44 protein-coding genes and 1 pseudogene (1 of these 45 running past the window's edge) are annotated in these 57,671 nt (G+C 40.5%); 19 read left to right on the forward strand and 26 right to left on the reverse strand.

All coding sequences use genetic code 11. The features are described from left to right. The 6 genes from artM to M1E86_RS05945 all read right to left on the reverse strand — a co-directional run. A protein-coding gene (gene artM / locus M1E86_RS05920; protein WP_125893262.1) for an arginine ABC transporter permease ArtM crosses the window boundary here: on the reverse strand, positions 1 to 190 show its 5' end (the start). It extends 479 nt beyond the left edge of the window; 190 of the gene's 669 nt are visible here — the first part of the coding sequence; it begins with the start codon at positions 188 to 190; its stop codon lies off the left edge, out of view. Then, positions 187 to 927 (reverse strand): arginine ABC transporter permease ArtQ, encoded by a 741-nt coding sequence (artQ, locus tag M1E86_RS05925; RefSeq protein ID WP_213913491.1) that lies wholly within the window; start codon positions 925 to 927, stop codon positions 187 to 189. Before artQ ends, artM begins: the two co-directional genes overlap by 4 nt. 12 nt (positions 928 to 939) lie before the next feature. Beyond that, positions 940 to 1,683, reverse strand: a complete 744-nt coding sequence (artJ, locus tag M1E86_RS05930) for an arginine ABC transporter substrate-binding protein (RefSeq protein ID WP_102138435.1) — start codon at positions 1,681 to 1,683, stop codon at positions 940 to 942. An 18-nt stretch (positions 1,684 to 1,701) separates the two neighbouring features. Beyond that, positions 1,702 to 2,430, reverse strand: a complete 729-nt coding sequence (artP, locus tag M1E86_RS05935) for an arginine ABC transporter ATP-binding protein ArtP (protein ID WP_125893258.1) — start codon at positions 2,428 to 2,430, stop codon at positions 1,702 to 1,704. Between the two features lie 98 nt (positions 2,431 to 2,528). Next, on the reverse strand, positions 2,529 to 4,010 hold the full coding sequence (locus M1E86_RS05940; protein ID WP_426099285.1) for a DUF2867 domain-containing protein: 1,482 nt from the start codon (positions 4,008 to 4,010) through the stop codon (positions 2,529 to 2,531). Positions 4,011 to 4,061: 51 nt separating this feature from the next. Then, entirely contained in the window at positions 4,062 to 4,961 is a 900-nt protein-coding gene (locus M1E86_RS05945) for a lysine exporter LysO family protein (protein ID WP_213913493.1), read from the reverse strand. Between the two features lie 405 nt (positions 4,962 to 5,366). On the opposite strand from M1E86_RS05945, the gene M1E86_RS05950 reads away from it, so the two are divergent. From M1E86_RS05950 to M1E86_RS05980, 7 genes are all read left to right on the forward strand, one after another. Continuing rightward, positions 5,367 to 7,031 carry a DUF2813 domain-containing protein gene (locus tag M1E86_RS05950; protein WP_213913494.1) on the forward strand — a complete coding sequence of 555 codons (1,665 nt, stop codon included), beginning with the start codon at positions 5,367 to 5,369 and terminating at the stop codon, positions 7,029 to 7,031. Between the two features lie 202 nt (positions 7,032 to 7,233). After that, a complete protein-coding gene (gene macA, locus M1E86_RS05955) occupies positions 7,234 to 8,340 on the forward strand; it encodes a macrolide transporter subunit MacA (RefSeq protein WP_125893250.1) in 1,107 nt (368 codons plus the stop codon). A 2-nt stretch (positions 8,341 to 8,342) separates the two neighbouring features. Then, on the forward strand, positions 8,343 to 10,286 hold the full coding sequence (gene macB, locus M1E86_RS05960) for a macrolide ABC transporter ATP-binding protein/permease MacB (RefSeq protein WP_213913495.1): 1,944 nt from the start codon (positions 8,343 to 8,345) through the stop codon (positions 10,284 to 10,286). 408 nt (positions 10,287 to 10,694) lie between these two features. After that, positions 10,695 to 12,041 (forward strand): purine-cytosine permease family protein, encoded by a 1,347-nt coding sequence (locus M1E86_RS05965; protein ID WP_213913496.1) that lies wholly within the window; start codon positions 10,695 to 10,697, stop codon positions 12,039 to 12,041. A gap of 10 nt (positions 12,042 to 12,051) precedes the next feature. Continuing rightward, positions 12,052 to 12,885 carry a nitrilase-related carbon-nitrogen hydrolase gene (locus tag M1E86_RS05970; RefSeq protein WP_213913497.1) on the forward strand — a complete coding sequence of 278 codons (834 nt, stop codon included), beginning with the start codon at positions 12,052 to 12,054 and terminating at the stop codon, positions 12,883 to 12,885. After that, positions 12,882 to 13,640, forward strand: coding sequence for an IclR family transcriptional regulator (locus M1E86_RS05975; RefSeq protein ID WP_125893237.1), 759 nt, complete (start codon positions 12,882 to 12,884; stop codon positions 13,638 to 13,640). The genes M1E86_RS05970 and M1E86_RS05975 overlap by 4 nt, the downstream gene beginning before the upstream one ends. Positions 13,641 to 13,876: 236 nt before the next feature. Beyond that, positions 13,877 to 14,815 (forward strand): DUF1177 domain-containing protein, encoded by a 939-nt coding sequence (locus tag M1E86_RS05980; protein ID WP_125893235.1) that lies wholly within the window; start codon positions 13,877 to 13,879, stop codon positions 14,813 to 14,815. 82 nt (positions 14,816 to 14,897) lie between these two features. Here M1E86_RS05980 and cspD read toward each other — a convergent pair whose 3' ends face one another. Beyond that, positions 14,898 to 15,140 (reverse strand): cold shock domain-containing protein CspD, encoded by a 243-nt coding sequence (gene cspD / locus M1E86_RS05985; RefSeq protein WP_125893234.1) that lies wholly within the window; start codon positions 15,138 to 15,140, stop codon positions 14,898 to 14,900. A gap of 430 nt (positions 15,141 to 15,570) precedes the next feature. Between cspD and clpS the strand changes: the two genes are divergently transcribed. Together clpS and clpA are read left to right on the forward strand one after the other, a co-directional pair. Beyond that, entirely contained in the window at positions 15,571 to 15,891 is a 321-nt protein-coding gene (clpS, locus tag M1E86_RS05990; protein WP_125893232.1) for an ATP-dependent Clp protease adapter ClpS, read from the forward strand. A 31-nt stretch (positions 15,892 to 15,922) separates the two neighbouring features. Beyond that, positions 15,923 to 18,205 carry an ATP-dependent Clp protease ATP-binding subunit ClpA gene (gene clpA / locus M1E86_RS05995; RefSeq protein WP_213913498.1) on the forward strand — a complete coding sequence of 761 codons (2,283 nt, stop codon included), beginning with the start codon at positions 15,923 to 15,925 and terminating at the stop codon, positions 18,203 to 18,205. 60 nt (positions 18,206 to 18,265) lie between these two features. On the opposite strand, the gene infA is transcribed toward clpA, so the two are convergent. The 5 genes from infA to trxB all read right to left on the reverse strand — a co-directional run bounded on the left by infA (position 18,266) and on the right by trxB (position 24,615). Continuing rightward, positions 18,266 to 18,484 (reverse strand): translation initiation factor IF-1, encoded by a 219-nt coding sequence (infA, locus tag M1E86_RS06000; protein WP_004244560.1) that lies wholly within the window; start codon positions 18,482 to 18,484, stop codon positions 18,266 to 18,268. 141 nt (positions 18,485 to 18,625) lie between these two features. Continuing rightward, positions 18,626 to 19,327, reverse strand: coding sequence for a leucyl/phenylalanyl-tRNA--protein transferase (gene aat / locus M1E86_RS06005; RefSeq protein ID WP_125893228.1), 702 nt, complete (start codon positions 19,325 to 19,327; stop codon positions 18,626 to 18,628). A 7-nt stretch (positions 19,328 to 19,334) separates the two neighbouring features. Next, positions 19,335 to 21,077, reverse strand: coding sequence for a heme ABC transporter ATP-binding protein/permease CydC (gene cydC / locus M1E86_RS06010; RefSeq protein ID WP_213913499.1), 1,743 nt, complete (start codon positions 21,075 to 21,077; stop codon positions 19,335 to 19,337). Between the two features lie 2 nt (positions 21,078 to 21,079). Beyond that, a complete protein-coding gene (gene cydD / locus M1E86_RS06015; protein WP_213913500.1) occupies positions 21,080 to 22,846 on the reverse strand; it encodes a heme ABC transporter permease/ATP-binding protein CydD in 1,767 nt (588 codons plus the stop codon). A gap of 809 nt (positions 22,847 to 23,655) precedes the next feature. Then, the gene (trxB, locus tag M1E86_RS06020) at positions 23,656 to 24,615 is read right to left on the reverse strand and encodes a thioredoxin-disulfide reductase (protein ID WP_125893222.1); all 960 of its coding nucleotides are present in this window, start codon (positions 24,613 to 24,615) and stop codon (positions 23,656 to 23,658) included. A 526-nt stretch (positions 24,616 to 25,141) separates the two neighbouring features. On the opposite strand from trxB, the gene lrp reads away from it, so the two are divergent. The 5 genes from lrp to serS all read left to right on the forward strand — a co-directional run bounded on the left by lrp (position 25,142) and on the right by serS (position 33,187). Continuing rightward, positions 25,142 to 25,636 carry a leucine-responsive transcriptional regulator Lrp gene (gene lrp / locus M1E86_RS06025; RefSeq protein WP_004256338.1) on the forward strand — a complete coding sequence of 165 codons (495 nt, stop codon included), beginning with the start codon at positions 25,142 to 25,144 and terminating at the stop codon, positions 25,634 to 25,636. Positions 25,637 to 26,061: 425 nt separating this feature from the next. Beyond that, the gene (locus M1E86_RS06030) at positions 26,062 to 29,646 is read left to right on the forward strand and encodes a DNA translocase FtsK 4TM domain-containing protein (protein ID WP_426099286.1); all 3,585 of its coding nucleotides are present in this window, start codon (positions 26,062 to 26,064) and stop codon (positions 29,644 to 29,646) included. An 89-nt stretch (positions 29,647 to 29,735) separates the two neighbouring features. Next, on the forward strand, positions 29,736 to 30,356 hold the full coding sequence (lolA, locus tag M1E86_RS06035) for an outer membrane lipoprotein chaperone LolA (RefSeq protein ID WP_125892472.1): 621 nt from the start codon (positions 29,736 to 29,738) through the stop codon (positions 30,354 to 30,356). Positions 30,357 to 30,442: 86 nt separating this feature from the next. Further along, positions 30,443 to 31,786 (forward strand): replication-associated recombination protein A, encoded by a 1,344-nt coding sequence (locus M1E86_RS06040; RefSeq protein ID WP_426099287.1) that lies wholly within the window; start codon positions 30,443 to 30,445, stop codon positions 31,784 to 31,786. 108 nt (positions 31,787 to 31,894) lie between these two features. Then, positions 31,895 to 33,187 (forward strand): serine--tRNA ligase, encoded by a 1,293-nt coding sequence (serS, locus tag M1E86_RS06045; protein WP_004256329.1) that lies wholly within the window; start codon positions 31,895 to 31,897, stop codon positions 33,185 to 33,187. 133 nt (positions 33,188 to 33,320) lie between these two features. On the opposite strand, the gene M1E86_RS06050 is transcribed toward serS, so the two are convergent. The 4 genes from M1E86_RS06050 to focA all read right to left on the reverse strand — a co-directional run bounded on the left by M1E86_RS06050 (position 33,321) and on the right by focA (position 38,649). Next, positions 33,321 to 34,127 carry a BPSS1780 family membrane protein gene (locus M1E86_RS06050; protein ID WP_125892476.1) on the reverse strand — a complete coding sequence of 269 codons (807 nt, stop codon included), beginning with the start codon at positions 34,125 to 34,127 and terminating at the stop codon, positions 33,321 to 33,323. A gap of 397 nt (positions 34,128 to 34,524) precedes the next feature. Next, entirely contained in the window at positions 34,525 to 35,313 is a 789-nt protein-coding gene (gene pflA, locus M1E86_RS06055) for a pyruvate formate lyase 1-activating protein (RefSeq protein WP_213914554.1), read from the reverse strand. A gap of 125 nt (positions 35,314 to 35,438) precedes the next feature. Further along, positions 35,439 to 37,721: a formate C-acetyltransferase gene (gene pflB, locus M1E86_RS06060; RefSeq protein WP_213914553.1), complete on the reverse strand. Its 2,283-nt coding sequence runs from the start codon at positions 37,719 to 37,721 to the stop codon at positions 35,439 to 35,441. A gap of 70 nt (positions 37,722 to 37,791) precedes the next feature. Next, the gene (focA, locus tag M1E86_RS06065) at positions 37,792 to 38,649 is read right to left on the reverse strand and encodes a formate transporter FocA (RefSeq protein ID WP_004256299.1); all 858 of its coding nucleotides are present in this window, start codon (positions 38,647 to 38,649) and stop codon (positions 37,792 to 37,794) included. 457 nt (positions 38,650 to 39,106) lie between these two features. Here focA and M1E86_RS06070 point away from each other — a divergent pair. After that, positions 39,107 to 39,361 (forward strand): annotated as a pseudogene (locus M1E86_RS06070) (altronate dehydratase); the annotation flags it as partial. Between the two features lie 67 nt (positions 39,362 to 39,428). Here the strand turns inward: M1E86_RS06070 and ycaO are convergent. After that, on the reverse strand, positions 39,429 to 41,183 hold the full coding sequence (gene ycaO / locus M1E86_RS06075) for a 30S ribosomal protein S12 methylthiotransferase accessory factor YcaO (RefSeq protein ID WP_125892740.1): 1,755 nt from the start codon (positions 41,181 to 41,183) through the stop codon (positions 39,429 to 39,431). 194 nt (positions 41,184 to 41,377) lie between these two features. Here ycaO and ansB point away from each other — a divergent pair, with 194 nt between their 5' ends. Then, positions 41,378 to 42,421: an L-asparaginase 2 gene (gene ansB, locus M1E86_RS06080; RefSeq protein WP_248467886.1), complete on the forward strand. Its 1,044-nt coding sequence runs from the start codon at positions 41,378 to 41,380 to the stop codon at positions 42,419 to 42,421. A 97-nt stretch (positions 42,422 to 42,518) separates the two neighbouring features. On the opposite strand, the gene M1E86_RS06085 is transcribed toward ansB, so the two are convergent. Further along, positions 42,519 to 43,313, reverse strand: a complete 795-nt coding sequence (locus tag M1E86_RS06085; RefSeq protein ID WP_125892484.1) for an SDR family NAD(P)-dependent oxidoreductase — start codon at positions 43,311 to 43,313, stop codon at positions 42,519 to 42,521. 562 nt (positions 43,314 to 43,875) lie between these two features. On the opposite strand from M1E86_RS06085, the gene chiP reads away from it, so the two are divergent. Further along, the gene (chiP, locus tag M1E86_RS06090; protein ID WP_125892486.1) at positions 43,876 to 45,273 is read left to right on the forward strand and encodes a chitoporin ChiP; all 1,398 of its coding nucleotides are present in this window, start codon (positions 43,876 to 43,878) and stop codon (positions 45,271 to 45,273) included. Positions 45,274 to 45,439: 166 nt separating this feature from the next. Here chiP and M1E86_RS06095 read toward each other — a convergent pair whose 3' ends face one another. From M1E86_RS06095 to ybfF, 8 genes are all read right to left on the reverse strand, one after another. Then, the gene (locus M1E86_RS06095) at positions 45,440 to 45,973 is read right to left on the reverse strand and encodes a bactofilin family protein (protein WP_248467887.1); all 534 of its coding nucleotides are present in this window, start codon (positions 45,971 to 45,973) and stop codon (positions 45,440 to 45,442) included. A 635-nt stretch (positions 45,974 to 46,608) separates the two neighbouring features. Next, on the reverse strand, positions 46,609 to 47,058 hold the full coding sequence (gene fur, locus M1E86_RS06100; RefSeq protein WP_004256285.1) for a ferric iron uptake transcriptional regulator: 450 nt from the start codon (positions 47,056 to 47,058) through the stop codon (positions 46,609 to 46,611). A 270-nt stretch (positions 47,059 to 47,328) separates the two neighbouring features. Beyond that, entirely contained in the window at positions 47,329 to 47,856 is a 528-nt protein-coding gene (fldA, locus tag M1E86_RS06105) for a flavodoxin FldA (RefSeq protein WP_004256261.1), read from the reverse strand. Between the two features lie 154 nt (positions 47,857 to 48,010). Then, positions 48,011 to 48,304, reverse strand: coding sequence for a LexA regulated protein (gene ybfE, locus M1E86_RS06110; RefSeq protein ID WP_102138471.1), 294 nt, complete (start codon positions 48,302 to 48,304; stop codon positions 48,011 to 48,013). A 169-nt stretch (positions 48,305 to 48,473) separates the two neighbouring features. Continuing rightward, a complete protein-coding gene (locus tag M1E86_RS06115; RefSeq protein WP_426099288.1) occupies positions 48,474 to 50,573 on the reverse strand; it encodes a type I secretion system permease/ATPase in 2,100 nt (699 codons plus the stop codon). A gap of 3 nt (positions 50,574 to 50,576) precedes the next feature. After that, a complete protein-coding gene (locus tag M1E86_RS06120) occupies positions 50,577 to 51,905 on the reverse strand; it encodes an HlyD family type I secretion periplasmic adaptor subunit (RefSeq protein WP_213914550.1) in 1,329 nt (442 codons plus the stop codon). Then, entirely contained in the window at positions 51,902 to 54,007 is a 2,106-nt protein-coding gene (locus tag M1E86_RS06125) for a type I secretion system permease/ATPase (protein WP_213914549.1), read from the reverse strand. The genes M1E86_RS06120 and M1E86_RS06125 overlap by 4 nt, the downstream gene beginning before the upstream one ends. 242 nt (positions 54,008 to 54,249) lie before the next feature. Continuing rightward, entirely contained in the window at positions 54,250 to 55,026 is a 777-nt protein-coding gene (gene ybfF, locus M1E86_RS06130; RefSeq protein ID WP_213914548.1) for an esterase, read from the reverse strand. Between the two features lie 325 nt (positions 55,027 to 55,351). Between ybfF and seqA the strand changes: the two genes are divergently transcribed. Together seqA and pgm are read left to right on the forward strand one after the other, a co-directional pair. Beyond that, positions 55,352 to 55,897: a replication initiation negative regulator SeqA gene (gene seqA / locus M1E86_RS06135; RefSeq protein WP_125892619.1), complete on the forward strand. Its 546-nt coding sequence runs from the start codon at positions 55,352 to 55,354 to the stop codon at positions 55,895 to 55,897. A 55-nt stretch (positions 55,898 to 55,952) separates the two neighbouring features. Next, positions 55,953 to 57,587, forward strand: coding sequence for a phosphoglucomutase (alpha-D-glucose-1,6-bisphosphate-dependent) (gene pgm / locus M1E86_RS06140; RefSeq protein WP_125892621.1), 1,635 nt, complete (start codon positions 55,953 to 55,955; stop codon positions 57,585 to 57,587). The last annotated feature ends 84 nt before the right edge of the window (positions 57,588 to 57,671 follow it).

The raw sequence follows: 57,671 nt of genomic DNA on the forward strand, positions 1-57,671 counted from the left end.
ATTGCACTAATAACGGCGTACCTGTAAACAGTGTAATGTAGACTTTCACTGCTTGAGAGATCACTGGCGTTTTTAGCGATAAAATTAAGGTGAATAATATGGCTAATAGAAAAGCCACAATGAGTGCGCTAAACGTCAGAGATAAACTGGTTGGAAGTCCCGGTAATATTTTTAATATTAAATCTATCATTTCGATTCACCTCGCTCAAAGCGGGTGGTCCGTAGCTCAATACGCTTTAGTACTAGTTGGCTGATTAGCGTAATTGCAAGGTAAATCAAACCGACAATGGCATACCAAGTAAACGGTTCCTGAGTACGGTTTACAATGGTTTTAGTCTGTAACATCAAATCATTAACACTGATGAGTGAAACTAACGCGGTGTCCTTCAATAACACCAGCCACTGGTTGCCTAACCCTGGTAGAGCATGGCGCCACATTTGCGGCATAATGAACCGAAAGAAAATAGTGCGTTTGTTTAAACCCAACGCAAAGCCGGCTTCCCACTGACCATAAGGGACGGCTTTTAATGCGCCCCTAAGCGTTTGAGATGCATAGGATGAATATAATAAGGCGAGGGCAATAACGCCACAAACAAATGGGGTATAGTCAAACTCGCCGCTATTAGCAAAGAAAATACTTGGGTCGATTTGGATGGTGGTTTGCCAAAAACCAAGGTTTATATCAAAACCGTCACCAAACATATTGATCAGTTGTAGGGTACCGAAGTAGACAAACAACACAACCAGTAATTCAGGGAGGCCGCGGATCAAGGTAACCCAGCAAGTTCCTAGAAAGGCGATAGGTTTAAAACGGACGGACTCCCATGCGGTAAACAGCATGGCCAGAACCAAACCCAAAATCAGCGCAGAAACAGCAAGGCCGACGGTGATACCGGCGGCACTTGTTAAAAATAGAAAGTTGCTCATTAATTATATCGATTACTGTTGAAACCATTTTTTGTGGATAGCATCATAAGTGCCGTCTGCTTTAACTTCTGCTAAGGCTTTATTCATTTTATCCAGCAGCTCTTTATTTCCTTTACGAACGGCAATACCTAAACCAATACCGAAGTATTGTGGATCAGTGACTTTTTCGCCAACTGCCCCCAAGTTTTCATTACCTTTCCCTTTTAACCACTCGTCAGCGACTGCGGTATCACCGAAAACGGCATCGATACGGCCATTTTGTAAGTCTAAAATAGCTGATTGGTAGTTATCATAAGGAACGGTTGTCATCCCTTTGTGTTGTTCCATGATGTATTTTTGGTGAGTGGTTCCGTTTTGCACGCCAATTTTTTTATCTTTTAATTGGTCTATTGAGCTGATTTTTTCTTTAACGGCAATAAATTCCGCTGAGTTAGGGTAGTAAGTCTCAGTGAAATCGACTTGCTGTTGGCGCTCAGGGGTAATATCGATACCTGCCATTAATGCTTCAAAGCGACGGAATTTTAAGCTAGGAATTAAGCTGTCGAAAGATTGGTGAGTAAATGTACAGGTTGCATTCATTTTTTCACACATTGCATTGGCTAAATCAACGTCAAAGCCAACGATTTGGTTATTTTTATCGAACATTTCAAAAGGCGCGTAAGTCGCTTCTGTTGCAAAACGAATAGTTTCTTTTTCCGCAGCAGTTGCAGATAGGGTTACAGCGCCCAGCAGTGCAGCTAATATAATTTTTTTCATTGCTTAATCCTATATCTATTAGTGTGACAGATAATTTGCAAATGCTTCTGTTTGAGGTGCAGTGAAATGGCTTGCATCCCCTTGTTCTACTATATGGCCGTTTTCCATATACACGACACGGCTAGCGGTTTTGCGCGCAATTTCCACTTCGTGAGTGACGATCACTTGTGTAATTCCAGTTGCTGATAGTTCACGTATGATATCAACTACTTGTGCGGTAATTTCTGGGTCAAGTGCAGCCGTTGGTTCATCAAATAATAAAACTTTTGGTTCCATCATTAATGCTCTTGCAATCGCAACACGCTGTTGCTGCCCACCAGATAAGTGTAATGGGTAGCGCTCAGCAAATTGCGACAACCGTAAGCGTTCTAATAGCTTAGAGGCTTTTGCTTGCGCTTCTTGCTTTGACAATTTTAACACGCGACAAGGTGCTTCAATTAAGTTGTCCATGACACTCAGATGAGGCCACAGATTATATTGTTGAAATACCATTCCCACATTTTGACGCAGCTCACGGATCGCTTTCGCATCTGGTGCAGAAGTAAAGTCAAATTGCTGACCCACAATGTTTAAGTGGCCTGAACGTGGCATTTCTAATAAATTGAGGACACGTAACAACGAGCTTTTACCTGCTCCGCTTGGCCCGAGTAATACCATAGTCTCACCAGCAGAACACTCTAGATTGATATCAAAGAGTGCCTGATGGGAACCATAGAAACAGTTGATGTTTTTTAATTGAATGCTCATGTGTACCAATAATATCTTTTTTCACTATCTGCGATATTAATCCTATGAGCATATTTATGCAATAATTTATGCATAAAAATTTGGTTTTTACGCTAAAATTAATCTGATTTAACGGTCAGTTGCTCTGCTTGCTGTTCTTTTGCGAGTTGTTTATCCCGCTCATAGGCCAGTTCGCTGATGCGTTTTGCCATACCTTTAAAAATAAATAAATGGGCAGGCATCATGGCAAACCAATAGAGTAGGCCGCAAAAGCCAGCTGGGTGCCACCATGCGCGAACATCAATAGAACGGCGGTTCCCGCTATCATGAATAGTAAAAGTTAAGCGGCCAAGGCCTGGCGCTTTCATACCAAATAACAAGCTAAGTTGTTTATTCGGTTCAAGATTAATCACGCGCCAGCCATCAATTTCATCACCGAGTTGGAGTTCTTCACGGTCGGGGCGGCCGTACTTTACTTTATTCAGCATCATATCGTCCATGATGGCGCGGGTTTTCCACAGGCCATTGGCATAGAAATAGCCGTTTTTTCCACCGATTTGTTGCACTGTATACCAGAGCGATTCCGAACTGGCTGTTGTTCCAAGGGTTGCTCCCGCTTGTTTTGGGTAATAGCCATAACCGGGGCGCCAGCGTTTTCTGACCTCTGGGTCATAGCCCCAATCTGCGTTATCAATAGCATCGGCTTCTTCTGCTAAAGTCGCTCTAACGGCATCATCAAAAGAGATTAAGGTTTGAGGGATCAGCTCTCGTAGCGCTTTATCATCTGCAGGGAGATCGTGCTCCAAGCCTTGGATTAACTCCTTAGCAATAGATGGGGGGACGGAGGTGATCAAACTGATGAAATGCACGGAAATCATACTAATCGGGATCGGGATAGGAATAAGTAAACGACGTTTACCACTGACCTTAATAAAGCGCTTAAATAGCTCTTGATAGCTAATATACTCAGGGCCGCCTGCATCGAAAATTCGGTTTTCGGTTGTTGGTATTTTCGCCAGTTGCGTTAAATAATACAAAATATTCGACAGAGCGATGGGGGATGATTTAGAACGGACCCAACGTGGCGGAGTTAAAATAGCTAAGTTGTAAACCATATCGCGCATAATTTCGAATGCGGCAGAACCAGAGCCAACGATAATAGATGAACGGATTTCGGTAACAGGGATTTGGCTTTCACGTAAAATATCGCCGGTTAAACGTCGTGCAATTAAATGCGGTGAATAGGTATGCCCATGCTGTAATGCGCTAAGATAAATAACATGTTTAACGCTTGAGCCTTCAAGGACTTGTTGCACATTACGAGCGGCTGTGCGTTCACGTTCGACTAAATTAGCTTGGTCGGCCATGCTATGAACAAGGAAATAAACAATATCGATGTCTTGCATGACATCTTTTAATGTTTCAGGATCGTGAAGATCCACATAAATGCATTGGGTATCTTGCCAGCCTTGGGATAACATCCAATCAACACGGCGTGCACCAGCTGTTACGTCATATCCTTGCTCAATAAGTTTAGGGATCAGATTCTGACCAATATAACCACTAGCGCCCAACACTAAAACACGTTGTTTATCTGTCATGTTAATTTCCTGTTTCACGCAAAGTAACAGCTATTGTGACTGAAATTTTACCTATGTAAAGAAGGCCATGAGAATTGGCGTAATAAGACTAAGTACAAAGCCATGAACAATGGCGGCTGGGACAATTGAAACCCCACCGCTACGTTGTAAAACAGGCAGTGTAAAATCCATTGACGTTGAACCACAAATGCCAAGAGCGGTTGAACGATAACGATTAATAATAATTGGAATGAGCATGATTGCAGCAAGTTCCCTTGCTAAGTCATTGAAAAAAGCCGCGCTTCCCATGACTGGGCCATAAGCATCGGTGATTACAATTCCTGTTAATGAGTACCAGCCAAAGCCTGAGGCGACTGCTAACCCCATTTTTACTGGAAGACCGAGTAAAAACGCGGCTAATGCACCGCCCGCGAGTGCGCTGACCCCCATGACAAACGCAATAGTTGTTCCACGTCGATTGATTAAGATTTGTTTAATACTCATTCCACTATTGCGTAATTGAATGCCAACAAGTAGCAACAGCAACATTAGTGCAACCTGGCTGCCTTTATCGGCATAGTGTAAGAAATTAAAACCCGTTAACCCGACAATAAAACCCAGCAATAACACCCCGCAAAGCTGCAGAGACTCTAAAACCATTTTGATCCTAGATGGCGGCTTTTCTTGTTTGTGTTGTGGAATTTTCCAAGGGTCAAATTTATCAAGTAATAACAAAGAGATAACATTTAATGAAAATATGCAGCCAAAAAAGGTAATGGCATAAATTAAAATAGAAATTAAGTGAATACTTAAGTTTTCAAGCAGTGCGAGAGTGATTCCCATTAGAAATAAAATAACATAGACCATTGAGTTAAGTGATTGGTGAACCCGATGAAGAATTTGTTTATTTCTAATAGTAATAAGGTAACCAAGTGTTAATGGTAGCAGTATAATCAAAAGTCCTGAATACATGGCCGGATCCTTAAAGGTTAACCCATAGACTAGGTAACTATAAACAAAGAGTTATGCTTATCTTTTTTATTTAGGTTATCGAAGCATAAACCTGATATAGCGCCGAGTAAGAAAAGAATTTTTTGTGATAAAATTTTTTTATTGGCGTCTCAATGAAAAATAGGTCAAAAACACTAAAAATGAAAGTTTTCCTATTTTATAACACTGCTATTAGATGCTCAATATAGTTCTCTGTTTTGTTATGAATAATTTTTATTTAGCATATATTGTGATAGTAATGAATGTGGTTAATCGGTAAGCTTTGGTTATTATTCTTTTATATTTTCACTTTGCATAATCATTCAGTACGTAATGGCAACTGATGAAATAGAAGGGGGAATATAAATACTTCAAGGAGAGAGTAATATGTATCTGGAACGTGTGGAAATATACGGATTTAGAGGGATTAACCGGCTTTCTTTAGAACTAAATAATAGTACGGTTTTAGTCGGTGAGAATTCCTGGGGGAAATCGAGTTTACTTGATGCACTTGATCTTCTTCTTTCTCCTGAACACACAGATTACCAATTCAGTCTTCATGATTTTCACCATCCAACAGGTAATGATGAATCGCGTTACCGCTCATTACAGATTGTTCTAAAATTTGGTGAGCGGCGAAAAGGGCGTCATCAATCATATCGTTTTCATAATCTTAGCTCTGTATGGGTCGATAACGGAGATGGCCTTAAACATATTTTCTATCGTGTTAGTGCAGAGCTTAGAGATGATGGCTCGATAGCCGTCGATAAAACCTTTTTAAATGCAGGCGGCAATAAGCTTTCTTTGGATAATGTAGGTAAATATATCAAAGAAATTATTCGGTTGTATCCAGTTATTCGCCTACGAGATGCCCGATTTTTACACTCGCTTAACCCAGAAACGATAGTTTCAGGGCAAAAAGAGGTGCGTGACTTATTTAATGCCCGTATTAAGGAGCTAACCAGTGCATTGGTCAACAACCCTGAGCGCTTAAGTGATGAAGACCTTGGTGATGGAATTGATGCTATGCAACAGTTGCTTAGCCATTATTTTTCTGGGCAAAGCTCCCATATTATTCGGTCAGATAATTCAATTGTTAAAATAGAGCCACGTAAGCGTGGCTGGAAAGCGCTTGATAACATTAGTCGTTTAATTGCAAAGCCAAATCAACGCAATATTCGATTAATTATTTTAGGAATGTTTTCTTCATTATTACAATCAAAAGGTAATATTCACTTAGATAAACATGCGCGGCCATTGATTATTGTTGAAGATCCAGAAACGCGTTTACATCCGATTATGCTCTCTATCGCATGGGGCTTATTTAGTTTATTTTCTCTACAGCGGATTACGACGACGAACTCAGGAGAGTTACTCTCATTAGCGCCTCTGGAAGATTTGTGTCGTTTGGTTCGCAATACCAATAAAGTTTCAGCTTATCGTTTGAATGAAAATGATCTAAGCGCTGAAGAGTTACGTAAAATTTCTTTCCATATTCGTTTTAATCGTCCATCAGCCTTATTTGCTCGTTGTTGGTTATTAGTTGAAGGAGAAACAGAAATTTGGTTGATGAATGAGTTTTCGCGCCAGTGTAACTATTACTTTGAAACTGAAGGAATAAAAGTTATTGCATTTGCACAAAGTGGCTTGAAACCTTTGCTGAAGTTTGCCAATAAGATGGGAATCGAATGGCATGTTTTAACCGATGGTGACGAGGCTGGGCGTAAATATGCGGCAACCGCGACACATTACGCTCACAAAATTAATTCCTCAAATAGGGATAGGCTAACGATGCTACCTGCACCAGATATGGAACATTTTCTATATCGCGAAGGGTTTAAAAGTCTTTATCATGAAATTGCGGATATCCCAGATAATGCAAAGGTTTCAACAAGGCGGGTGATTCTTAAAGCGATTTCTCGCACATCGAAACCAGATTTAGCGCTAGCCACGGTGAATAGAGCTGCAGAATTAGGCCCTGATAGTATTCCGCTGCAATTGAAAAGTATGTTTTCTCGTGTGGCATGGCTGGCAAGGGGAAAAGCAAATTAATGGTAATATTGATAAATTTTACTTGTTGTTGATTGATCGTTGAAGAATGGCTATTTCATGTTGAATCAATTGATAACTTAAGTGATATATAATTGGGGCATTAGTTTTTAGCTGGCAACAAATTGGAAACTCGCTCCTTTTACAGGTTGTTAGCAATTTTAGAGGGCTATGCCCTCTTTTTGTTCATAGGAAGTAGGTAAACATGAAGGCAAAGCCTAAAAAAAAGTGGCCGATTTACTTGGTAATCATTATTTTTGCCCTAGTCACCGCTGGGTTTCTTTTTAATAGAGAAAAAGAAGCGGTTTTCCAAACTGTAGATGTCATACAGGGCGATTTAGACAAACAAGTACTGGCAACGGGAAAACTCGATGCAGTACGTAAAGTCGATGTAGGGGCTCAGGTGAGTGGGCAGTTACAAACACTGTATGTTAAAGAGGGCGATTATGTTAAAAAAGGTGACTTATTAGCGGTTATTGACCCGAAAAAAGCCCAAAATGATGTTATTGAATCTGAAGCAACAACACGTGAACTCGAAGCCAATTTATCATTAGCTCAAGCAGAGCTTCGCCTTGCCCAAGTGACTTATCAACGTCATTTAAGCCTAGCAAAACAGCAGGCCGTTTCTCAGCAAGAACTTGATAAAGCGAAAACCGATGTAGAAGTAAAAAAAGCGCAAGTCGCCACTTATCAAGCTCAAATTAAGCGTAACCAAGCCACCCTAGATTCAGCAAAAACAAATCTAAAATATACGCAAATTACGGCACCAATGGATGGTATTGTCACCTTTATTAAAACACTACAGGGGCAGACGGTTATCGCTGCTCAGGAAGCTCCAACAATTTTAACCCTTGCGGACTTGGACACGATGCTCGTCAAAGCTGAAGTTTCTGAGGCCGATGTAATTTATTTGGAACCGGGCCAAGATGCCTCTTTTACCGTTTTAGGGGCTCCAGATAAAAAATTTGCTGGGCAATTAAAGGATATTTTACCGACACCTGAAAAAATTAATGATGCCATTTTCTATTATGCGCGTTTTGAGGTGCCTAACCCGCAACATTTGTTGAAATTACAAATGACTGCACAGGTCACCATTGAATTAGACTCACGTAAAAATGTGCTGTTACTGCCGCTATCTGCATTAGGCAATGAAATTTCACCACAAACCTATGAAGTGGATATTCTGCAAGAGAATAAAGTCGAGAAAAAACAAGTTAAAATCGGTGGTCGAAACGATGTGTATGTGGAAATTACCAAAGGCCTTAATGAAGGCGATAAAGTGGTCATTGGGCACAGCGAGACGGAATACTAACTATGTCTGCGTTAATTGATCTTCAAGGGATCACTCGCCGCTATGGGGAAGGTGAAAACCAAGTTACAGTCTTAAAAAGTGTCTCACTACAAATTAATGCAGGTGAGATGGTGGCGATTATTGGCGCTTCGGGCTCAGGTAAATCCACACTCATGAATATTATTGGGTGCCTAGATAAACCAACAGAAGGGAATTATTGCATTGATGGCCAAAGCGTCGCAACGTTAGATAATGACCAATTGGCAGAACTGCGCCGAGAACATTTTGGCTTTATTTTTCAACGTTACCATTTACTGAGTCATTTAAGTGCGGAACAAAATGTTGAGGTACCTGCGGTATATGCAGGGGCGGGTAAGAACCAACGTCGTGAGCGAGCAGCCCAGTTATTACAGCGTCTAGGGCTAGGGGAGCGCGTGGATTATCGTCCAAGTCAGTTGTCTGGTGGGCAACAACAGCGCGTGAGTATTGCTCGCGCTCTTATGAATGGTGGGCAGATAATTCTCGCGGATGAGCCAACAGGAGCGCTGGATAGCCATTCGGGAGAAGAGGTCATGAATATTTTAAAAGACCTTTGTGCCCAAGGACATACAGTGATCATTGTCACGCATGACCCTGAAATAGCTCAGCAAGCAGAACGTATCGTAGAAATTAAAGATGGCGAGATTTTGAATGACTCAGGTAGCAAAACCACAACACGAACAAATTCATTACCAAAAGCCCCTGCAAGAAAACTGACATTAAACCAAATGTATGGTCGGTTTAGCGAGGCTTTGTTAATGGCTTGGCGTGCCATGGTTGTCAATAAAATGCGCACATTACTGACGATGCTTGGGATTATCATTGGTATTGCGTCGGTGGTATCCATAATGGTGATCGGTGATGCCGCGCAAGGTATGGTCCTTAATGATATAAAATCAATCGGGACGAATACCATTTCAATTTATCCAGGGGAAGACTTTGGGTACGATGATGCAAAAAATCGTCAGTCCTTGAGAGCCGCAGATATTGATGCATTAGCAAAACAGCCTTATGTGCACGCGATTTCTGGCGAACTCAACCACTCTACACGCTTAAGAAAAGGGAATGTTGACGCTTCGGCACAGCTCACCGGTGTTGGGCGGGATTATTTTAATGTTTATGCCTCTAAATTTTCAGAAGGTATGAGTTTCACGCAAGATATGGTGGATAAGCGCGCACAAGTGGTGGTTATTGATGCCAATACTAAGCGCCGCTTTTTCCCTAAACAAGAACATGTTATTGGCGAAACTTTGCTCATTGGTAATATGCCTGTAACGATTATCGGTGTGCTTGAAGAGAAAAAATCGACTTTTGGTTCGAGTAAGTCACTATCGGTTTGGTTACCGGATACCACAGTAAATAGTAAAATTCTGAACCGTCCATACTATGAGAGCTTTGTTGTTAGGGTGAAAGACGGTTACGATGCGAAAACGGTAGAACAGCAACTGACCCGCTTACTCACGTTGCGCCATGGTAAAAAGGATATTTTCACCTATAACCTCGATACCTTTATTAAAACGGCAGAGAAAACAACCCAAACAATGCAGTTATTTCTCACACTAGTGGCGGTTATTTCATTAGTGGTCGGAGGAATTGGTGTGATGAATATTATGTTAGTTTCCGTTACTGAAAGAACGCGAGAAATTGGTATTCGAATGGCGGTAGGCGCTAGAACTAGCGATGTGATGCAGCAATTTCTTATCGAAGCCGTACTAGTCTGTTTGATAGGAGGGCTAATGGGTATTGGACTATCGTATGGGATTAGCTTATTGGCTCAAATGGCGTTACCGGGCTGGACATTTTCTTTTGATCCCGTGGCGTTAGTCAGTGCTTTTGTGTGTTCAACGGCCATTGGTATTATTTTTGGTTTTTTACCTGCTCGAAATGCGGCTCGCTTAAACCCAATTGATGCGTTGGTGAGGGAATAGTATACAGCTTAATTATTTATGAGCTAAATGTTCGTTGCGTATCTTCTGCATCATAGGATTTGATGCAGAAGATGAGAGAAGATATTAAATGCTAACTTGAAGAAATATCTACTCAAGAGTAGTCCCATTTATTGGAACTGAGTTCCTCAATTAAATTCTGCTAATTAAATACGTTATTTTTAACTCCTTAATTTTCTAATAATATTTTTTTTAATCTATATATTCCCTCGTTTCTTAAAATATTTCATAATAAAAAACTGTCTGAAAAGATAAATTCTGCTTGCGAATTGGTATCGATCATGGATATGATTTGCCTCGTAGAATAAATGAAACCTAGTTCCATATAATGGAACTTATAATAAAGCCAGTAAAAAAACTAAGCAAAGACAACCACACAGTAGGTGCAATATGGCGAATAAAGCAGGTGAAGATTATTCTTTGGCTCGGGTGCCCCAAAGTGCTCGTAGGCCGTTTTATGAAGTGTTAATTCTACGAATAGGTGCACTAGCTTGTGTTTCACAAGTTATGCTAGGTGCGGCTCTTGGTTATGGGTTAACTTTTTGGCAGGCGTTTTGGGCAACAATGCTTGGCTCTGTAATTTTACAGGTTGTCAGCTGGGGGCTTGGAGCGGCTGCATGCCGTGAAGGAATGTCGATCAGCCTACTGTCTCGGTGGGCGGGTTTTGGTAAGTTAGGCTCAGCTCTCATTGGTGGCGCGATTGCTATCTCCTTAATGGGCTGGTTTGGCGTACAAAATGGTTTCTTTGCGGATGGAATGTATAAAGCGACTAATGTGCTAACACCAGGGACTTGGTCACTTATTACAGGTATTGCGGTGACGGTTATAACAGTATATGGGTATCGATTTTTATCTATTACTGCCAATATCTCAACGCCGCTATTTTTATTCGCGTTAGGCTGGGCGACATATAACTTATTATCAGGTCAAGATATTGGTACGCTTATCAATGACACTGAACCCGCCGGGCCATTAATGACTATGCCTGCGGCCATCACTATGGTTGCTGGTGGTTTTATCATTGCAGCCGTCACAACACCCGATATCAGCCGCTTTATGAAAGGGCCTAAAGATGTGTTTTGGATGACGCTCATTGGCACATTTTTTGGTGAGTTACTGGTCAATATGATAGCTGTATTGATGGCGTTATCATTACGGACGAGTCAAGTATTTGATTTAATGATGGCACTGACGGGCCTATTAGGCGCATCGATTGTTATCTTTTCGACAATAAAAATGAATGATATCAATCTGTATTCATCGTCGTTAGGTTTTTCAACACTGTTAAATGCCATCTTTAATAAGCGTTTTGATCGTCGTTATTTAACTTGGGTGATTGGCATTTTTGGGACTATCGCTTCAATGTTAGGGATCTTAGATAACTTTATTGGATTCTTGATCTATTTAGGAATAGCGATCCCACCTGTCGCAGGGATTATGGTTGTTGACTATTATCTGTTAAAACGTGACCGTAAAGAGTTAGATCTCACTCGAGAGCAAGGCATATTACCGCCAAGCTGTGAAGCATATAACCCTGTAACACTAATCGTGTGGGTCATTGCAGTGCTGGTTGGGTGGGGGACATCAGAGTTAGGTCCACTGCACGCTGACTATGGCATTCCTGCACTTAACTCTTTAATTACTGGCGCGGTCGCTTATTGGATAGGAATGCGCTGGCAGGCGAAAGCCAAAGGTGTTGAAACGGTACACTTTCGCAAAGTGTCTCATTTAGATTAAGGATTAAACCATGTCAGGTACAAAAGTTAAAGTTGCTCTGGCTCAGTTTGATTCAGAACTTGGCAATAAAACAAATAATTTGCAACGTATGGCACAGTTGTGCCAGCAAGCTGCGGATTCAGGGGCAAAATTGATTTGTTTCCCTGAACTGGCGACAACGGGTTACCGTGGTGACTTGTTGACTACCAAGTTGTGGGATTTAAGCGATTCCATCGGAAGTGAAACTTATACGTTATTTAGCGAACTTGCTACTCGTTTAAATATCACCATTGTTAGCGGTTTTGTTGAACGCGGTGAATATTTAGGTGATATCTATAACTCTGTCGGTGTTTGGAACCCTGGGTGTGATGGTATTAGTGGCGTTTTTCGTAAAGTTCATGCCTTTGGTATAGAGAAACAGTGGTTTGGACGAGGTGATAGTTTCCCTGTGTTTGAAACCCCCATTGGTAAAATCGGTGTCATGATTTGTTATGACATGGGTTTTCCTGAAGTCGCACGAATTTTAACATTACAAGGCGCGGAATTATTATTAGCGCCTTCAGCTTGGTGTGTTCAAGACCGAGATGTCTGGGATATTAACAGCGCCTGTCGAGCATTAGAAAATGGAACCCACTTACTTGCAGTGAACCGTTGGGGTTATGAAGAAGACCTGCATTTATTTGGTGGTAGCAAGCTTTTAGGTCCTCGCGGCCAAGTACTTTGTGAAGCGGGCTGTGAAGGTGAGGAGCTATTAATCGGCGAGGTTGATTTTTTAAACCAAGCCCATACGCGCTTAAATGTGCCTTATCTGCGAGACAGAAAGCCACAAAGTTATCGTGTATTAACCCAAGGTTTAGGGTCATGAGTATTTTATCTAGCGTTGTTGATGTTTACCAATTATTCCTGCGTTCAGGGAATGAGCTGACGGTAACAACATTAGTTAATGAGTTAGGTATGCCTAAAAGTTCTGCTTCTCGTCTATTAAAGCAAATGGCTGAGCTTGGGTTACTTGAAAAGAAAAACAATGCACCGATATATCGCCCGGGTTTGCTGATTATGGAATTAGCGCATCGGGCCAGAGGAATGAATCCATTAATCGATATGATGCTTGAAGCACTTGATGAACTTGCGAAAGATAGCGGGTTTACCAGTTATGTGTCGGCACTTGATGATGATATGGTTCGTGTCGTTCATGCGCGCTTTGGTAATAGCATGCTGCAAGTGATCACTCAGCCGGGTACGCGGTTACCCATATTGGGGACTTCAACAGGGCGTGCGTTATTAGCAAGGTTATCGCCAAATGAACGGTCAAAAATTATTGAACGTGAACTAAAAGAAGAGAAAGCACGAGTTAAATTAGTTGAGCGTTTGGACCTCGTGGCTGAGCGTGGCTGGGAATTTTCGACGGATGAATCTGTTGCTGGCGTCGCGTCAATATCAAGCACGGTTTTCGACCCAGCGCAAAATACGTTGTATGCCTTGTGCTTAAGTTTACCTGCAACACAAATGAATGATGAGGTCAAAGCACAGTTATCTATAAGTCTTTGCCATAAAGCAGCCTATCTTGGTTGTATGGTGGGTGACCCATATTGGTTGCAAAAAAGCATAAATAAGTCATAAGCTGATTTTGTTCATAAAAGTAAACAGTAGTAAGAAGTAGGTAGTAGAAGTAAGCAGTAAATTATAAATATTTATATTATGAGTATTTTAAGTGCGTGAATACGCCTTCATCAGGAAAAATGGGGCCTCGATTACGTGAGGTTTCATCTAGAGCGAAATGGGGTTAACTCGCTATTTTAGGCGAGTTAACCCCTGAGTAGCTCTTCACTCCCATAAAAAAAATTAAAGGAAGTACAATGAGTCTAAAACAAACTCTTTGCGTATATGAGCTAATCGATTGCGCTAGTGTTAAAGGTGAAGACATTGTTGCATTGTTCCAAGATTTCCCACACATTGAAGTTATATCTAAAACGGTTAAGGATCATAAAGGGCAAAGTGATTTTGTTCGCATCCTTATTCCAGGAACACAAGGTAAATCACAACATAAAGAAGCTCCGACACTCGGGATCATTGGGCGCTTAGGTGGAATAGGCGCCAGGCCTTCTCGTATTGGTGTTGTTTCTGATGCAGATGGTGCGATTGCCGCACTTGCAACAGCGCTTAAATTGGCACAAATGCATGAAAAGGGTGACCGATTACTCGGTGATGTGGTGATCACGACCCATATCTGCCCAAATGCGCCAACACGCCCGCACACGCCTGTTGATTTCATGGATTCACCTCTTGATGATGCCACGATGAATCAACATGAGGCGATCCCAGAAGCGGATGCTATTTTGTCAGTAGATACCACGAAGGGAAATCGTTTACTTAATCATAAAGGGTATGCGCTATCGCCAACGGTAAAAGATGGTTATATTTTACCGGTATCAGAGGATTTAATTCGCTTGATGGAGTGGAGTAGTGGTCAAAAAGCAGTGACATTCCCACTATCAATTCAAGATATCACGCCATATGGTAATGGCCTACATCACATCAACAGTATATTACAACCTGCAGTATCTACGTCTGCACCCGTGGTTGGTGTCGCTATCTGTTCAGAGACCGTGGTGCCAGGTTGCTCTACAGGGGCTAGTCATGAGGTTGATATTGCGAGTACTGTGAAATTTATGATAGAAGTTGCGAAAGAGTTTACCGCGAATCAGTGTGCATTTTATGATGTTGAACAATATACATTATTAACGGCACTGTATGGTGATATGCGTCACCTACAAACCGCGGGTAATCGTACTTAGTCATTGCAGAGAATAGCCACAGTTAATTATTGTACTAATCAATGTAATTGAAATAATTAACTGTGCTCTATTGAGTATAAGCTTAGCTCGATTCGCTGCTATTAGCGGAATTGTCTTCAACTCCAATAGGGATAATAAGCTCAGCGTGGTTGCCTTTGGGCCCAATAGTTAAACTGAACTGAACTTTTTGGCCTGCTTTTAGTGTCCTGTAACCGTCCATTTGGATGCAGGAATAATGTGCAAAAATATCTTCTCCGCCATCAGCTGGGCAAATAAAGCCGAAGCCTTTTGCGTTATTGAACCACTTAACGATACCTGTCTCCATATTTCATCCTTCAAATTTACCAATATTTGCGTTTAGAACTATGTCTGCGTTTAGAACTATGTTTGCGTTTAGAATAATATATAAAAAAACATACGAGAGATAAGTATAAATACTGTATCGTTTGTTCGTAAAACATACTGTAATAAATTGCCTTCTAAGGTCAAGAGGTGAGGTTCAGGAATTAGTGTAAAGTGTTAAGAATTCTCTAATCAATAACGCTCATTTTTTGTAATATTTGATATGGCTCACAGATTGCTAATCATGGAAGCAAAGATGATTCCCATGCTACACTGTCATTTGATGCAATATAAACAAAAAATATCATAGTTACTAAATGGTATAGTTTTATGACGCTATCAATATGATTGATAGAAATCGTTGATAATAAAGACTATGCTTAAATTGAAGTTAAATACTGAGCAAGAAAGTAATGAGTGATTTTCTAGGCACATTTAAAACTGACGTCGTTTTTAAAGATGAAATAGAGCAAACCTTACAGCCGCCATCGATGTATAAGGTGCTATTAAATAATGACGATTACACGCCGATGGATTTTGTTGTTGAAGTGTTACAAAAATACTTTTCTTTTGATGAAGAACGCGCTACACAGATAATGTTAGATGTCCATATTCAAGGAAAGGGAGTTTGTGGAATTTTTACTGCAGAGGTTGCTGAAACTAAAGCGGCGCAAGTCAATATTTTTGCTCGTGAACATGAGTACCCTTTGCTTTGCACTATAGAGAAAGTCTAACTTGGCTTAATATCAATTTTGGGAGGTGCTTATGCTCAATCAAGAACTAGAGCTTAGTTTAAACGTAGCTTTTACGAAAGCGAAAGACAGTCGCCATGAGTTTATGACTGTAGAGCACCTATTGCTGGCGTTACTGAGTAATATCTCTGCGCGCGAAGCTTTAGATGCTTGTAAGGTTGATCTTGTTGCATTACGTCAAGAACTTGAACACTTCATCGCGCAAACTACACCTTTGTTACCCGAAAATGATAGCAGAGACACCCAGCCTACGTTGAGTTTTCAGCGTGTATTACAGCGCGCTGTTTTTCATGTGCAATCCTCTGGGCGCAACGAAGTCAGCGGTGCAAATGTATTAGTGGCGATTTTTAGTGAGCAAGAGTCCCAAGCTGCGTACTTATTACGGAAACATGATGTTAGCCGCTTAGATGTGGTTAATTATATTTCTCATGGCACGATAAAAGGCGAAGAGTCGTCACCAGAACAAGATATCTCCTCTAATAGCGTGCAAAATGAAGAACAGCCGGTCTCTGAAGACCATATGGACAACTTTACGACTAACCTGAACCAACAGGCCAAGAAGGGGAATATCGACCCGCTGGTAGGGCGTCAGGCCGAATTAGAGCGTACGATTCAAGTACTGTGTCGCCGTCGTAAAAATAACCCATTATTAGTTGGTGAATCAGGTGTTGGTAAAACGGCTATTGCCGAAGGGTTAGCGTGGCGTATTGAGCAAGATGACGTACCTGACGTCATGAAAGGCTGCACAATTTATTCATTAGATATTGGTTCATTACTGGCAGGAACCAAATACCGTGGTGACTTTGAGAAACGCTTCAAAGCATTACTGAAAATGCTGGAAAAAGATCCAAAAAGCATTTTATTTATTGATGAAATTCACACGATCATCGGTGCAGGAGCAGCATCTGGCGGGCAAGTTGACGCGGCTAACTTAATTAAGCCATTACTATCAAGCGGGCGCATTCGTGTTATTGGTTCAACAACATACCAAGAATTCGGCAGTATTTTTGAGAAAGACAGAGCGCTGGCGCGTCGTTTCCAGAAAATTGATATTGTAGAGCCAACACCAGAAGAAACAATTCGTATCATCAATGGGTTAAAACCTAAGTATGAAGCGCACCATGATGTGCGTTATACCGCAAAAGCAATTCAAGCAGCGGTAGATTTATCTATTAAATATATCACTGATAGGCATTTGCCAGATAAAGCCATTGACGTGATTGATGAAGCAGGGGCACGAACGCGACTGGTTGCACCGAGTAAGCGTAAAAAAACCATTGGCGTGCCTGAAATTGAAACTGTCGTGGCACGTATCGCTCGCATCCCTGAAAAAACCGTATCTTCCAGCGATAAAGACAAGCTCAAGACACTTGATTCACGTTTGAAAATGTTAGTTTTTGGGCAAGACAAAGCGATAGATTCGTTGTCTGAAGCTATCAAAATGAATCGGGCAGGTCTAGGGTTAGAAAATAAACCGGTGGGCTCTTTCTTATTTGCTGGGCCGACGGGGGTAGGTAAAACCGAAGTGACCGTCCAGTTAGCGAAAGCGTTGGATATCAAATTGCTGCGATTTGATATGTCTGAATATATGGAGCGTCACACGGTTAGCCGCTTAATTGGCGCGCCTCCTGGCTATGTTGGGTTTGATCAGGGTGGCTTACTGACGGATGCCGTTATTAAACACCCGCATTCAGTGGTGTTGCTGGATGAAATCGAAAAAGCCCATCCTGATGTGTTTAATATCCTATTGCAGGTCATGGATCACGGTACTTTAACGGATAACAACGGCCGTAAGGCGGATTTCCGTAATGTTGTTGTGGTAATGACAACCAATGCAGGGGTACAAGAAACTCAGCGTCGTTCTATTGGCTTTGCAGAGCAAGATAATAGCACTGATGCGATGTCTGAGATCAAAAAGGCGTTCTCACCAGAGTTTCGTAACCGCCTCGATGGCATCATTTGGTTTAACGCATTAACCCCAGAAATTATTACGCAGGTCGTTGATAAATTTATAGTGGAATTACAAGTACAACTTGATGAAAAGGGTGTATCAATTGAAGTTAGCGCCGCGGCTCGCCGCTGGTTGTCTGAGAAAGGCTATGATAAAGCAATGGGTGCCCGACCTATGGCTCGCACCATTCAGGACAACCTGAAAAAACCATTAGCAAACGAGCTGCTATTTGGTTCATTAACGAATGGTGGCTCTGTAAGTATCGGGCTTGATGAAAAAAGTAACACACTGACATACAACTTCAGTAGCGTGCACAAGGCCTCTCCGGAGGATGCGGTATTCTGACGAATAGACCACAGGTGTATCAATGCACCTGTGGTTGTCAGGCCTTGCCTGAAGAGAATATCAACGGCTACGGAAAATGATTCGGCCTTTGCTAAGGTCATAAGGTGTTAACTCTACAGTTACCTTGTCGCCTGTCAGGATGCGGATATAGTTTTTACGCATTTTTCCAGAAATATGAGCAGTCACCACGTGACCGTTTTCCAGTTCAACACGGAACATTGTGTTTGGCAGGGTATCTAAAACTGTGCCCTGCATTTCAATATTGTCTTCTTTGGCCATCTAATCCTCTAAGTTTAATAACCGTGATTTTTAACGGGCAAGATAATGCCCAAAAACCCACACTAAGTAAAGAAATGTCGCATTTTAACGCGAGCTTTATTTTTACATGAGGGTATAAATTTACTATAAAACCAATATTCGTTACTCGAAAATTGGCGGTATTTCAATCGATTGCGGTAACCAGCAGGCGGGGTCAATCGCTTTGTCACGCCACCGGTAAAGAATATGTAAAAAATCCCTACGGGATATCTCTTTCGCGCCCATCGAGGCAGTATGGTGGTTAAGTACCTGACAATCAAAAAGCTGCCCATTATAGCGCAAAAAATGAAAATAGAATGTAATAAAAGCAAATTTAGATGCATCATTCATTCTGCTAAACATAGATTCCCCACAAAACAGGTGCCCCATGTTCACGCCATACAGGCCTCCAACGAGTTTATCGCCATACCAAGCTTCAATGGAATGCGCCATACCTGCTTGGTGTAGTGCTAAATACCCATCTTGAACTTCGGGTAAAATCCATGTGCCTTCTTGGCGTATAGAACAAGCTGCAATAACTTGCTTGAATGCATGGTTAACAGTAATGCGATAAGTCTGCTTTTTTAAAACTTTCTTCATTGACCGGCTAATATGGAGTTCACCAACCATGAGTACGGCTCTAGGGTCTGGAGACCACCATAAAGGCATCTCTCCAGGATTAAACCAAGGAAAGATACCATCATAATAAGCAGCTTGCAGCCTTTTTGATGAAAGATCTCCGCCAATCGCTAATAAGCCATTGGGCTCCCGCATCGCTTCAGACACAGGAGGGAATAAATAGGAGTCATCATCTAATTGGTACATATATGCCTCAGAGCGGTTGCTGTGCCCAGTGGCGCTGGCGGAACTGATAATATTGGCCTTGCATAGCTAACAGCGCTTTATGGGTACCTTGTTCGATGATTTTACCATTATCCATCACACAAATGTTATCCATTTCCTCTAAGCCCTGCATACGGTGAGTAATGACAATTAATGTCTTATCAGAACATTTTTCTTTGAGTAGCGCTAAAATCTGTTGTTCAGTTTGTGCATCAAGCCCTTCTGTTGGTTCATCCATTAGAATTAATGGTGTGTTATGTAACAGCGCACGAGCAATGCCTAAGCGGCGTTGTTCCCCTCCAGAAAGTTGTCTACCGCCTTCACCCATCCACGCATTAAGCTTTAATTCGTTTTCTAATAAATTACCTAAGCCAACTTGCTGTAATACTTCGTTTAATTCGACATCAGACGCTTGTTCATTGGCGAGTAATAAATTATTGCGTAATGTATCACTAAAGACATGAACCCGTTGTGGCACAACAGACATCATATTACGTAACGATTTTTCGCTAAATTCGTTAATAGGCGTGTCATTTAAGTAAATACTGCCGCTATCGACATCCCAAGCACGGGTTAATAATTGGAGTAGCGTTGATTTACCGCAGCCCGTTTTACCTAATAAAGCAAGGTGTTGGCCTTTATTTAACGTTAAAGACACATTGTGAAGAACAGCAAATGGCTGTTCTGGGTAGGTAAATGAAATATTATCGACAGTCAGTTTTTCTAATGTTGCGATTGATGGACTTTCACTTGGGAACGTCACCTCAGGTTTCGCGGTCATTAACTGAGAAACGCGGGTCGCAGACGCAATCACTTGCCCCATATGTTGGAAGGCAACAGCAACAGGGCCTAATGCTTCGAAAGCGGCCAACGCACAGAAAACAAATAAAGCAATCAGTGCCCCCGGTTTAGTATCGCCCCCTACATGTTCAGCTGCCATCCAAAGGAGCAGTGTTGCAGTGATCCCAGAGGCAAACAAAATAATGGCTTGAGATAACCCAGTGAGTGCCGCTTGCTGCTGTTGGCGTACTTGCCATTTTTTTTCAATGTTAAGCAAATTTTGGCGAAAACGTTCTGTGGCACTAAATAATGTTAACTCAGCTTGTCCTTGCAGTGCCGAGGTTAAAATAGTGCGATAACTTCCACGCAATTCGGTTAGCTCACGGCCAATGGGCTTTCCTGCACGATAAAATATAAATGGCATCGTAAATAGCAAGAACAACATGATGCCCCCCAGTGTCCAAGCAAGACGAGGGTCAAGATAACTTAAACCAAAAATAAGGACAAAGGTAACAAAAAAGGCGGTAATGATCGGCGATAATACACGTAAATAGAGGTGATCTAGGGTCTCTACGTCAGCGACCAGACGATTGAGTAACTCCCCTTGGCGAAAACGACTGATTCCACCCGGCGAAAGGGGCAATACTTTACTAAAAGCAAAAACTCGTAAATGAGCAAGCACCTTAAAGGTCGCATCGTGGCTAACTAAGCGTTCTCCATAACGGCCTGCGGTACGAAAAATCGCAGCACCACGGACACCCGCCGCGGGTAACATGTAATTAAAATAATAAATACCCGGAAACCCCGCAATTGCGGTTCCAGCTAAAAACCAACCGGAAAGGGTAAGTAAACCAATACTCGCCAGTAAGGTCACAATTGCTAATATGATGCCTAACGTAATTAAAAACCAATGGCGGCGGTAAAGGGCTAAGAAAGGTAATAAAATTTTCATTATCAAAGCTCCTCACTGCGGTGGGCAAGTAACTGGGCAAAAGTGCCTTCTGACTGACTCAATTGTGTGTAATTACCTTGTTGAATGATTTGCCCATTAGCCATTACCCAAATTTGGTCGTAATCAAGGGTTTCTTCCAGTAAATGGGTGACTAAGAGGGTCGTTTGCTGGCTTGATAGCTGGTTAAGTGCCTGCATGACACGTTGCTCACTGTGGGAGTCTAAGCTTGCGGCGGGCTCATCTAAAAGTAGCATACGAGAGGGTTTCAACAGGGTTCGAGCAACGGCAACTCGCTGAGCTTGGCCGACTGAAAGACGGGCAGCATAGTCACCGAGTTTGGTATTTAGACCGTCAGGCAAATGGGCTAAGAATTCGGAAACATAGGCATTATCAATAGCCTGTTGAATTTCTGCCTCTGTAGCATTTGGCTTGCCTAAACAGATGTTTTCAACCAGTGTTTGCTCTGGAAGGTGAGGGTTTTGCCCAACCCAACCCAGTAATTCACGCCATTTATCAGGACATAATTCACGAAGTTCAACACCATTTACGGTGATGGAGCCGCGATAAGGCAAAAAGCCTAACAATAAATTGACTAATGAGCTTTTCCCTGCGCCACTTTGACCAACAATCGCAATACGTTGTTGTGGTTCAATATTGAAATCTAACGGCCCTGCAAGGCGTACACCGTCATGGGATAAAATTTCTAACTGTTTAGCTTGAATATAGATAGCCTCATCGCTCAGAGTTTGGGTGCCTTGTTGAGCGCTTTGTTCTCCATCACTGCTTAATAACGTTTCGAGTGTTTCAGCGGCACCAACAGCTTGTGCTTTGGCGTGGTAGTACGTACCAAGATCACGCAATGGTTGGAAAAACTCTGGCGAAAGTATCAGTGCAAGAAAACCAGCAAACAGTGTGACAGGCAAACCATAGCTACCAAAGTTCATTTCGCCAAGATAGGAAAATCCAAAATAGACGGCAACAACAGCAATCGAAATTGACGCAAAAAACTCAAGTACGCCTGAAGACAGAAATGCCATTCTGAGTACTTCCATTGTTCTGGAACGAAAATCCTCTGTTGACTCGCGAATTTGCTTAATTTCTGCTTTTTCACGAAAAAATAACCGTAAGGTATCTAGGCCTCGTAACCTATCAAGAAAACTGCCACTTAAACGGCCTAATGCAATAAAATTACGACGGTTAGCGTCTGCCGCACCTAAGCCGACTAATGCCATAAAAATCGGGATCAGCGGGGCAGTGACAAATAAAATAAGGGCGGCCGCCCAGTTAAATGGGAAAATAGCAATCAGGATCATAATGGGGATGATCCCAGCTAAATACATTTGGGGAAGATAGCGTGAATAGTAATCTTGCATGTCTTCAATTTGTTCAAGAATAATCGTAGCCCAACTGCCCGCAGGCTTACCTTTTACCCACACAGGGCCAAGTTCTTGAAGTTTATCGAGTACCATGGTGCGTATTTCTTGGCGTACAACTTGGCCACAACGAAAGCCAACACGTTCTCGTATGTAAGTGACAATTGCGCGTAAGACGAAAACGCAGATCAAAAGCATAAAAGGGGTTAATAGCTGTTCTCGAGGAACGTTATCCATAATCAATGCTTGTAAGATAACAGCTAAGAACCAGGCTTGAGCAATAATCAGTAATCCGCTCAAAATGCCTAGTAACATAGAGATCCGCAACCAGCGCTTGGCAGGGGCACTGTGTTGTTTTAACCAACGTACCAATTCAGTCTGTCTTGATTTATCCATAATGATTTAGTTAGCAGGTGTAGTTTTAATGTCATTGAGTATAGTTAGGAAGTACCAACCTAACGTTGCTTTTACCATGCGTTAATTCAGCTGGGCTGTTTTAAACCGCATGAGAACGATAACTTTTTGATCGAGTCACGCATTGGGTAATTATAAGGAAATCTGCGTTTTTGATCTTACCCATAAATTCGAGTATTAGGCTACATCATAACAGCTTCGTCACCATATGTTGCATAATAAAAGTGGGTTATTTAAAGTGATTTGTGTTTTGTTATCAAATTGTTTTGTAAAGGTAAATTTAATATTTCAGTAGAGATTGATATGTAATAATATTGGGATGTTACTGTATTTTTACTTAATGAAAAGACGGCTTAACAAAGAATGTTAAGCCGCCAGCATTTTTAATTAGAATTAAGAACAAGGTCTATTATTAACCATAATGTTGAGAAAAAATGGCGGATCTTACATGAGTAATTAGGTCGCTTATTGCATAAGGAACAAAAATTGTGAGTAAAATAGTGAGGTATATGGCGGTGCTTAATTGGCTGCGAGGACGATGTCTTGGATCGCGGAAAGTAAGACAATGATAAAAGAAAAATAACCGCGATGGCATCACGTTCTATGTGTTGCCCATAAATTGTATTAATTAATGTTATGCAAAAACAGTATAGGCAGTATTAAAGAAGTTCAGTATAAATTTGCTCTTAAAAATATATGTAAAACTAATAGTTAAGATTTGTATTTAAAATAATAAAATAGGCTTCAAATGATTAAAATTTGAAGCCTATTTAAATCATAGCCATTAATGGTTATTTAGATGCTAAACCATCTAGATAACGTTCGGCATCTAAGGCTGCCATACAACCTGTGCCCGCAGACGTAATTGCTTGGCGGTATATATGGTCCATGACATCACCTGCAGCAAACACACCTTCAACAGAGGTTTGAGTTGCATTACCTTGGGTGCCAGATTGTACTTTAATATAACCGTTATCTAAATCTAGTTGCCCTGCAAAGATGCCTGTATTTGGGCTGTGGCCGATGGCAATAAACGCCCCCATGACAGGGATATCTTCAGTTGTATGTGTTTTAGTACACTCTAAACGCACACCGGTTACGCCCATATCATCACCTAATACTTCATTTAATGTACGGTCTGTATGCAGAATAATATTACCGTTTTCAACTTTATCCATTAAACGATTGATAAGGATTTTTTCTGCACGGAAACTATCACGACGATGAATAAGATGCACTTCTGAAGCGATATTAGAAAGATACAATGCTTCTTCTACCGCTGTGTTTCCACCGCCAACGACAGCGACTTTTTGGTTACGATAGAAAAAACCATCACAGGTTGCACAAGCTGAAACGCCACGGCCTTTGAACGCTTCTTCTGAAGGCAGACCGATATAACGCGCGGAAGCCCCTGTTGCAATAATCAAAGCGTCACAGGTATATTCATTTTCATCGCCAATTAAACGGAAAGGACGTTGTTTTAAGTCCACTTTTTGGATATGGTCAGAAATGATTTCGGTTTCAAATTTTGCAGCGTGCTCATGCATGCGTTCCATAAGCCCTGGACCAGTTAAACCTTCTGGGTCACCAGGCCAGTTTTCAACGTCAGTTGTGGTGGTCAATTGACCGCCTTTTTCCACCCCAGTAATCAAAGCTGGGTTTAAGTTTGCACGTGCGGCATAAACTGCTGCAGTATAGCCCGCAGGGCCAGAACCAAGAATGATTAACTTGCGATGTGTTGTTGTGCTCATGAATTCCTCTTTAATCTAAAAAGCATTTACAAGATTGTAGGAGAAATAAGAGACTAACAAAAGTGGTTTAAGTATAAGTTAGTTTTATTTAGCTTATTTTATCAATAGGTAATGCCTATAAAATGTAACAAAAAGTTACTTGTGTCACGCATCACAATTTTTAGGAATTATCTTGAATTAAGGCTGCGAAACGTTTTACTGGAAAAAAAAGCGAAATCTTGTACTGATTTTTATTCATTTGCTTTGACAATCGGCTGCGCATTTGCGAAAACATCAGTGTAAGAGTTAATTATCTAGCGGATAAATGGAAATGGCGCATTTTTGTTCTTATTGGAAGATTAACTTTACACTACTTACAAATTTAAAAGACAAGTAAAAATTGTGGGTGATACTTACATTCACACTAACTTCAGCATTATGAATAAAATTTGCTCCTGAACACAAATTCCTAAATGAATAAAGGTGGTGGCTAAGGTGCTTATTTTAAGATGTAGAAAATAACAATTAGAGAAAGAGAGATAAAGAGATGATTGACAATAAAAAGCGTCCTGGCAAAGACCTTGACCGTATCGACAGGAATATATTAAACGAGCTACAAAAAGACGGGCGAATTTCTAACGTAGAATTATCTAAACGAGTGGGGCTATCACCAACACCTTGTTTAGAGCGTGTACGTCGTCTTGAGAGACAAGGATTTATCTCTGGCTATACGGCGTTATTAAACCCACACTACTTAGATGCATCTTTGCTTGTATTTGTTGAGATTACACTCAACCGTGGCGCTGCAGATGTGTTTGAGCAATTCAACACTGCAGTTCAAAAACTGGAAGAAATTCAAGAATGTCACTTAGTTTCTGGTGACTTTGACTACTTGTTGAAAACGCGTGTGCCTGATATGTCCGCATATCGTAAACTTTTAGGTGAAACTCTGTTACGTTTACCAGGCGTGAACGATACTCGCACCTATGTCGTTATGGAAGAAGTTAAACAAAGCAATCGTTTAGTGATCAAAACTCGCTAATTATTGCTTTTTTAACCTCAATTCAGCACAGCATTTCAGCTTTGTTGCCGCACTGCAGTTTCAACGCTGAGTTTACTCAGCGTTGTTCCGTTTTTCCCACCTCATCTGTTGCTTTATCAAAACGCCGTATTTTGTTGTTTAATAGCTTCAATTGGTTGCTATCTAAAACTTTCTATTGTGTTTTACGTCAATTACTTAGCAATTGATAAATTTTATTTCCAATTTATTGATTCTAAAGCTATAAATATTTAGGATTTTTGACGAGAAATAGAAATTGAATCATCATACATTAGATGGAATACTGCATCTTAGTGCTTTGGTGAGGCCCTGATTTCCCTTAGTCGTTGTAAAGCAGGCAGAGTCAGGGGTTTAATGGTAGAATAAATCTAAGTTAGTCAAGAACATCAGTTAGCAAAGAAACAATAATGAGCCAAGAATATACAGAAGATAAACATATCAAATTTAAAAAACTAAGTAGCGGAAGACGGCTATTAGAGGTTATTTTGCTCGCAATATGCTTGAGCGCTCTCTTCTTAATGGTGGCTTTATTGAGCTTCAGCCCTTCAGATCCAAGCTGGTCACAAACGACTTGGAATGCCCCTGTACAGAATCTAGGAGGGAGTGTTGGTTCATGGAGTGCAGATATCCTTTTCTCTGCTTTTGGTATTCTTGCATTTGCAATCCCTCCATTATTGCTTTTAGGGTGTTGGGCGATTTTCCAATATGAAAGTCAACGCCGATATATTGACTTTTTCTCTTTATCATTAAGATTAATTGGTGGGCTAGCACTTATTTTATCCTCTTGTGGTCTCGCGGCTCTCAATTTTGACGACTTGCCTAACTTCGCCTCTGGCGGTGTGATTGGCAGCGTATTTAGTAGTGCAATTATGCCGTGGTTCAATTCATTAGGCGCCACTTTAGCATTACTGTTTTTATGGGCGATAAGCTTTACGCTGTTTACTGGGTGGTCATGGCTTACCATAGCAGAAAAAATTGGTGCAGCCGTTCTTCTCCCGATCACGTTGCTAACAAATCGAGCAAGGGGAGACGATTTAGATGATTATGATTACGATGTTGAAGAAACTGAAGGGGCTTTACAGCGTGCGCAAGAAGCGGAACACAGAGCCAATGATGATCTAGAACATCTTGATATAGATGATGTTTTATTTTCCGCCCCCACAGTGACTGAATTAGTCACAGAAGTCGACCCAACCACGGAAAAAGTGACGAGCGAAGCAATTACAGCGCCAGAAAGTCCAATCCCTTCGGTCAATCAAAATGAATTAGAACAAGATCCAGTACCCACTTTCTCGACAGTTGATGAACCGAGTACATATCATTTTGAAGTACCAGAAGATTACCAATCTAAGCTCAGCGCTGGTTTTGACGCAATATCAGAAACAGCTTCAGAAACAGCGAATGAGCCGTTAGTTCAATCGTCTGCGTATGTTGCACCAGAAGAATCGATGTTTGATGTTCATCATAATCAACAAACAGAGCCTCAAAAACAGGATAACATCGCTTCTCCAAAGTATTCGAATAATCAGGTAACATCTGTTAATCAAGCGGCGTTTGAACCACAGGCGACATCAGTGCCATCACTTGATCCTTCAAATATCACGCAAAACATTATTCCGTCATCTGTTACTGAAAGGGTTTCTAATCCTGCAGCATTAGCGGCTGCGGGTATTTCAGTCGCGGCACTGGAGCGCCATGCCCAAGTTAAACAAAATATGGAGCCAGAGCTTCCGCGACCTAATCCTGTTCGCTTACCGACGCGTCGTGAATTATATGGCATTCGCATTCCTTCGTTACGTGATGCAGAACTACAACGGCGTGAAGAAGAAGCCTCTAAACGTGAGCAGGTATATCAGCAGTGGTCTACGAGTGAAGTTGAGGAATCTGCAATTGATGATGAAGCGCAACAAGACGAATTACTACGAGCGCAGTTTTTAGAACAGCAACGCGAACGTTATGGTGACGTTGATGAAACTGATTATGAGGCACCGTTAAATAGCGGACATTCTGATGAAAACCAATGGCAAAATGAGCCAATGGCAGAAAATAAAGCCAGTGCATTTACGCAGCCAGCGATTGAACATCGCTGGGCGTCGACGTCACCATTATCCAATAATATTCATACTATTCCAGAGCCTGAAGAAGCCCCAACAACTGTGGATAACGGCTATCAGCCGCAGTTTACACAAGCACATTCTTCCCAAGAACAAGACGACTTTGAGCCTAAGATTGATTTAAGCAAAGAGTTCTCTGTACTGGATAGCTTTACCCCTGTTGATGATTTGGTTGACAATGAGCCTGCTGACCCATTATTTATGCCGTCATTTAGTGCGACTTCCGTTTCACCGGAGGTTTCACAAAATAATATTGCAGAAGGGCTTGGCAGCTCACCATCCGTAACGCAAACTTTTGTGCAGCCACAGCAGCCACAGCAGCCACAGCAGCCACAGCAAGATAGCTTATTCCACCCGTTCTTAGTGCGTAATGATCAACCATTACCAAAACCTACAACGCCAATGCCATCTCTTGATTTACTGGCTAGTCCACCAGCGCAAGAAGAGCCAGTGGATATGTTCAAACTAGAACAAACAGCAAGGCTGATTGAAGCAAGGCTAAATGATTATCGTGTTAAAGCTGAAGTCGTTGGGTTCTCTCCAGGGCCTGTCATTACTCGGTTTGAACTTGATTTAGCACCAGGAGTAAAAGCAGCGCGGATATCCACATTGTCACGTGACCTTGCTCGTTCATTATCAACCGTAGCAGTACGCGTTGTCGAGGTGATACCAGGTAAACCATATGTGGGTCTTGAACTTCCTAATGAGAAACGGCAAACCGTTTATTTAAGTGAAGTTTTAGATTGTGATGACTTCCGTAAAAATTCGTCTCCACTGACAATCGTACTAGGTAAAGATATTGAAGGCGATCCTGTCGTTGCTGATTTAGCGAAAATGCCGCACTTACTCGTTGCAGGGACAACGGGCTCTGGTAAGTCTGTTGGGGTGAATGCGATGATCCTCAGTATCTTGTATAAAGCGAAACCCGAAGATGTCCGCTTTATCATGATTGACCCAAAAATGCTCGAATTATCCATTTATGAAGGTATCCCACATCTATTGACGGAAGTGGTTACTGACATGAAAGACGCAGCAAATGCCTTGCGTTGGTGTGTGAATGAAATGGAACGTCGTTATAAATTGATGTCTGCGTTAGGGGTACGTAACCTCGCGGGTTATAACGAGCGCATCAAAGCGGCAGAAGAAATGGGGCGGCCAATCCCTGATCCACATTGGAAACCCGGAGATAGCATGGATGTCGAACATCCAATGTTGAAAAAAGAACCTTACATTGTCGTCATGGTCGATGAGTTCGCTGATTTGATGATGACAGCGGGTAAAAAAGTGGAAGAGTTAATTGCACGATTAGCACAAAAAGCGCGTGCAGCAGGTATTCACTTGGTATTGGCAACTCAACGGCCATCGGTTGATATTATTACAGGGTTAATCAAAGCAAATATTCCAACGCGAATTGCTTTTACGGTATCCAGTAAGATTGACTCACGCACGATCCTTGACCAAGGCGGCGCGGAGTCTTTACTTGGTATGGGGGATATGCTGTATTTGCCACCTAACTCTTCAATACCTGTGCGGGTACACGGTGCATTTGTTCGTGACCAAGAGGTTCATGCGGTTGTGAATGATTGGAAAGCTCGCGGTAAACCACAATATATTGATAGCATTACCACCTGTAGCGATGATAGCGAAGGTGGTGGTTACGATAGTGGCGGCGAAGAGCTCGACCCACTATTCGACCAAGCAGTTGAATTTGTTGTTGAGAAACAACGCGTTTCCATTTCTGGGGTCCAACGTCAATTCAGGATAGGCTATAACCGAGCTGCAAGAATTGTTGAGCAAATGGAAATCCAAGGTATTGTCAGTGAGCAAGGACACAATGGTAACCGTGAAGTTCTTGCACCTCCGTCAATGGGACATTAATAATTTTAGTGTGCTAATTGCTGGTTTAATTTAAGGGGTGTATAAAGACGTAACACCTCTTATGGTAATAATTTTAAGGTCTTTCATCGATGAAAAAAATGATGTTATTGGGTGCGTTAGCCCTGAGTTTACATATTGGCCAAGTATTTGCGGACGCAAGCCAAGACCTTCAAGAACGTTTAAATAAGGTCAATAGCTTTCAAGCTAGCTTTTCACAAAAGGTGACGAGCCCAGAAGGTGATTTGATTCAAGAAGGTGTTGGGGATTTATGGCTTGAGCGGCCAAATTTATTTAATTGGAACATGACATCACCGGATGAAAGTGTACTTGTGTCAGATGGAAAAAACTTGTGGTTTTATAACCCGTTCGTAGAACAAGTGACCGTGACTAACTTAGCGGATGCCACGCAGGATACGCCATTTTTACTGATTACGCGTAACGACCCGAAAGATTGGAAACAGTACTCAATCATTCAGCAGGGAAATACGTTTGATTTAAAACCAAAGCAAACTAGTGGAACTTTAAAGCGTTTCTCGATTACGGTTTCTCCCGAAGGGACGATTGAGCAATTTTCAGCAGTTGAGCAAGATGGCCAAACGAGTGCTTATCAATTAAAAGAGCAGAAAAATGGTCGCGTTGATGCAAGTAAATTCAAATTTACAGTACCAAAAGGCGTCACTTTAGATGACCAGCGCTCAAACGCAAAATAAGCTTGATTAGAGAAAATATTAGCCAGCAACAGTCGTGCTTGTTGGTTAATAAATAAGATATTTTAAGTGGTAAAAAAGAGGATATAGTGGGTAACCTGTCTCTTGATTTTTCGCAGAATGAATTTCAACCTTTAGCAGCAAGAATGCGGCCTGAAACCCTTGAGCAATATATTGGGCAAAAGCATTTATTGGCAGAGGGGAAACCGTTGCCACGTGCGATTAAAGCGGGTCATCTGCACTCCATGATTTTATGGGGACCGCCAGGAACAGGTAAAACAACGCTTGCTGAAATTATTGGTCATTATGCACAAGCCGATATTGAACGTATTTCAGCAGTCACCTCTGGTATTAAAGAGATTCGAGAATCTATTGAAAAAGCTCGGCAAAATCGTAGTGCAGGGCGAAGAACCATTTTATTTGTGGATGAGGTTCATCGTTTTAATAAAAGCCAGCAAGATGCATTTTTACCGCATATAGAAGATGGCACGATCACCTTTATAGGTGCGACAACAGAAAACCCATCATTTGAATTAAACTCTGCATTGTTATCACGTGCTAGGGTGTATTTGCTTAAATCTCTTGAAGAGAATGATATTGAACAGGTATTGTTGCAAGCACTGGCTGACGCCTCTCGTGGCCTTGGTGGGCAAAATATTGTTCTACCCGATAGCTCACGTAAAATGGTCGCTCAGTTGGTTAATGGGGATGCTAGGCGTTCATTAAATCTGCTGGAAATGATGGCAGATATGGCCGAAGCTGACACTCAAGGGCAGCGCGTTTTAACCACGGATTTATTAAAAGAGGTTAGTGGTGAGCGTACTGCTCGGTTTGATAACAAAGGCGACCGCTATTACGACTTAATTTCTGCTTTGCATAAGTCTATTAGGGGCTCAGCACCAGATGCCGCACTGTACTGGTTTGCAAGGATCATCACTGCGGGGGGGGATCCACTGTATGTTGCTCGCCGATTGCTTGCCATTGCATCAGAAGATGTGGGGAATGCAGACCCCCGGGCGATGCAAGTGGCTATTTCAGCGTGGGATTGTTTTACGCGAGTAGGGCCCGCGGAGGGCGAGAGGGCGATTGCTCAAGCCATTGTTTATTTAGCTTGTGCGCCGAAAAGTAACGCTGTGTATACCGCCTATAAAGCAGCGATTAAAGATGCACAAATGCAGCCAGATTACGATGTGCCGGAACATCTTCGAAATGCCCCAACTAAACTATTAAAAGAGATGGGGGCAGGGAAAGAATATCGCTATGCGCATGATGAACCCAACGCTTATGCGGCAGGGGAAAACTATTTCCCTGAAGCGATGCAAACAACACGTTATTATTACCCGACAAAACGGGGTCAAGAAAGCAAGTTTGCTGAAAAACTAGACTGGTTAGCCCAACAGGATCAAATTAGCACCACAAAACGCTATCGCTAAACTGGGCAATGCGGTAAGGTTATATAGCGAAATACTTTATTTTATTTGTCGTGCTGGAATGCACCTCAAAAAGTATCATTAATTACTCACAATAATCACAGGATAAGCATGCTCGATCCCAATTTACTGCGTACGGAGCTAGACGCGGTTGCTGAAAAACTGGCTCGCAGGGGTTTTACCCTTGATGTGGAAAAGCTGCGTGAATTAGAAGAACGCCGCAAAGTTTTACAAGTTGAAACTGAAACCCTGCAAGCAGACCGTAACTCGCGATCGAAAACCATTGGTGCGGCGAAGGCACGTGGTGAAGATATCGAACCATTACGTCTGGAAGTTAACCAATTAGGCGAAAAATTGGATTCTGCAAAAGCGGAGTTAGATAAGCTGCAACAAGAAATCCGTGATATTGCTTTAAGTATCCCGAATATTCCAGATGACCAAGTACCTGATGGTAAAGATGATTCTGACAACGTTGAGGTTGCACGTTGGGGTGAACCTCGTCAGTATGATTTCGAAGTTAAAGACCATGTCAGTCTTGGTGAGTTATCTGGTGGCTTAGATTTCCCAGCTGCGGTAAAACTGACAGGTGCACGTTTTGTTGTTATGAAAGGGCAAATTGCTCGCATGCACCGTGCATTGGCACAATTCATGCTTGATTTGCATACTGAACAACATGGTTACCAAGAGTTGTATGTTCCGTATTTAGTCAACCATGACACGCTGTATGGAACTGGCCAATTACCAAAGTTTGGTGAAGATTTATTTCATACTAAACCACTGGAAGAAGAAGCTGACAGCAGTACTTATGCGTTGATCCCAACTGCTGAAGTACCTGTGACTAACTTGGTTCGTGATGAAATTTTAGATGAAGATTCACTTCCTCTGAAAATGACGGCACATACGCCTTGCTTCCGTTCTGAAGCGGGATCTTATGGTCGTGATACACGCGGTTTGATCCGTATGCATCAATTTGACAAAGTTGAGTTAGTGCAAATTGTTCATCCAGAAAAATCTATGGATGCACTGGAAGAGCTAACAGGCCATGCTGAAAAAGTGCTGCAATTACTGAACTTACCTTATCGTAAAGTGATTTTATGCACCGGTGATATTGGCTTTGGTTCACGTAAAACTTATGACTTAGAAGTGTGGTTACCAGCGCAAAATACATATCGTGAAATTTCATCTTGTTCAAACATGTGGGATTTCCAAGCACGACGTATGCAAGCACGCTTCCGCGGTAAGAGTGATAAGAAAACACAACTTGTTCATACTCTGAATGGTTCTGGTTTAGCCGTTGGTCGTACATTGGTGGCGATTTTAGAAAACTACCAATTAGCTGATGGCCGTATTGAAGTTCCAGAAGTATTGCGCCCATACATGAAAGGGTTAGAGTTTATCGGTTAATTACTCATTAACCTAAACATAGACCGCGGCTAGTGATAGCTGCGGTTTTTTTTAACTTATTATATAACGTAATAAAAAAAGGAAAGCATTTGCTTTCCCTTTGAGAATGACAGAATAACAGCGTTATTCGAACCTATTTTACTTGTGAGAAAAACAGGCTACGGTAGCTGCTGTAATAGCAAACATACATAATTGGCATAGAAACTAATAAACCTAAACCTAATGGAATAACTGAAATTATCATTAAGATAGAGATAACGATAAAGAACAGAATACCTGGCAGGATGTTTTTCTTAACGGCTTGTAAGCTTGCAGAAATTGCAGCGCCAACAGTGAAATCATGGTTCATCACTAATGCAGGAGCAAACCAAGTTAAGGCTGTACCCACTAATGCTGCAATGGCCATTATGATGATTGCAAAGAAGAATGTACCTGAAGAGGCAAGGATAGCTGCATCAGATGGTGAACCATATTGGTTGCTTTCCATCAGTAAACCGAACATTGCAGAACCACCGATAATAAATGCGATGATCATTCCTACTAAGTTAGCAGCAAAGTTGATTGCTCCAACGGCAAATAGGGTACCAAATTTATTTTGGAAGCCTGCAAATAATAAGCCGATTTCTGCTTGACCTGTTTTACGTTGATTTTCACTGATAGCAATAATACCACCGATAAAAATAGGTGTAATAAATGTAATTAATAAATTTAAGAATGGGATCATTGAAATGATAAAGATCACAGCAAACAGAACAATGTTAATCAAGATCCACATTCCCAGTTTTTCTTTAACGAGAGACCATGATTGGCTGATCCAGTTAACACCTTCGCCTGCATCTACTGCACGCGGTTCTGCGTGAAAAACAAATGTATCAGCTTGAGTTTGCGCATTAATTGTAGGTGCAGGGTTGTTATCTGCACTGAAGTTTTCATTATTCATAATAAAAAAGGAACCTGTTAGTCGTAGTGAATTAGCGATTAATTATTATTAATAAGTTTTTTGAGCTTATACTCATTCTTGTAACTTATCGGCGGTAGTATGCAGATAAGTTAGCTTATTATAAAGCAGACTATTCTGGTAAGGTATTTTTGATTAAAATTTTCTTGTATAAAATATTTTTATCGTGATAAGACAATTATCTATATACTTTTTAGTTTGCTTGCTCAATCTTGCTGTACATATAATTAATATCAGCAAGAATTATTAGAACTCGAATATAAAAATATTCAGTTAGCTGGTATTGGGCTGGTAGGATATAAAAAGGCAGTTACTCAGATAATTGGCTATTTAGCACTGTTCAAATAAAGCTGAGGCTCTATAAAGAGCCTCAGATTGGTTAGTACATCACTTTATGACCATAACTTTCTAGAATACTTTTAACTCGTTCCATCACTTCTTTTGATGGTGGTCTAACGCCATCTAGTTTGTATTCTTCACCCATGGTTTCCCATTTGTGTTTACCGAGTTCGTGGTAGGGCAGTAATTCGATTTTTTCGATATTGCTCATATCTTTGGTAAATTCGCCCAGTAAATGTACCGAATGGTCGTCATCACTCCAACCCGGCACGACAACATAGCGTACCCAAGTTTTCTGGTTGCGTTTGGCAAGGTAACGAGCAAATTCCAAAGTACGATGGTTAGAAACACCCACTAATTTTTGATGAATTTCATCATCGATTTGCTTTAAATCTAACATCACTAAGTCAGTGACATCCATCAGTTCATCAATCACTGGGTCGTAGCGGCGCACGAATCCATTGGTATCAAGGCAAGTATGAATATTTTCTTTTTTACAGGCACGGAACCAGTCACGTACAAATTCAGCTTGTAAGATAGCTTCTCCGCCTGAGGCGGTAACACCACCACCTGTAGCATTCATAAAATGGCGATAGGTAACGGCCTCTTTCATTAATTCTTCGACGGTAACGATGTTGCCACCGTGAGTGTCCCAAGTATCGCGGTTATGGCAATAGAGGCAGCGCATTAAACAACCTTGGAAAAATACAATGAAACGGATCCCAGGACCATCGACCGTTCCGCATGATTCAAATGAATGAATACGGCCGAGGGTTGCAGGCACTTCAGTTTTAGTGATATCAGTTGTTGTAATTGTATTGGCAGACATAGCAGGTACTCCAAAATATCCGTCATACCGCAAACTGTAGAGCAAAAATATCGTTGCTGGTATAGATAAAAAGACCCCGTAAAGCGGGGTCTTTAATTTACTTTATTTTAATGAGCTAATTATTATTACATTGAACTTGTGAAAGTACGAGTAATAACGTCTTGCTGTTGTTCTTTAGTTAGTGAGTTGAAACGTACAGCATAACCCGATACACGGATAGTCAATTGTGGGTATTTTTCTGGGTTTTCCATTGCGTCTAACAGCATTTCACGGTTCATGACGTTAACGTTCAAGTGCTGACCGCCTTCAATAGACGCTTCGTGGTGGAAGTAACCATCCATCAGACCTGCTAAGTTAGTTTTACGAACATCATCATCTTTACCTAACGCATTTGGTACGATAGAGAAAGTATAAGAAATACCATCTTTCGCGTAAGCAAACGGCAGTTTAGCAACCGAAGTCAGTGAAGCTACTGCACCTTTTTGGTCACGACCGTGCATTGGGTTTGCACCTGGTCCGAATGGCGCACCTGCACGACGACCATCTGGTGTATTACCTGTTTTCTTACCATACACAACGTTAGATGTGATGGTCAGGATTGACTGAGTTGGTACCGCGTTACGGTAAGTAGGCAGTTTCTGGATTTTCTTCATGAAACGTTCAACTAAGTCACACGCGATATCATCTACACGTGAATCGTTGTTACCAAATTGTGGATATTCACCTTCGATTTCGAAGTCGATAGCGATACCGTCTTCATCACGAATTGGTTTAACTTTCGCATATTTGATTGCAGACAGTGAGTCAGCAGCAACAGATAGACCCGCGATACCACAAGCCATGGTGCGATAAACATCACGGTCATGCAGTGCCATCAGAGAAGCTTCATAGCTGTATTTATCATGCATAAAGTGGATGCAGTTCAGTGCAGTGACATACTGAGTTGCTAACCAATCCATGAAGTGGTCCATTTGGTTCATCACAGTATCGAAATCTAAGACTTCATCCATGATTGGCGCATGTTTAGGACCTACTTGCATTTTCAGTTTTTCATCAACACCACCGTTGATGGTATACAGCATGGTTTTCGCTAAGTTTGCGCGAGCACCGAAGAACTGCATTTGTTTACCAACAATCATTGGGCTAACGCAACATGCGATTGCATAATCATCGTTATCGAAGTCTGGACGCATCAAGTCATCGTTTTCATACTGAACTGATGAGGTATCGATAGACACTTTTGCCGCGAATTTTTTGAAATTCATTGGCAGTTTTTCTGACCACAGGATAGTCATGTTTGGCTCAGGAGATGGGCCCATGGTATACAGTGTGTTCAGGAAACGGAATGTGCTTTTCGTTACTAGAGTACGGCCATCAAGGCCCATACCTGCTAATGATTCAGTTGCCCAGATTGGGTCACCAGAGAACAGCTCATCGTATTCAGGTGTACGTAAGAAACGTACCATACGCAGTTTCATGACCAAGTGGTCAATTAACTCTTGCGCTTGTTGTTCGGTGATTTTACCTGCTTCTAAGTCACGTTGGATATACACGTCTAAGAAGGTAGAAACACGACCAAATGACATTGCAGCACCGTTTTGTGATTTAACTGCGGCTAAGTAGCCGAAGTAAGTCCACTGTACTGCTTCTTGTGCATTTGTTGCTGGTGCAGAAATATCGTAACCGTATTTTGCAGCCATTTCTTTCATTTGACCCAATGCACGGTGCTGTTCAGCAATTTCTTCGCGCAGTTGGATAGTCATTTGCAGGTCTTCACCTTTTTCTAATCTTTCTTGCAAAGAGGTGAATTGGTTAAATTTGTCTTTCATCAGGTAATCAATACCGTACAGTGCAACACGACGGTAGTCACCGATGATACGACCACGACCATATGCATCAGGCAGACCTGTTAAGATACCTGATTTACGGCATTTTAAGATGTCTGGCGTATAAACGTCGAAAACACCTTGGTTGTGAGTTTTACGGTATTCAGTGAAGATTTTTTTGATTGTTGGATCTAAAGTACGGTCGTATGCTTTGCATGAGCCTTCAACCATTTTGATACCACCGAACGGGATAAGACCACGTTTCAGAGGTGCGTCAGTTTGTAAACCAACAATTTTTTCTAATTCTTTAGTAATGTAACCTGCATCATGGGAAGTGATGGTTGAAGCGACATCTGTGTCAAAATCAACAGGCGCATGGGTGCGGTTCTCGATTTTGATCCCTTCCATGACTTTATCCCACAACGTGTCAGTTGCTGGAGTAGAGCCTGCTAAGAAAGATTCATCACCTTCATATGGAGTATAGTTTTTCTGGATGAAATCACGTACGTTGACGTTATTCTGCCAGTCACCTTGGTTAAAACCTTGCCATGCTAAAGCGAATTTTTCATTTAACTCGGACATGATACTTTTACCTTTTAACAATGGATCTTTTAGGGATCTTAATAAATCTTTTCGTGTGTGTCAGTGGCTATTAATGTTTTTGGCCACTACGTAAATGCATAAACCAATAAATGAGGCCGACTAAAATCGCGCCGCCAATAATATTTCCGATAGTAACTGGAATTAAGTTATCTGTAATAAAGTTACCGACTGTTAGGTGTGAAAATTGGTCAGGAGACATATTGATTTGAGACCAATATTCAGCGGGTGCAAACTCTTTAATCATAATGCCTAATGGGATCATGAACATGTTTGCGATACTATGTTCAAAGCCGCTCGCCACAAACATCGCGACAGGTAAAACTAAAACGACCAGTTTATCCGTTAAGCTACGACCTGAGTAACTCATCCAAACCGCAAGGCAAACCATTAAGTTTGCTAAAATTCCTAATGTAACCGCTTCAATAAAGGTATGGTGTAATTTATGGCTGGTGGTTTGTAATACATTTAACCCCCATTGGCCATTGGCTGCGGTGTATTGCCCTGCAAACCAAATCAGCGCAACAAAAAATAGCGCACCAATTAAGTTACCAATATAGACATTAAACCAGTTGCGGAACATTTGCCCCCAAGTAATTCTACCTGTGGCTTTTGAGACGATAGTGAGTACGGTGGAAGTGAAAAGGTCTGCGCCACATACAACCACTAACATCAGACCTAAGGAGAAACAGATCCCGCCAATAAGTTTAGTGAAACCATAAGGCGCTTCAGCTGCCCCAGTTGTTGCTGTGATATAGAATACAAACGCAATAGAGATAAAAATACCGGCAGTGAATGCTGACAAGTAAGTAATTGCAGGATGTTTATTTGCCTTATAAAAAGAGGCATCATCTGCGACTTGCGCCATTACAGCAGGTGGCAATAAATTAAAAGGGTTGTCAGCTTTCATACCAACACTCTCTTACAAAGTTGATTAATTATAGCACGCAATAATAGTAACAAAGGGGATAAATGGGAAATTTGATGTGGATCATGAACTCGCTAGAGAGAGAGGTGAAAATGGTTAATGCAATGTTAAAATTAATCGTAACTCAATGAAATTAATGATAAAAATATTTTTTAAAATTTATTAAAAATTTTTATAAAGTCAGTTTTGAACATTAAAATAAGTAAAAATATACGCGTAAATGTTAACTATTTAAGATGAATATGATCCTTTTGGCATATAATTTAACTTATGCTTGCATAATGCCCTATTTAATTAGGGGGGATCCCGATATATATTTCTTAGCCAAATCGTATTTTTGCAATATTTATCTAACAATTATGCAAATAATAAAAGATTCATATAAATAAAACTATGAACTAAAGCGATATATCTTAATTAAACAATCAGTTTTTTTGATGGAACTTACACCGAGAATCCAATTGTACCAGTTTTAAAAATATCGACCAATAGCGCAATTGCAACACGTTTGTCAGACATAATTGATTATGATTGCGGACCAATTATTGATGGGGTTCCATTACCGACAATAAGTAAAGGGTTATTTGAACGGGTGATTGAAACGGCAAGTGGTGACTATCAGGCCCAAGCGGATAGGCTAGAACAGTTTGATTTCTTATTATGGAAATTATGGAAACGTTCATTGGATTTATAATTAATATAAACCAATAAAATGCAAAAATGTTGACGGGGCAAGTTCCCCGTCAACGATTTAATTCACATTATGCATTATCACGCTTTGCTTTTTGCAGCTTTTCATAAGCGGCCAGCAAGGCTTGATGCGCAGGAAGTGCTTTAAGTTCCTCGTCAATAGACCACAAGCCATAGAAGCATGATTCCCCAGCGATAGCGGCTGATGCAGCATCGACTGCCTCTTGCCCATACATCCGTACAAAGGCGTTGTAGTATTGCGCAGGATCACGCTCTTCTTCTTGGGATAATAACAACAGGGTTTGCAAGCAACGATAATAATTCGCACGCTCAGCAGTAAATACCGAGCTATTGAAATCTTGTGTCCATTCAACCCAAGCAAGTGCTTGCTCGAGGTCACCACCAGCCAGTGCTAACATGGATTTTAGTTCGCCAATACGTAGGTTACTCCACCCATTGTCTTTACCTACAGCCAGACCAAGTAATTCACGAACACGGGTAAAATCATCTAAGCCGTCATCATCTAATTGCTCGATAAGGGCAAGATAATCTTGTTTTTCCCATTGGCTATCAGGTAGGTTGATAATGGTGTCACGTAAATAAGCGCCCATCGCATTATTGGCAATATGTAAGTCTTCTACTGGGTAAATATCAGACATACCTGGGACTAAAATACGGCAAGCGTAGACACCCAAATGGTTATAATCTGCAATATAGACTTCAGCATCTAATGTATTGAAAATACTGATAAGTGTTGCAAATTCTTCTTGAGTTGTGCCTTTAAAACTCCAATCTGCAAAGGCATAATCGGCATTATCTTTAAACAGATCCCAGCTAATTAAACCGCTTGAATCAATAAAGTGAGTTTCAAGATTCGTGTGCTCTGCTACTTCTTCGTCATCAAAGGTTGGTGCATTAAACACATCGAGGTCTTTTAAGCCACGGCCTTGCAGCAATTCTGTGACAGTACGCTCAAGGGCCACACCAAAGTCAGGATGAGCACCAAATGAGGCAAAGCAAGTCCCGTTCTGTGGATTGAACAACACCACACAAATTACAGGGTATTGACCGCCTAGTGATGCGTCATAACAGAAAATTGGAAAACCTTCTTTCTCTAAGGTTTCAACCGCTTCAACGACTGCAGGGTAGCGCGCCATAACATCTTCTGGGATAGCTGGCAGGCTAATACTTTCAGCGATGATTTTATTTTTCACAAAACGTTCAAAGACTTCGGAAAGACCTTGTACACGAGCTTCATTGGCTGTATTTCCCGCAGACATACCGTTAGAGACATACAAATTACCGACAATATTCATTGGAATATACACGGTTTGGTTGTCTGATTGGCGGGTAAATGGCAGGGCGCAGATACCACGTTCTTCATTGCCGGATTGTAAGTCAATTAATTGGCTAGCGGCTAAGGCGTTGTCGGGGTCATAAAACTTAATCAAACGATTGTCTAATAACCCTTCAGGTAAACTATCATCTTCGGTTAATGGGAACCATTTTTCATTAGGATAATGAACAAAATCCCCTTCAGCGATAGATTTACCAAGGTAAAAGTCCGCAAAGAAGTAATTCGTTGATAAACGCTCAAAATACTCACCAAGCGCTGAGGCTAATGCGGCTTTTTTGCTCGCCCCTTTACCATTAGTAAAGCACAGTGGGCACGCTTTATCGCGGATATGTACAGACCAAACGTTGGGTACGGGGTTTAACCAGGAGGCTTCTTCAATATCAAACCCTAATTTCTTTAATTTGGTTTGAAATGCATCGATGGAATCTTCAAGAGCGGCATCTTTGCCGGGAATAAAAGTTTGGCTCATTGTCAGTCACTTGTGAATAGAGTGTTTCAAACGGCCTATGATACGGATTTTTGTCGCAAGCCTCACGCTTTTTATTTATTCACAGATAAATCATCTTAAAATTCATTATTTATCCTAAAATAATTGTATAGGTCACATAAAATTCAGCATAATTCCACATAATAACTAAAGTTTATTAATGAAAGGAAAATAGGATGAAAAACAGAAATAAAGCGCTTTTGGCGACACTCGTTGCATTGTTTGCCGCATCTGCTATCGCTCAACCCAATATTACGGTATTGGCGACAGGGGGAACGATAGCAGGTGGGGGGGATTCAGCGACTTCCTCAAGTTATCAAGCGGGTAAAGTCGGGATTGATGCTCTAATCAATGCGGTGCCAGAAACCAAAAAAATTGCCAATTTAAGCGGTGAGCAATTGGTGAATATTGGTTCACAAGATATGAATGACCAAGTCTGGCTGACACTGGCGAAAAAAATTAACCAGGACTGTGATAAAACGGATGGTTTTGTAATCACACATGGTACTGATACTTTAGAAGAAACAGCATTTTTTCTTGATTTAACTACGCAATGTAAAAAGCCTATTGTTTTGGTTGGTGCAATGCGCCCTTCAACGGCTTTGGGAGCGGACGGCCCTCTGAACTTATATAACGCGGTGGTTTTAGCGACAGATAAGTCTGCCGCAGAGCGTGGTGTTTTGATGGCAATGAACGATAAAGTTGTGCAAGGCCGTAATGTGATGAAAATGAGCACCACTGAAGTACAGGCATTTGATGCCGTTAATGGTGGGGCAGAAGGCTTTATTCATGATGGTAAAGTTACCTATTTCCAAGCACCGCAACCACGTGGTGATAGAGCAGCATTCGATGTCAGTAAGCTCGAAAAGCTTCCTGCAGTAGGTATTGTTTACAATTATGCTAATGCTTCAGCCGCTCCTGTGAAAGCCTTGAGAGAAGAAGGGGTTGAAGGAATTGTAAGCGCAGGTGTGGGTAACGGTAATATGTATAAAGCGGTATTTGACGCTTTAGCAAAAGCAGCCAAAGAAGACGTAGTTGTCGTTCGTTCAAGCCGTGTACCAACAGGTTATACAACAAGAAATGCCGAAGTGGATGATAACTTATATGGATTTGTTGCTTCAGAAAGGTTAAACCCGCAAAAAGCGCGTGTGTTGCTACAATTAGCATTAACCCAGACTAAGGATCCTCAGCAAATTCAGGCATTATTTGAGAAATACTAATTATTAAAATAAGTGTTAATTTAATACAGCGGGGTGCAGTAGCCTGTACCCCGTTAGTTTTGCTGTGACATTAATGTAATATTATTGAATCCACGAATTACACAATATCATCGATAACTCCACCATCAACACGTAAGGCCGCACCGGAAGTGGCTGACGCTTGCTCAGAGCAGGTATAAACCACCATATTAGCAACTTCTTCGACAGTCGCTGCGCGTTGGATCACTGAGCTTGGGCGGTGAGCCATCACAAACTCTTTTGAGAGGGTTTCAAGCGATTTCCCCGTTCTCGCAGCTTCATCTTCCATCATATTGGCAAAACCATCAGACAGTGTTGGCCCCGGTAAGACACTATTTACGGTAACACCACTACCGGCGACATATTTTGCTAGCCCTCGAGAAAGAGAGAGCATAGCCGTTTTAGTCACACCATAGTGGATCATATCCGCAGGGATATTGCGCGCCGATTCCGATGAGATAAATACCACACGGCCCCAGCCTTTTTTTACCATTGCAGGAAGTAAGGCTCTGGATAAACGCACCGAGGACATCACATTTGTTTGCCAGTAATTATCCCAGTTAGCATCATCCATTGTATAGAAATCTTCTGGCCCATAAATACCCGCATTATTAACCAAAATATCAATTTCATTAATTTCGCTGAGTAGCTTATCAACGCTTTTTGCATCACTGACATCCGCGATAGCTGGAAATACCTTGGCGTTTGGTAACTCTTTTTTCAAGCGAGAAACTGCATCATTAACGCGCCCTTCATTGCGGCCATTAATCAAAACTTCTGCGCCACAATTAGCGAGACCTTTAGCGATAGCATAGCCAATTCCAGCTGTTGATGCGCTGACTAATGCACGTTTACCTGTTAAGTCTATTTTCATAGATGAACTCTTTATGTTGAAAAGGAGAGTTTATAATATCAAATACCAATACGAGGCTTTTCTTATTAATGCTGTTAATTTTATTTTATTATTTATTGGTAAATTTTATATATATGTATGTTATTTTTCAGCATAACAACATTTATCCTAATCATTTCACTCAGTATCTGATTTTTTTTAAGACAATTAGGTCAATGTGGTGATAGAAATTAGAGAATTCTTATCAAATAGCAAAAATTAAGGTCCAAAGGGTTAATTTACTGATTTTATCTTAAGCCCCACCTAATGGGTTTCTCTTCATTATTTTTCATATTTATCAATATATTAAATTTCATTTTTAGTAAGGTCATCACCGGTGATGATGGCAGTTAATTAAAATTAATGTGCCGTTGATCATATTTTGGCAACAAAGCCTGTATCTGTGTTGATAATTCGCGTTGCAAAAAATAGGCTAAATACATCGCAAGAGGCATAACTCATTGTGAATATTTAGATTTAAATGGAAAGTTAAATCGTATTTCGGCCGAAAAATAAAATTAAAAAATATTAGAGGAATACAAGAATGGTTAATAAAAATGTCAATACTGGCAGGAAATTGCTCGTCTTAAAAATTGCGATTGCGATGCTTCCTATCGGTTATCAGCCTATCATGCATGCAGAACAATTTCTTGAGGATTCAAAACTTACTGGTGGTCTTTATTACTGGCAGCGAGATCGTTCACGTAAAGATTTAGACCCAAATAGCGATAAATATAAAAAATATGCAGATAATCTTAAGCACTCAACATTTAATGCGAGTCTCGATTTTTCATCCGGTTATTTCCAAGACATCATCGGGCTTGATTTAGCCGGTTTTACTGCCATTGAGTTATCAAATAGTGGGCCTGCTGCGCCAAATGAAATCGGATTTAGTGATGCAAAATCACGTTGGGATGAAAAATGGACCGGGGATCGCAGTGGTGTGACTTTCTATAAGGCCGCTGCAAAACTAAAATATGGCCCTTTCTGGGGGAGAGGAGGCTATATTCAACCAACGGGACAAACTCTATTAGCTTCCCACTGGAGCTACATGCCTGGGACATACCGCGGGTTAGAGGTAGGTGGGGTGTTTGATTTTGAGCAAAATGGCGAGCTGAGCATGTCCTATATGTGGACCGACCGCTATAAAGCGCCTTGGTACCGTAGTATGTATGACTTTCGTGAAGCGGATGGTAAAACTGGGATCAGCTATTTATACTCAATTGGCTTTAAATATGACTTTAAAAACAATCTAGTTCTTGAAGGTGCATATGGGCAAGCTAAAAGTTATATGGATCAATATTTTGCCAAAGTTTCTTATGCGGCTCCTGTTGTAGGTCGTGATTTACGTATGTCTTATCAATTTTATGGAGCAAAAGACAAGGTTTCAGACGGCGGAGTTAACGATGTTTATGACGGCTTAGCTTGGTTGCAAGCGATGACATTAGGTTACACTTACGATGAGTTTGATTTTAAAGTTGAGGGAACCTATGTAAAAGCTAAAGGTAATCAAGGTTATTTCCTACAGCGTATGACCCCTGGTTGGGCAACATCAAATGGCCGCATGGATATCTGGTGGGATGGCCGTTCAGACTGGAATGCTAATAATGAAAAAGCCGTTATGGCGGGTGTTATGTATGATTTAAAAAATTGGGATTTAGCTGGATGGAAGGTTGGAACCTCATATATTTATGGATGGGACGCTAAACCAAGTACGAATAGCCAATATGCTCAAGATGTACGCTTAAAAGAAAGTGCATGGAACTTTGATATTTTATATACCGTGCAGTCAGGTAGAGCAAAAGATACACTATTTAAGCTGCATTTTACCAAGTATGATAATCATACAGATATTCCGAGCTATGGCGGTGGTTACGGAAATATCTTCCAAGATGAAAAAGATATTAAGTTTATGGTGATGATGCCATTTACTGTATTTTAAAGTATAAAATATTTTAGTCACAATGACTGCTATAGGGGAAACCATGGCAGTCATTAAAAGGTATTACCTTATATTTTTAATAATGAATGGGATATTAGCGTAAGGATAAATGCCTATATTAAAGCTTAAAAATAAGGTGAGTATTTTCACCTTATTTTTATTGTGATTATAAAGATGCATTATTTACACTTTCATTGAGTATCAAAGCGTCTTGTTTTAGTTTATCTTTTAATACGGTAACTTTTTCTGAATGATGAGCTGGATTTTTAACTTGTGCTTGACCAGATAAAATCCCACCTTTTTTAATCGATAAACTGCTGTAATGGATAGTACCGTGGATTTCTCCATTATTTTCAATACTGATAGTATCAGAGTGGCATTCACCTTCAATACGCCCATTTACCACCAGTTCTTTGCAGGTGATATTTCCTGTCACTTGGCCGTTTAACATGACTTTAACCGTATTATCTTTTCCGGTTATATTCCCAATGACTTTTCCATAGATATGCACTTGCTCATTAGAGGTTATATTTCCTTCAAAAACAACGTCCCTAGAGATAATTGTATTCGTTTTTTCTTCACTAATCGTTGGGGTTGATAGTGTGACTTGTTCTTCTATCTTTACAGTCACTTCAGGCTCATGACTTACCGAAGGGGGAGTCGCTGTAGGCGCGGGCTTGTTTTGTCTTTTGGTGAACATTTTACTTACCTTTTTTTGATTGAAGTGTACGATCAAGAACAGTATTGATAATGCAAACGAAAATAAGGCGCTAGTTAAATAACTAAAGAACCACCCTATTAAAGTAAGAAACCAGAAGAAAAAACTTGTATTGAGAAAAAGATATGTTTTTTTCATCAGTTAATCTCTTACAAATTGCTAAAGTACTCAATAAGTTTAGCCAATAAATACAATTACACATTTAAATTGTACGTTAACTTTATGACTACATTTGAATCACTAACTCTCTAATTTAGAGTTAAAATTATAGTAAGGTAATTAAATAATTTTAAATAGTATGAAATGATAGAAATCATCTATGATGTTATTTATATACCACATTGATTGGTAAAGCATAATTCTAGATAACAAATTATAATTATCCGTGAAATAATATAAAGATTTTGATTTGAATTGCAACTATTAAGGTTTTTAATAAAATTCGTATTATCGGCGAGATCTAGTGGTAAATAGTTATGTTTAGGTTATTCACTAGGAATTATCACTAATAGAGTGTAAGAGTATCAATACTTAAAATAAAAAACCCCGATAAAATTGTTTTATCAGGGTTTTGGCATTTTTAACCATTACGTTTCATCAACGATGGTTGAATACTGTTACTCTTTGGCTTCGTGTGCGTCAGCATTGTCACGGCAATCGCCATCTGCGCAATGACCATATAGATATAAACTATGGTTAGATAGTTTAATGCCATGGCGAGCAGCGATATTTTTTTGGCGGGTTTCAATGGATTCGTCAGTAAACTCAATCACTTTTCCACAATCTAAACAGATTAAATGGTCATGGTGATGTTGCTGGGTTAATTCGAATACAGATTTACCACCCTCGAAGTTGTGACGGGTAACGATACCGGCATCATCAAATTGGTTCAATACGCGGTATACGGTTGCTAACCCGATCTCTTCACCCATATCGATCAGCTTTTTATAGAGATCTTCCGCACTGACGTGGTGGCACTCAGGCTCTTGAAGTACTTCCAAAATTTTTAATCTTGGAAGAGTGACTTTGAGTCCAGCATTTTTCAATGCTTTATTGTTGTCTGTCATGCGGGTTTTGTCCTGTATCTTAAATCATAAATTTAACAATAATGAGACATTTTTAACATCAATACAGTTGTCTTCTAAACTGATTTACAATTATAGGCATGGAAAATAAAAATAGAAACCATGCATTGTCTCATTATTTTGATAATCTCGTGAGAACCTATCCTATTAGGATACCTTATCGGTTATTTTAGATTATGCCACTGGCTTAGATGATTCATTTTGTGCAAAACAGTGGCGTAACCTATGGGTAAGGGTTCTTTACATGACCTATTAGCCTAAAATTTCAGCTAAAGACATTTCTTCAGAGATTTGTTTTACCCATGCATCAACACGTTCATCAGTTAGCTCAGGTTGACGATCTTCATCAATCGCTAAACCAATAAAGTGGTTGTCATCTGCCATGCCTTTGGATACTTCAAAGTGATAACCTTCAGTTGGCCAATGACCAACAATAACTGCACCACGAGGTTCGATAATATCGCGGATCGTACCCATTGCATCACAGAAATATTCAGCGTAGTCTTCTTGGTCTCCGCAACCAAATAAGGCGACAAGTTTACCTTCGAAATCAATTTCTTCGAGAGTAGGGAAGAAATCATCCCAATCACATTGGGCTTCACCATAATACCAAGTTGGAATACCGAGAAGTAGAATGTCAAAAGCTTCAATATCTTCTTTGCTACATTTTGCGATATCGTGAACTTCTGCTACATCTTTGCCTAATCTTTCTTGGATCATTTTGGCAATATTTTCTGTGTTACCTGTGTCACTTCCGAAGAAAATGCCTATGACTGCCATAAAGTGATTAACCTCTTGTTTTTCTAAGAGAGCTAGAGGTGATAACTCGCCTTCTAGAGCCCATTTAGAACGAAAATAGATAGAATATTACGCCTTATTTTGGCGAAAAAATGTTGCTAAGTCTGTCAAATTTGTGTGATTTACCAAGATAACGCTATTTGAGTATTGATGTATCAACATGCTCAAGTTGTGACATTAAAATTTCTTCGATCAATTCACTACGGCTTATATTTTTATCTTCAGCTAACTGATTCAATACCGCGACAGCTTCTTCGTTCAGTTTCAATTCAACTCTGCGCAATCCTTTCACTTTATCTCGTTTCAGTTGGTTGCGTTTGTTGATCCTTAATTGTTCATCCCGTGATAGCGGGCTTGTTTTAGGTCGCCCAGGCCTTCGTTCCTCAGCGAACAAATCTAGCGTAGTTCGGTCTGTTTGTTCTTTTGCCATGTTTATAACTGCTAAAAGGGTGTGCCAGTAATTCAGCGCGCCATGATACCCTAGCTAATTCCCTTGTGCTATAGCTTCATCTATCATGATTTGGTTTAATTGGTTGTAAAATGAGCACTTTTAGTAAAAAAGCACCACTTGCCATAGACGTGATGCTTTTTTATCCATGTTATTGCGTTTGTTGGTACCATAAATTGGCGTATAAGCCATTTGAGTTGAGTAAGTTTTCGTGAGTATCCATCTCGTGTACTTCTCCTTGGCAAATCACACATATCCTATCAGCGTGCATAATCGTATTTAGCCGATGAGCAATGCTAATGACGGTTCTTCCTTGAGTAATTAATGGCATATTTTCCATAATGGCGGCTTCTGACTCGTAATCGAGAGCGGAAGTTGCTTCATCGAGAATTAAAATATCGGGTTCGGTGAGCAACGCACGCGCAAGTGCAATTCGTTGACGTTGACCACCTGAAAGATTCGATCCTTTTTCTGATAAGGGATAATTAAAATTATCAGTCAATGTCATGATAAATTCATAAGCACCAGCCAATTTTGCAGCGTGAATAACTTGTTCGTCAGTCGCTTGTGGATGACTTAATCGAATATTATCAGCGATAGACCCGACGAATAAGGTACTTTCTTGTAATACGACGCTCATTTTTCGGCGTAATGAAACGGTATCTGCGACCGCGAGATCCATACCATCAACAATAACTTGCCCATGTTGTGGGACATAAAGCCGTTGTAATAATTTTGTTAGGGTACTTTTCCCGGAACCTGAAGGGCCGGTAATGCCAATAAATTCACCTGCATTAACCGTTAATGACAAATTATTGAGAACTTCGGGCGTATCAGGCTGATAACGAAAACGGATATTTTGAAACTCGATTTTTCCGTGAATATTTGACGTATTTGCAATCCCCTTGCGTTCATTTTCTATAGGTTCATCAAGAATATCTCCCACTCGACGTAGGGAAATGATGGTGTGTTGGAAGTCCTGCCAAACTTGGGCAAACCGCAATACGGGTTGTGTAACATGCGCACTTAGCATATTAAATGCCACTAATTCACCAGGCGAAATCCCGCCATTTAATACCTCTTTGACACCCACCCATAAAAGAATTGCGGTAGTTATTTTGCTCACGAATGTCATTAATTGGGAGGCCACTTCACTGCGCATTGAAACTTTAAAGCTTTGAGTCAGCTGTTTGCTAAATATTTTTTTCCAACGTTGATTAAAGTATTTTTCTGTCGCGGTCGTTTTTATGGTTTCAATCCCCGTAATACTTTCAGTGAGAAATGTGAGACCATTTTCATCGGCTTGATAGGATTTTTCAGTTTGCTGGCGAATAATTGGGCCTAGGATCATCCATAAAACAAAAAATACCCCCATAGAGCCTAATAAAATCCACGCCATCAAACTACTGTAGGAAAATAAAACAGCGACAAAAAGAATGACAAAGATAAAGTCTATAAATAGCATGAGCGTTGAACCCGTTAAAAATTGCCTTATATGGGCTAATTCACGGATCCTTGCGATAATTTTACCTGTTGGCCTTAGTTTAAAATAATTTAAAGGTAAGGCCATTAAATGGCGATAAATTTTGCCTGATAATTCAGCACCGATCTGGCTGCTACTATGACTAAAAATTTTATTACGAATAAAGCCATATATCGGCTCTGCAACCGCAATGGCAAAAATCGCCAACGCAATAACATGTAAATTTGAAAGGCTTCGACCAACCAACACTTTGTCGATTAAGTTTTGAAATAATAAAGGGCTAATTAAGGCGAAAAGCTGAATAATGGCAGAGAGAATAAAAATATTTCGTAATTTAACATGTTGCCGAAAAATAGAGGGGATAAACCAACTAAAGCCAAAGGCTTTTTTTTGCTCGGACTCTAGTTGTTCTTTAATGAGTAATACGTCAAATTCAGTATCTGGAAGTGCACCAGAGTTATGAATGGGTTCCTGTTTGTCATTAATAGGGTTTATGAGTGCCAATTCATTTTCTTGGCTAATTACTTGCCAAAAACCATCTATATAGATTAAAGCAGGCAAAGGCAACGTGCTTAATTGTGCATATTGCGCGGTAATAAGCTCGGTTTCATACCCTAATGTATGTGCACATTCTCTAATTTCCCACTCAGTAGGGGATAAAGTTTGCATACCAATTGCATGCCTGAGTTGATCAGATGAAACAGTGTTTTGGTAATATTTAGCCACCCAAACTAAGGCATCCAAGCCATGATTATTTAACTGTTCCATCGATTATTTCTCCCTCATCGCGTTTGAGGTGTATTCATTGATTGGGCTAAGTAAGTAATCAATAATACGGCGTTTATCTGTTTTTATTTCTGCCACAATGGATAAACCGGGTGTCAGTTCAATAGACTCACCATCAACTACTAGTTCTTTTTGGTTAAGACCGATTTGCCCTAAGAACACTAATCCAAGATTTTCATCGAGAGTACTGTCACGAGAGACGGAAATCACTTCCCCTTCAACTGTGCCATAACGAGTGTAAGGGAAAGCATCTATTTTCACCTCTGCTCTTAACCCTTCATGGATGAACCCAATATCTTTATTCAAAATTTTAATTTCAGCTAATTGAACATCATTGTTAGGTACTACAGCCATTAACTGCTGTGCGGGTTGTAGCACTGCACCTAAAGTGTGTGTGGCAAGTTGTTGTATCGTGCCATCAACGGGAGCCCGTATGATTTCTAATTGGTTTCTTTCTTTATTTTTTAATAATTCTTGTTCAAGAGAAACTCGCTTAAAGTCGGCTTGTTTGTATTTTTCATCCCACTCTTGGTTTTTTTGTGCTTTCATTCTGCCCATCTTTTCATTTAAGGCGTGATGCTGGCTTTTTAGAATTGATAACTCAGATAATTTGGTGACTTTTTCTTTTTTAGCGATTAATAGTTCCCGCTCTTGTTCTAAAAACTCTTTCTGGCTGATTAACTGCTTTTCTGTTAACGAATGGTGTGCATCAAGGCGCTTTTTGATGTTCACAATGAGGGAGTTGATGGTTAGTAATTCATCTTTTCTAGCTTGTTGATTAACAATATTTAATTGAATTTCATTGTTAAGTTCATTAATTAATGAATCAAATTCTATTTTTTGTGTTTGATAGCTAGCCCGTGTATTGTTCTGTTCTGTTTCAGTTAATTGACTAAATAAAGGCAACTGCTCAAGGGGCTGTTGTGAAATCAATGATTGATAAATTAATATTTCAGATACATGGAAATTATGCTGATAATTTAAACTTAGAATATCTTGGTCAACGCCGAGCACATTGACAGTGATTAAAGGATCCCCTTGTTTCACGATTTGCCCATCAGTAACATGAATGTGTTCTAAACGACTTAATTCAAACGCTTGAATTAACTGTGTTCGTCCCGAAACAATTAGTTTGCCCTGAGTTGTTGCTTGAATATCCAACTTGCCAAAAAATGACCAAGTTACAGCAAGAAAAACGCCTATACCAATAGAAATAGCGACATAGAGAGCCAAATAAGACGGAGGTGTCTTTAATATCGCTAAGTGTGAAGGCAAAAAGCTGTTATAACGGTTTTTGTCTAATCGATGTTTCATTTTACGTCCATGTCTGATTTCAGAGACTGCTGTAGAGTCCACAAGTGTTTATAAAAATTACCTTGTTCAATAAGTTGCTGGTGGCTACCTTGCTCAATGATTTCCCCATTTTTCATCACAATGATCCGCTGGTGATGGCGAATAGTTGATAAGCGATGAGCGATAGTGATGATGGTTCTTCCTTTTGCAATGATATGCATATTTTCTTGAATAACGGCTTGGGACTCGTCATCTAATGCGCTAGTCGCCTCATCAAATATAATTACTCTCGGGTTTGAGAGTAGTATCCGAGCAATTGCAATACGTTGGCGTTGACCGCCAGAAAGGGATGTTCCTCCCTCGGCAAGAACGGTGTCGTAACCTTTTGGCAATTTCAAAATAAAATCATGTGCTCCCGCCATTTTGGCCGCATGAACGACTTCGTCCATGGAAGCATCCGGTGAGGTTTGAGCAATATTGTGAAAAACGGATTGGCTGAATAAAAAATTCTCTTGCAGCACAATGCCAATTTGTTGACGAAGGGAGTGTAAGTTAATCGCGGATATGGGCGTGTGATCCACAAAAATGGTGCCACTCTCTGGGGTATAGAGCCGTAGTAACAATTTAGCAAGGGTACTTTTACCTGACCCGGAAGTACCAACAATACCAATAGTTTCACCCGCTTTAATATTTAAATTAAAGTTTTTTAGAACAAATGGCATGTTAGGTTGGTAGCGGAACGAGATATTCTTTAAATTTAAGTGCCCTTGAAGAGGCAATTTATTTTCTTGCTGAGACTGTTCAATAGGTAAGTTGATAATTTGGGAAAGTTTTTCGATAGCGACACGGGTTCGAATGTAATCCCCCCACAGTTTAGTGAGTTTGATGAGAGGCTGGTTAGCATGATTAACCATCATGTGAAAAGCAATAAGCTGGCCAATTGTCATCTGCAATGCTAAAACTTCAGAGGCACCAACCCACAATACAATGGCACTGGTGATTTTTTCAATAGCCATAACCAGATGTTCAGAACGTGAGCTTATTTGCCCTGATACAAAGTTAGTTTGGCTCATATCAGCGGTTTGGCCGTCCCAGCGACGAGTAAAATTTGGTTCTACGGATAAGCTTTTCGCAGTTTCGATTCCATTAATGCTTTCGGTCAAAAAAGAGGTATTGATGGCGATATTGGTAAACTGTTGTTGTGCTGCGGATTCAATTTTAGGTGTTAACCACCAAGCTAATAAAAGATAAAATGGAATAGAACACAGAAATATTATTGTGAGTGTTGTAGAGATTAAATTCATCACAAAAATAAATACAAATAAAAATAGCACATCGACACATAGAGTAAAAAAGCTGCTGGTTAAAAATTCACGAATAGTTTCGAGCTCTTTCACTCGGGTGACAATTGCGCCTATTTGCCTACTTTTAAAAAAGGGGATAGGCAGCCTAAGTAAATGATCAACCAGCTTTAAGCCGAGTGTCATGTCAATGCGGTTAACGGTATGGTGATAAATATACTCACGTAACCCTTTCAATGTCACTTCTATTAGTGCTGCAATAATTAACCCAAAAATTAAAACATCCAAGGTGACTAAGCTATTATGAACGAGCACTTTATCCATAATAACTTGCATAACAATAGGGGAAACTAATGCAAGTATTTGCAATATAAATGAAAAGAATAAAACCCACAAAATAATGGATTTGTATTTCATAAATTCAACTTGGAACCAAGTGATGTCAAATTGCCCCTGTTTAAGGCTGACCTGTAGCCAATGACCACTCCATTGCTGATTCAGTTCTTCAATACTCCATATCTCTGGCGGTGTATGGCCAAATTGCTGGACGAGCACTTGTTCTTGGTTGCGGTTAGCTAATAGGAAAGCCTCTCCTTTGGTATTATATAAAATAGCAGGGCAAACTATTTTAGTTAGATTTTTATTTCTCTGATATTTATTCCTACAGCGAATGGAGTATTTCGATTTAATAAGGTTAAGTTTTTCATTGTAACTAATAGGTTCATTGAGTGTTTTTTCCAGTTGTTTAGGGTTTATCCCCCCTGATAACTTAGCAATAACACTAATAAAGTATAATGTCGATTTTGATTTGAGACTATCCATTTTCTATATTAATAAATTCCTTAAGTTATTTTAATTTCTTAATTAAAACCTGTGTTAATAAAATATACAGTAGGTAATAATAAAATAGGGCGGAATTTGGATAATACAGGGTTTGTAATTCGCTGTGTATTGAAGTTAGTCTCATTATGTAATTAATGAAGAAATTATATTTAACCGCAAATATATTTAAAGATATTGAAAAGTTGTATATCTCTTCAATATCTATATTTAAATGTAATTAATTATTCGGGGATAGATAAAAACCGATGGATAGCTCTTAAAACATGGTCTGGCTTTTCTGCATGAACCCAGTGGCCTGTATCAGCGACAACCCATGCTTTGGCTTGCGGAAACTGTTGTGCGATTTGGTCTTTATATTCAGCTTGTACATAGGGGGAGTTTCCACCGGGGATTAACAATACGGATTTGTCCCAGGCAGGTACTGTTTCCCAACCAATAATGCTTTCATAATTAGTTTTGAGAGCAGGTAAATTAAATTTCCACTCACCTTGTTTAAAAGATTTAAGCAGAAATTGGATTACGCCATCTTCGTTAATGTAATCACGCATAATCACGGTAGCTTCTTGGCGAGTTTTTGCATTTTTTGCTGTGACTGCATCAAGAGCCGCAAATATTTTATCATGACGACGGACTTGGTAAGCAACGGGCGCCATATCAATCGCCACGATACTATCAATAAAATTAGGGGCGATTGCGGTTGCTGCCATGGCAATTTTCCCCCCCATTGAGTGGCCAATTAAAATAGCATTTTTGTAACCTAAAGATTTGACTAACGTAATAACATCTTGAGCCATTTGCTGGTAGCTCATTTGCTCATCACGAAATGAGTCGCCATGATTACGAACATCAATTTGGATCGTATCGAAATATTGTTGTAAATTACGTCCTAAAACACCTAAGTTATTAAGGTCACCAAATAACCCATGGATGAGTACTATAGGGCTATTTGAGATTGGATTTTCAGGTTTATGAATAGTATGGTTAAGTAATACAGTCATATTTGTTTGATCAATTCGTCAGCGGTACATGCGCCTTATCATGTCACGGCTCTGCATAAAATCCAAATGGTCAAATAAACGGCAATCTTGGCTGCGGTAAATTAATGGGGGGATAACTAAGGGGATCGCCGCCAGTAAATTTCAAAAAATTGAATTGGGTCACTGAGGTGAAATATTGAAAGTAATGGCGTGATAACCCACTGAATTATCTTTGAACATTAGAATAATGTTTACTTTAAGTCATTGAAATTTTAATTGTTTTGTTTTTTTTAAATCTGTCTTATAATCACACCGCAAATTTTAGTTAAATAAGTACTGGGAAAAAATGAAAACGATAGAAGTTGATGAAGAGCTTTACCGCTATATTGCGAGCCATACACAGCATATCGGTGAAAGTGCATCGGATATTTTGCGCCGTATGTTAAATTTCAAATCCGGGCAGCCAGTACAAGCAAAAGAAATGGGCCAGGAACATGCTGTTATTAAAGCTGAACCTGCGATGAGTATACCTGCTGTTGCATTAAATCCTGTTAGAGTCATGAGAGAGCTTCTGCTATCTGATGCTTACGCAGAAAAAAGTAAAGCGATTGACCGCTTTATGTTGATTTTATCTACTTTATATAGTTTAGATGCAAATCGTTTTGCGAGTGCGACAGAGCTAATGCATGGCCGAACTCGTATTTATTTTGCTGGTGATGAACAAACATTACTTGCAGCTGGTAAACAGTCTAAACCGCGTCATATCCCAGGAACACCCTATTGGGTGATCACGAACACGAATACGAATCGTAAGCGTAGTATGGTGGATGCGATCATGCAGGAAATGCAATTTCCAGCCAATGTGATTGAAAAAGTTTGTAATACTATTTAAAACTGAAAGGCCACTGATGTTGATAGCAAAGCATCAGTGCTTTGGGAGAAAACAAGTGACAATACATGAACGTGCAGGGCAGCTTCCGTTTCAAAGTGACTTGATCAATGTCGCTCAATTAACCGCTCAATATTATACACAGCAACCGCAACCTGGAAATGCATCTCAAGCTGTTAAGTTTGGCACATCAGGGCATCGTGGTAGTTCATTGCGTAAAAACTTTAATGAAAACCATATATTAGCTATTGCACAAGCGATTGCTGATTTACGTAAAAAGCAAGGCGTAACAGGCCCTTGTTTTGTGGGGAAAGACACCCATGCGTTATCAGAAGCGGCATTTATCACGGTGGTTGAAGTCTTAGCGGCAAATCAAGTTCATGTTATTGTTCAGGAAAATAATGGATTTACCCCAACGCCTGCCGTTTCTCATGCTATTTTGAGTTATAACCAATCACATCAGGATGTTGCGGATGGTATTGTTATTACCCCATCACATAACCCACCTGAAGATGGCGGTATTAAATATAATCCTGCGAATGGTGGGCCAGCAGATACCGATTTAACGTCTGTCATTGAGAAAAATGCTAACCAATTACTAGCCAATCACCTTGAAGGGGTTAATAGAACCAACTTTGATAGCGCGATGGCGAGTGAATACGTCATTCAGCAGGATTTGGTTATGCCTTATGTCTCTGCATTAGGCGAAGTTGTTGATATGCAAGCAATTGCTAAATCTGGTTTAAAAATTGGCGTAGACCCATTGGGCGGCTCTGGTATTGAATATTGGAAAAAAATTGCTGAATATTATCAATTAGATATTGAAATCGTAAACGACCAACTAGACCAAACATTCCGTTTTATGCCTTTAGACCATGATGGTGTCATCCGTATGGACTGCTCATCAAGTTGGGCAATGGCAGGTTTGCTTGGGATGAAAGAAAAATTTGATTTAGCTTTCGCTAATGACCCTGACTATGACCGTCATGGTATTGTTACACCAGCTGGTTTAATGAATCCCAACCACTATCTCGCAGTGGCAATCGACTACCTATTCCAACATCGTCCTCAGTGGGGGAAAGACGTTGCTGTAGGGAAAACACTAGTCTCAAGTGCAATGATTGACCGTGTTGTAAACGATATAGGGCGTGAACTCGTTGAAGTGCCTGTTGGGTTTAAATGGTTTGTTGATGGGTTATTCAGCGGCCAGCTAGGTTTTGGCGGTGAGGAAAGTGCTGGGGCATCGTTCTTAAAGTTCGATGGCACCCCTTGGTCAACAGACAAAGACGGTATCATCCTTTGCTTACTTGCAGCGGAAATTACAGCTGTTACCGGTGAGAATCCACAACAACGTTACAATAATTTAGCGAAAAAATTTGGGGCTCCGATTTATAATCGTATTCAAGCGAAAGCCAGCCATGAAGAAAAAGCGAAATTAAGTAAATTATCGCCGGAAATGGTTGCAGCAGACACATTGGCGGGAGATAAAATTACACAGCGTTTAACCGCTGCCCCCGGTAATAATGCGCCAATTGGTGGTTTAAAAATCATGACTGATTATGGCTGGTTCGCAGCAAGACCATCAGGCACGGAAGAAGCGTATAAAATTTATTGTGAAAGCTTCCGTGGAGAAGCGCATTTACGCCAAATAGAAAAAGAAGCGATTGAGATCGTTAGTAAAGTTATTCGCTAATTTTTTAACCCTTCATAAAAGACATTTCAATAAATATCCCGAATGCAACGCTATGATGTAATTCGGGATATTATCGCTTATTTA

The organism is Providencia sp. PROV200, from assembly GCF_049901995.1.
In the GTDB taxonomy this organism is placed as follows: Bacteria; Pseudomonadota; Gammaproteobacteria; order Enterobacterales; family Enterobacteriaceae; genus Providencia; species Providencia rettgeri_E.

Excerpts from the sequence above, each read along its gene's own strand:
- M1E86_RS06085 (WP_125892484.1), bottom strand. The coding sequence starts at position 43,313 with ATGAAAATAGACTTAACAGGTAAACGTGCATTAGTCAGCGCATCAACA.
- ybfF (WP_213914548.1), bottom strand. The coding sequence starts at position 55,026 with ATGACTGTATTACTTAACCATACTATTCATAAACCTGAAAATCCAATC.
- lrp (WP_004256338.1), top strand. The coding sequence starts at position 25,142 with ATGATTGACAATAAAAAGCGTCCTGGCAAAGACCTTGACCGTATCGAC.
- infA (WP_004244560.1), bottom strand. The coding sequence starts at position 18,484 with ATGGCCAAAGAAGACAATATTGAAATGCAGGGCACAGTTTTAGATACC.
- serS (WP_004256329.1), top strand. The coding sequence starts at position 31,895 with ATGCTCGATCCCAATTTACTGCGTACGGAGCTAGACGCGGTTGCTGAA.
- macB (WP_213913495.1), top strand. The coding sequence starts at position 8,343 with ATGTCTGCGTTAATTGATCTTCAAGGGATCACTCGCCGCTATGGGGAA.
- chiP (WP_125892486.1), top strand. The coding sequence starts at position 43,876 with ATGGTTAATAAAAATGTCAATACTGGCAGGAAATTGCTCGTCTTAAAA.
- pflB (WP_213914553.1), bottom strand. The coding sequence starts at position 37,721 with ATGTCCGAGTTAAATGAAAAATTCGCTTTAGCATGGCAAGGTTTTAAC.
- lolA (WP_125892472.1), top strand. The coding sequence starts at position 29,736 with ATGAAAAAAATGATGTTATTGGGTGCGTTAGCCCTGAGTTTACATATT.
- artP (WP_125893258.1), bottom strand. The coding sequence starts at position 2,430 with ATGAGCATTCAATTAAAAAACATCAACTGTTTCTATGGTTCCCATCAG.
- M1E86_RS06120 (WP_213914550.1), bottom strand. The coding sequence starts at position 51,905 with ATGAAACATCGATTAGACAAAAACCGTTATAACAGCTTTTTGCCTTCA.
- M1E86_RS06125 (WP_213914549.1), bottom strand. The coding sequence starts at position 54,007 with ATGGATAGTCTCAAATCAAAATCGACATTATACTTTATTAGTGTTATT.
- M1E86_RS05970 (WP_213913497.1), top strand. The coding sequence starts at position 12,052 with ATGTCAGGTACAAAAGTTAAAGTTGCTCTGGCTCAGTTTGATTCAGAA.
- clpS (WP_125893232.1), top strand. The coding sequence starts at position 15,571 with ATGAGTGATTTTCTAGGCACATTTAAAACTGACGTCGTTTTTAAAGAT.
- M1E86_RS06115 (WP_426099288.1), bottom strand. The coding sequence starts at position 50,573 with ATGGAACAGTTAAATAATCATGGCTTGGATGCCTTAGTTTGGGTGGCT.
- pflA (WP_213914554.1), bottom strand. The coding sequence starts at position 35,313 with ATGTCTGCCAATACAATTACAACAACTGATATCACTAAAACTGAAGTG.
- M1E86_RS05940 (WP_426099285.1), bottom strand. The coding sequence starts at position 4,010 with ATGACAGATAAACAACGTGTTTTAGTGTTGGGCGCTAGTGGTTATATT.
- macA (WP_125893250.1), top strand. The coding sequence starts at position 7,234 with ATGAAGGCAAAGCCTAAAAAAAAGTGGCCGATTTACTTGGTAATCATT.
- focA (WP_004256299.1), bottom strand. The coding sequence starts at position 38,649 with ATGAAAGCTGACAACCCTTTTAATTTATTGCCACCTGCTGTAATGGCG.
- M1E86_RS05965 (WP_213913496.1), top strand. The coding sequence starts at position 10,695 with ATGGCGAATAAAGCAGGTGAAGATTATTCTTTGGCTCGGGTGCCCCAA.
- trxB (WP_125893222.1), bottom strand. The coding sequence starts at position 24,615 with ATGAGCACAACAACACATCGCAAGTTAATCATTCTTGGTTCTGGCCCT.
- M1E86_RS06030 (WP_426099286.1), top strand. The coding sequence starts at position 26,062 with ATGAGCCAAGAATATACAGAAGATAAACATATCAAATTTAAAAAACTA.
- clpA (WP_213913498.1), top strand. The coding sequence starts at position 15,923 with ATGCTCAATCAAGAACTAGAGCTTAGTTTAAACGTAGCTTTTACGAAA.
- fur (WP_004256285.1), bottom strand. The coding sequence starts at position 47,058 with ATGACAGACAACAATAAAGCATTGAAAAATGCTGGACTCAAAGTCACT.
- artQ (WP_213913491.1), bottom strand. The coding sequence starts at position 927 with ATGAGCAACTTTCTATTTTTAACAAGTGCCGCCGGTATCACCGTCGGC.
- M1E86_RS05945 (WP_213913493.1), bottom strand. The coding sequence starts at position 4,961 with ATGTATTCAGGACTTTTGATTATACTGCTACCATTAACACTTGGTTAC.
- M1E86_RS05980 (WP_125893235.1), top strand. The coding sequence starts at position 13,877 with ATGAGTCTAAAACAAACTCTTTGCGTATATGAGCTAATCGATTGCGCT.
- ansB (WP_248467886.1), top strand. The coding sequence starts at position 41,378 with ATGAAAAACAGAAATAAAGCGCTTTTGGCGACACTCGTTGCATTGTTT.
- fldA (WP_004256261.1), bottom strand. The coding sequence starts at position 47,856 with ATGGCAGTCATAGGCATTTTCTTCGGAAGTGACACAGGTAACACAGAA.
- ybfE (WP_102138471.1), bottom strand. The coding sequence starts at position 48,304 with ATGGCAAAAGAACAAACAGACCGAACTACGCTAGATTTGTTCGCTGAG.
- ycaO (WP_125892740.1), bottom strand. The coding sequence starts at position 41,183 with ATGAGCCAAACTTTTATTCCCGGCAAAGATGCCGCTCTTGAAGATTCC.
- M1E86_RS06095 (WP_248467887.1), bottom strand. The coding sequence starts at position 45,973 with ATGTTCACCAAAAGACAAAACAAGCCCGCGCCTACAGCGACTCCCCCT.
- M1E86_RS06050 (WP_125892476.1), bottom strand. The coding sequence starts at position 34,127 with ATGAATAATGAAAACTTCAGTGCAGATAACAACCCTGCACCTACAATT.
- aat (WP_125893228.1), bottom strand. The coding sequence starts at position 19,327 with ATGTACCAATTAGATGATGACTCCTATTTATTCCCTCCTGTGTCTGAA.
- M1E86_RS05975 (WP_125893237.1), top strand. The coding sequence starts at position 12,882 with ATGAGTATTTTATCTAGCGTTGTTGATGTTTACCAATTATTCCTGCGT.
- artJ (WP_102138435.1), bottom strand. The coding sequence starts at position 1,683 with ATGAAAAAAATTATATTAGCTGCACTGCTGGGCGCTGTAACCCTATCT.
- cydD (WP_213913500.1), bottom strand. The coding sequence starts at position 22,846 with ATGGATAAATCAAGACAGACTGAATTGGTACGTTGGTTAAAACAACAC.
- M1E86_RS05950 (WP_213913494.1), top strand. The coding sequence starts at position 5,367 with ATGTATCTGGAACGTGTGGAAATATACGGATTTAGAGGGATTAACCGG.
- seqA (WP_125892619.1), top strand. The coding sequence starts at position 55,352 with ATGAAAACGATAGAAGTTGATGAAGAGCTTTACCGCTATATTGCGAGC.
- cydC (WP_213913499.1), bottom strand. The coding sequence starts at position 21,077 with ATGAAAATTTTATTACCTTTCTTAGCCCTTTACCGCCGCCATTGGTTT.
- cspD (WP_125893234.1), bottom strand. The coding sequence starts at position 15,140 with ATGGAGACAGGTATCGTTAAGTGGTTCAATAACGCAAAAGGCTTCGGC.